Origin of the sequence: Mycobacterium sp. pR1184, assembly GCF_041287235.1 — a bacterium.
Taxonomy (GTDB): Bacteria; Actinomycetota; Actinomycetes; order Mycobacteriales; family Mycobacteriaceae; genus Mycobacterium.
This window is the reverse complement of sequence record NZ_JBGGKR010000006.1, coordinates 287,100-344,770: the sequence shown is the minus strand read 5'-3', so window position 1 is coordinate 344,770 and position 57,671 is coordinate 287,100. Positions and strand designations below refer to the sequence as shown.

The window sequence follows — 57,671 nt, the reverse complement described above, 5'->3', positions numbered from 1 at the left end:
GGGCGCTGAAATCAGTGACGGTGCAGGCGAATTGGGATTCTTCGCCCCGCACAGCTGGTGGCCGCTGATGCTCGCGCTGTCGGGCTCGGTCGCTGCGGTCGGCATCGCGCTGTGGCTGCCCTGGCTGATCGTCGCCGGCGTGGTGTTCATCCTTGCGTCGGCCGCCGGACTGGTTTTTGAGTACTACGTGGGCCCCGAGAAGCACTGATTTGCGTCTCAAAGGTAACAATCTGGGCATCAGTTGAGCCGTCGCCCGTTTGCCAAGACTTCTTTGCGCTGCCCGGTTCGGTAGGGTTTGCGCAGGCACATGAGAATCTCCCGAGCGCGTGCGACACGAGGTACCCCTGAAGCCGCGTGCGCAGGTGACGCAGTTGGACAGGGCAGGCAGACATGAGCGGGCCGAAACCCCCGGGATGGGAACCCGACGAATCCGATTCGGCCAGTGAGCTCACCCACGAACCGAATTCCGGCGGCGACCCCGACGACGAATCAGACGAGCACGACGACGAATTGCATGGCCGTCACGAACTCGAGCCATTCGTCGACAGCGGCGCAATACCCGCGGCCGAGCAGACCGGTGAGACGGACGCATATTCGCGTGCCTACTCCGCACCGGAGTCCGAGCATTTCATCAGCGGCCCGTATCTGCCGGCCGATCTAAGGCTCTACGACTACGAGAATTACGACGACCCGGACGAGGACGACGACCACGACGGCGCCCCACGCTGGCCGTGGGTGGTCGGCGTCGCCGCCATCGTGGCCGCGATCGCGCTGGTGGTGTCCGTGTCGCTGCTGTTCGCGCGCACCGACACCAGCCAACTCGCCAATCCGGGCACCACCACGTCGTCGACGCCTCCCGTGCAGGACGAAATCACCACCACCAAGCCGCCACCGCCGCCGACCACCACCGAACCGCCGCCGCCACCGCCCCCGACAGCTACGGAGACCCAGACAGTGACGGTGACGCCACCGCCCCCACCGCCTCCGCCTCCGCCGCCGCCCGCGCCGTCTACCGCACCTCCGCCGGCCACCACGTCGGCTACCGCGGCCCCGCCTCCGGCGTCGCCGCCGCCGACGACACCGGCCGGCCCGCGGCAGGTCACCTATTCGGTGACCGGGACCAAGGCCCCGGGCGACATCATCTCGGTGACCTACGTCGACGCCTCGGGCCGCTCACGCACCCAGCACAACGTCTACATCCCGTGGTCGATGACGGTCACCCCGATCTCGCAATCCGACGTCGGCTCCGTGCAGGCGTCCAGCCTCTTCCGGGTCAGCCGGCTCAATTGCTCGATCACCACCAGTGACGGAACGGTGCTGTCGTCGAACAATGCCGACCAGCCCCAGACGAGCTGCTGATGGTCAGCAGATACTCCGCGTACCGTCGCGGGTCCGACACCGTTCCGCCGGATGTCATCGATCGCCTGCTGCTGGGCACGTGCGCCGTGATCTGGCTGCTGTTGCTGGGGGTCAGCGTGGCCGCTGCCGTCGCGCTGGCCGATCTCGGCGGCGGCCTGCACAGCGCGGCCCGGAATTCGCACAGCACGCCGTGGGTGCTGTACACCGTCATCGTCGTGTCCGCGTTGATCATCGCCGGCGCCATCCCGGTGCTGCTGCGGGCCCGCCGGATGACCAACGCCGAACCGCCGATCGTTCGGTCGACGGCCCTGCAGGGAAGGCCGCCGACCCGGACGTCCAACGCGCGCACCGTGGTCGAACGGGTGCGCCCGCAGCGCGCTCCGGCCGCCGACGCGAACGGGGAGTGGTCCGGCGAGGCCGTGGACCGAATCTGGTTGCGCGGCACCGTCGTGTTGACCACGACGATGGGCATCGCACTGATTGCCGTCGCCGCGGCGACCTACTCGATGGCCGTGGGGCACGACGGCCCGTCCTGGGTGGGCTACGGGCTGGCCGCCGCCGTCACCGCGGCGATGCCGGCGGTCGAATGGCTCTACGTGCGCCAGTTACGCCGGGAAGTCGCCGCAACCTAGTCGGCTGTCACGAAGCTTTGGCGTACCTGCGGACCAACTCGTCCTCGCGGAACGTGCTGGTGTGCTGCAGGCCTCCGTCGTCCCGGCAGAAAAACGTCCACTGTCGCGGACCTGTGTGCGGTGAGCCGATCATCTTGACCGTGTAGCGCAGACCGGTGGGGCGACTCGTCCCGATGACGTCACCCACCCGAATCTGCGACGGGTGAATCTCGGGTGCGTCGTTCCAGTCTTGAACTGCCATCAACCAGCCATCCCCAGTTTTGGGCCGCGTCACGCCGTCACATTCCGGAATTACCTAGCTGTGGCGTAGCGTCAAGCGTGAGTTGGCCTCGTTGTCAGCGGTAGTACAACCGCATCGGCGCCCCGCTCCGCCGCCCCCGACTTTGGGGGCGATGTCGACGGTGAAGGGATCGCCCGTGAAGTCTATGACACTCAGCAGCGCAAGCCGACATCTTCGATGAGCCGACCCGTCGGCGGTCGCGGCGCAGCCAAACCCATCCGGTTGTCGCTGGCGCGTGAGCTCGGCCGCGTCATCGACGGCGCGTGGTGGCCGCGCGCCGATCGCATGAGCATTGAATTGCCCGGCCTGGTTGCCCTGCTGACTCCGATGCTGGGGGACATCACGACGATCAACGTCAATTGGCAACCGCTGCAACGACCACCCGACTTCAATTGGCCGGGATGGGATCAGAAGCACCACCACGTCATGACCATCGAGGCCGGCGACCGCCGCGCCAACCTGCTGATCGTCCCGTACGCGACCTACAGCGCACTCGCGCTGATGGTATTGCGCTGCGCCGCCGACCTGCCGGTCTGTGCCGCTGACCGGGAGAAGCCCATCTTCGTGACCGCAGGGTCGATCCTGCGCGCGGCCCAACAGCAACGCACCACCGGCTGAGCTAGCCGCAGCGGCGGCTAGTGCTCGCCGTTGCTGGATCCGTTGGTTTCCTGGCGTTCCCGCAGCGCGGTCAGCGCGCGTTGCTCCGAGGCGTGGGCCGCCTCGCGCAGCGCCGCATCCTCGGACGGCGGGTCGGCGAACAAGAAGCTGCCGCTGCCCGGCGTACCGGCGGAGCCCAGCTTGTTCATCTTGTTGGGAATCGCCGCGCCCGCGTATTCCAGCGGAATCGGGTGGCCGTGGTCGTCGACTGGGCCGAGCGGCTGGTGCAGCTCGATGTAGGCACCGTGCGGCAGCCGCTTGATGATGCCGGTCTCGACGCCGTGCTCAAGCAGCGCCCGGTCGCTGCGCTGCAGCCCAATGCACCAGCGGTAGCTGATGAAGAAGACGAGCGGCGGCAGGACCACCATGCCGATACGCCCGATCCACGTCGTCGCGTTGAGCGAGATGTGGAACGTGAACGCGATGATGTCGTTCATCGCGCACAGCGTCAGCAGCATGTAGAAGGCGATCGCCATCGCGCCGATCGAGGTCCGCACCGGCACGTCGCGCGGCCGCTGCAGCAGGTTGTGGTGGGCCTTGTCGCCGCTGAACCGCTTCTCCAGGAACGGGTAGATGATCAGCAGGATGAAAACGCCACCCATGATCAGGGCCACCCACACCACGGCCGGAATGGTGTGGTGCCAGAAGTAGAACTCCCACGGCGGCCAGATACGCGCCAGGCCTTCGGTCCACATCATGTAGAAGTCGGGCTGCGAGCCGGCCGACACCTGAGAGGGCTTGTAGGGACCCAGGTTCCAGATCGGGTTGATCTGCAGCAGGCCGCCCATCAGGCCCAGCACGCCGACGATGGCCGCGAAGAACGCGCCGGACTTGACCGCGAACACCGGCATCACGCGCACGCCGACGACGTTGTGCTCGGTGCGTCCCGGGCCGGGGAACTGGGTGTGCTTCTGGAACCACACCATGGCCAGGTGCAGCCCGATCAGCGCCAGGATGATGCCCGGAATCAGCAGGATGTGCAGGGCGTACATCCGGGGGATCAGGATGGTGCCGGGGAAGTCGCCGCCGAAAAGTGCCCAGTGCAGCCAGGTTCCGATCACCGGCATGCCCAGCGTGATCGACGAGAGCGCGGCCCGCAGACCGATGCCGGAGAGCAGGTCGTCGGGCAGTGAGTAGCCGAAGTAGCCCTCGAACATCGACAGGATCAGCAGCAGCGAGCCGATTACCCAGTTGGCCTCGCGGGGCCGGCGGAAGGCGCCGGTGAAGAAGATGCGCGCCAGGTGCACCATGATCGACGCCGAGAACATCAGCGCGGCCCAGTGGTGGATCTGGCGGACGAACAGGCCGCCGCGGACCTCGAAGGAGATGTCGAGGGCGGACTGGTAGGCCCGCGACATCTCGACGCCGCGCAGCGGCTGGTACACGCCGTTGTAGGTGACGTCGACCATCGACGGGTCGAAGAACAGCGTCAGGTACACGCCGGTGATCAGCAGCACGAAGAAGCTGTACATCGCGATCTCACCGAGCAGGAACGACCAGTGCGTCGGGAAGACCTTGTTGAGCTGCCGGCGGACCGCGGCCGACGGGTGATAGCGGCTGTCGATGTCCTCGCCCTGGCGGGCCAGCACATCACCGATCTTCGGCGGACTCAGTTTTGGACTCATGTTGTCGTCCTCTCCCAGAACGCAGGACCGACGGGCTCGATGAAGTCGCCGTTGGCAACCAGATACCCGTTTGAGTCAATGGTGATCGGCAGCTGCGCCAGCGCCCGGGCCGCCGGGCCGAAGATCGGCTTGGCGAAATGCAGAGCGTCGAACTGCGATTGGTGGCAGGGGCACAGGATTCGGTAGGACTGCTGCTCGTACAGCGAGGACGGGCAGCCCAGGTGCGAGCAGACCTTGGTGAACGCGAAGAACTCGCCGAAGTTGAAGCTCTCCTGGTTCTGGCGCTTGACCACCCGCGGCATGTCGGTGGGTCGAATCCGGATGAGCATCACGGGATTACGGACACCCATCTTGATGCCGATCAGCTTTTCGTGCGATTCCACCGTGGTGCCGTCGCCGTCGGACTCCCGCCACGGGAACACGGTCTCCATGCCGCCGGCGTCGATGTCCTCAGGGCGCATCTTGACGAACGGAGCACCCTCGGTGGCGCCGGTGGCGCGCGCCAGGAAGATCGTCTCGCCGTGGTAGCGCGGGGTCCAGCCGGACGTCCACAGCACGGCTTTCATGCCGTCGGCGGTGGGCACGACCGGCTTCCACGGGTTCTTGATCAGGCCGCCGGCAAACGCCACCAGGGTGCCCAGGCCGAACGCGCCCATGCCCAGGCCGAACGACGCACCGATCAGCTTGCGGCGCCCGATCGTCGACGTCTCATAGGCATCCGTCAGGTTCGCGACGACCGTCTTGCGGTCGATGTCACGCGAGGCGCCGTCATGGCGGTCCTGGATCGAGATCTCTTCCGGGATAAAGCGTTTCTGGTACAGGATCGCGCCGATGGCGATCGACAGGACCGACATCCCGAACGTGAAGCCGTACAGCGGCGTGGCCAGCGAGTAGAGGAAGTTGCCGGGCTGCCCGTCCGACTTGTACTCCCACGGCCAGAACAGGAAAATCAGCAGCAGCGCCAACCCGAATCCGCCGCCCAGCAAAAGCCACAGGGCCACGCCGCGCTCGGCACGCTTCTCGGCCTTGGTGCCCTCGACCGGCCAGCGCGGTTCCTTGAAGACGGTCTCGACGCCGTCGATCTGGCCGCCCAGCTCGAGCAGTTCCTGGTTGGACATCGCGGCCAGTGCCGCCTGGTCCGGTTCTTTACCGACGCCGGTGCTTTCCGAGCTCATGCCCGTGCCCCAATCCACAATGCCAACGCGATGGCCCCGACCATCCCGATGATCCAGATCGCCATGCCCTCGGGTGCGGGTCCGAATCCGCCCAGGCCGTAGCCGCCCGGCGACCGTTCCTCGGTGACGTTCTTGACGTAGCCGATGATGTCCTTCTTGGCTTCGAAGGAAAGCTGGCGGTCGGCGAACTTCGGCATGTTCTGCGGGCCGGTCAGCATCGCCGTCAGGATCTGCTGCTCGTTGGCCTCACCCAGGTCGGGTGCGAACTTGCCCGACGACAGCGCGCCGCCCTTACCGGTGAAGTTGTGGCACGAGGCGCAGTTGAGACGGAACAGATCGCCACCGCGGCCGAGGTCCTCGCCGCGCAACGAGTGCATCGCGATGCTGCCGTCGGGGTTGCGCACCACCGTGGGGCCGCCACCGTTGGCCTGGACGTAGGCCCCGAGCGCGTCGATCTGGGCCTCGTCGAAGATCGGCGCTTTACGTGGGGCCTGGGCCTCGCCGCGCATGGCCGGCATGCGGCCGCTGGACACCTGGAAATACACCGCCGCCTCGCCGACGCCGATCAGGCTGGGCCCGTGGTCCGGCACGCCCTGCAGGTTGGCGCCGTGGCAGGACACGCAGGACGTGTCGAACAGCTGCTTACCGTTGCGCAGCAGCGCCGAATTCGACTCGTCGGCAACCGCGACCTGTGGGGTGGGGGTCAGCACCGCGGCCAGCCCGCCGGAGATGGTCAGCGCGATCATCAGCAGCAGCCCGCCGGACAGCCGACGGCGAAGACGCCGCCGGCTCTGCTCCTGCAGGGCTTTTTTGCGTGGCTGACTCTGCGGCTTACGGCCGCGGGATCGGATGAACCCCAGGTTCTTCAACCGAGCACTCCTGTCTATTTCCCTGTATTCGGAGCCGCCGGCTCATCGGATGAAATAGATCACGGTGAACAGCGCGATCCACACGATGTCGACGAAATGCCAGTAGTAGGAGACGACGATGCTGGCCGTCGCTTGCGCCGGAGTGAACTTACTCATCCCGGTGCGGACCAGCAGGAATATGAAGGCGATGAGCCCGCCGGTCACGTGCAGGCCGTGGAAGCCGGTGGCCAGATAGAACACGCTGCCGTAGGCGCTGCCGTGGATGGTCGTCCCGTGGGTGGCCAGGTGGTAGTACTCGTAGGCCTGCCCGAGGACGAAGAACAGTCCCATCAGGAAGGTGATCACATACCACCGGCGCAGGCCGAACACGTCGCCGCGCTCGGCGGCGAACACGCCCATCTGGCAGGTGAACGACGACGCGATCAACACCAACGTCACCGGCACGGCTTGGTACAGATTCAGCTCGGTGGGCGGCGGCGGCCAGTTCCCGCCCGCCTGCGCCCGCGCCGTGAAATAGAACGCGAACAGGCCAGCAAAGAACATAAGCTCGCTGGACAGCCACACTATGGTGCCGACACTGACCATGTTGGGCCGATTCAGCGAATGAACTCGCGACGTGATCGCGGTCCCCGAGGTACCTACAGCACTCGTCACATCCGCAAGTATGACGCTTTGTAGTTGTTGAACTCTACCCGGGGCGGAAATTCGCCCCCGCGCGTCGCTTTCGTGGAACTTTTCCGGGCCCGGAAACGACGGTTGGGTGTCGGTTGGTCGACGTGGGACCATCGGCGCGTGGCTCTCTCATCTGAGGCTGGATCCCCCCGGGGGTTTTCCGCGACGGCTCCCGGGTCCACCCCGACCTGGCCGCAGTTGCTGGGCCGGTTGACCGACGGGCAGCCCCTGGCCCGCGGTCAGGCCGCGTGGGCGATGGACCAGATCATGACCGGCAATGCGCGCCCGGCCCAGATCGCCGCCTTCGCGGTCGCGATGAAGATGAAGGTGCCCACCGCCGCCGAAGTCAGCGAGCTGGCCGACGTGATGCTCAGCCACGCGCACCGCATCCCGGCCGAAGCAATCCGCGGTGACGCCGTCGACATCGTCGGCACCGGCGGCGACGGCGTCAACACCGTCAACCTGTCCACGATGGCAGCGATCGTGGTCGCCGCCGCCGGCGTGCCGGTGGTCAAACACGGCAACCGCGCGTCGTCGTCGTTGTCCGGCGGCGCCGACACGCTCGAGGCCCTCGGCGTGCGCATCGACCTGGGGCCCGATCAGGTCGCGCGCAGTCTCGCCGAGGTCGGGATCGGGTTCTGCTTCGCGCCCACGTTCCATCCGTCCTACCGGCACGCGTCAGCGGTGCGCCGCGAGATCGGGATACCGACGGTCTTCAATCTCCTTGGGCCGCTTACCAACCCGGCGTTGCCGCGGGCCGGTCTGATCGGCTGCGCGTTCGCCAACCTGGCCGAGGTGATGGCCGGGGTGTTCGCGGCTCGCCGCGCCAGCGTGCTGGTCGTGCACGGCGACGATGGCCTGGACGAACTGACCACGACCACCACCAGCACGATCTGGCGCGTGCAGGCCGGCACGGTGGACAAGCTGACGTTCGACCCGGCGGGTTTCGGGTTCGCTCGTGCCGATCTCGACCAGCTGCTGGGCGGCGACGCGAACGCCAACGCCGCGGAGGTGCGTGCGGTGCTGGGCGGCGCCAAGGGCGCGGTCCGCGACGCCGTGGTGCTCAACGCCGCCGGCGCGATCGTCGCGCACGCGGGCCTATCCAGCCGCGCTGAATGGTTGCCGGCGTGGGAGGACGGGCTGCAGCGTGCCGGCGCGGCCATCGACTCCGGGGCCGCCGAAGAGTTGCTCGCGCGTTGGGTGCGGTTCAGCCAGCAGGCCTGAGTCCGGCGTTTGGGTGTAAGCCAGCCGGGCCGAGCGCGCCGTCGCGGCCCACCCCGCCCAGGCGCCGGCCGAGTGCAGCGGCGAGGCCCAGCCGATGTCGTCGGCGACCCGCACGATGCGCACTCCCGGGGCGACCAGCCAGCGCGCGATCAGTGCGGTCTCTTCCACCAGTGCACCGCCCAACGGGGCGGCGGCCGGCAAGATCGTTTGTGCCCCAGCCACAATGGCGTCGACTACCGGCATCGGCGGCACCCCGCGCCGGGCGGTGCCCGCCGCGGCGAGCTGCCCGTGGCGGACGACGGCGAGGTGATAGCCGCCGCTGCCGTCCGGGGCCGCGGCGATCAGCTCGGGCAGCGCGGCCAGCGCCCGCAGCCGCTGACCCCGCCACAGCACCTCGATGGCCGTGGCGGTGCGGTCGCGCAGGCGCGCCGCGCTCTCGAAGTGGCGATGGGCGGCCAGCGCGCCGACCTGATCGACGGCGGCGCCCAACGCGCAGTTGTCCGTGCCGTCGATCAGGGCCGCGGCGCGCTGCGTGGCCGCGGCGTACTGCGTCGCGCTCAGGTCGCGCGCGGCCGGACAGGGCGACACCTCGACCTGAGGGCAGGCCGGACCGTGGCGCGCCGAGCGACCGAGTCTCGTTGTGCAGGTACGGATTCCGGTGAACCGCGCCAGCAGCCGCGCGGTGTCGGCGGCGTCGGTGCGGGACCGAAACGGCCCGATGGCGCGATCATGTCGCGGGGCCCGCACCACCGACAGTCGCGGGAACGCCTCGTCGCTCAGCGCCACCCACCACCACCGCTGCGGGAACCTGGAGCGGCGGTTGTACGGCGGCGCGTGCGCGGCCAGCATCCGCAGCTCCCGGACTCCGGCCTCCAGGGCGTGAGCGCACTCGACGTGGTCGACGGCGCCGGCCAGCGTCACCATCTCCTTCATCCGGCCGCGCGGGTCGGCGCCGGTGAAGTACTGGCCGACTCGGCGGCGCAGGTCGACGGCGGTGCCGACGTAGAGCACCTCGCCCGACGGGCCGCGGAACAGGTAGACGCCGGGCCGGTGTGGCAGGTGATCGGCGAGCACCCGCTTGTGGCGCTGGGCCGGTGTCACGTTGGGCAGATACGCGCGCAGATCGGCGTAGGTGTGCACGCCCTGGTTGCCCACCCGCTCGATCAGCGCGTGCAGCACGTCGACGGTGGCGCGCGCGTCGTCCAGCGCCCGGTGGGTGGGCTGGGTCGCGACGGCGAACAGCCGCGCCAGGGCCGCCAGTCGCACGCTGGGCGCCTCCTCGCGGGTCAGCACGCGGCGCGCCAGCCGCACCGTGCACAGCACTTGCGGTCGGGGCCAACGGATTTCGCAGTGTTCGGCGGCGGCCCGCAGAAACCCGATGTCGAACCCCGCGTTGTGGGCGACCAGCACCGCGTCCCCGGCGAACTCCAAGAACATCGGCAGCACGGCGTCGATGGTCGGGGCGTCACACACCATCGCCGTCGTGATGCCGGTGAGCGCGACGATCTGCGGCGGGATGCTGCGCTGCGGGTCCACCAGGGTGCCGAACTCGCCGAGCACGACGCCGCCGCGGACCTTGACCGCCCCGATCTCGGTGATGGCGTCGGCGGCCACCCCGTCTTTCGCGCGGTTGCGCCCGCCGGTCGTCTCCAGGTCGACGACGACGAAGGTGGTCTCGCGCAGCGGGGTTTCGTCGGTGGACGTCCAGCTCGGGTCGCCGCCGGATTCCCGGTCTGTTCCGACGTCGGCAAAACTCAGCTGAGTCCCACCAGTCACACCCATGGGCGTGACGTTAAGCATCGGGACCGACATTCGCGGCGTTCGGCCGCCGGTGTCGCGCGTCCCGAAAAGATGTCGGTGCCCGCGGTTAGCGTTCGGGCCGAGCACGACAAGCCGGATGAGAGGACGTTGCGATGGCCCACTTCAGACGAACCGAGAGCAAAGGTGTCGCCGCGTCGGGACCGGGCGCGCCGGTGGTGATCGACTGTGACGACTGCGCGGCGCGCGGCCCGCGGTGCCGGGATTGCGTGGTCAGTGTGCTACTCGGGGTACCGGAAACTTTGTTGGAGGACGAGCGGGCCGCACTCGAAGTGCTCGCGGAGGTCGGGATGGCGCCGCGGTTGCGTTTGGTGCCGATTCATCGAAATCGCGGGTCCGGTGTCGCGTAATGGCCCTGAGTGCCAAAACCCCAGGACCGCCCGTATGCCCAGTCTCGTTCACATACTTATGTCATAAATCTTTCCATTTTCTTAACGATCTGGTTTGGACAAACGCCGATATCGTTTCGTAACCTGTTTGAGACCTAAACCCAGCTCGACCTCGAACGTCGATGGCAGTTTAAGGAAGCAATACTTTGAGTTTCGGCTCCGCGCATTCGATCTCGCGTGTCATCACGCGGTCAGTCATCGGGACGCTGGCAGGCCTCACGGTCTTATCGGGTGTCTGTGCCGCCAATGTGGCGGCCGATCCGGCCGACGACGCCCTGGCAAAGCTCACCGAGTTATCCCGGCAGGCGGAGCAGACCACCGAGGCCATGCACAGCGCGCAGCTCGACCTCAACGAGAAGGTCGCCGCCCAGCAGGCCGCCGACAAGAAGCACTCGGACGACCAGGCCGCCGTCGATGGGGCACGGGCTCGGCTGGCCACCTTCCAAAACGCCGTCAACAAGCTGGCCGCCGCGACCTACATGGGTGGTCGCGTCGACGGCATGGAGGCGATGCTGACCGCGCAATCGCCGCAGGGGTTGATCGACAAGCTGGCCGTGCAGCGCGTGATGGCGACGCAAATGTCCACGCAGATGGCAAGTTTCCGGGCGGCCAGTGAGCAAGCCGCCAAGGCGGAGCAGGCATCGGCCAAGTCCGCCGCCGAGGCCAAGAGCGCGGCCGAGCAGGCCGCCGCGGTGCGGGCCAGCCTGCAGTCCAAGCAGAGCCAGCTGCAGGTTCAGATCGCGGTCGTCAAATCGCAGTACGTATCCCTGTCGCCGGAGCAGCGCACCGCGCTGGCCGATCCCGGACCGATGCCGGCCGGCGCGCCGGTTCCCGGTGCGCCCGGGCCGGAGGCGTTGCCGCCCGGTGCGCCGCCGGCACCAGGCGCGCTGCCGCCGGGCGAGGCTCCGCAGCCGGCCGGGATGATGCCCGGCATCCCCGGAATGGCTCCCGGCGGCCCGGGTGGCCCCGGCGGTGACCGTGCCAGCGTCGTGCAGGCGGCACTGACCCAGGTGGGAACGCCCTATTCCTGGGGTGGTGCCGCACCTGGCGGGTTCGACTGCTCCGGACTGGTCATGTGGGCCTTCCAGCAGGCCGGGGTCTCGTTGCCGCACTCGAGCCAGGCGCAGGCCAACGGCGGTCAGCCGGTGGCGCTGTCGGACCTGCAGCCCGGCGACGTGGTGACCTTCTATTCCGACGCGTCACATAGCGGCATCTACGTCGGCGACGGCATGGTGATTCACTCGTCCACCTACGGTGTGCCGGTGCGGGTGGTGCCGATGAATGCCGCGGGCCCGATTCACGACGCCCGCCGTTACTGATCGGTTTCACCGCAGGCAATTCCGTCGGCGGCGCCGGTGGCTGCCGATCCTGCTCGCCTGGGTCTTTGTCGTTGAGATCGTGGTGGCGGCCGCCGCAGGGCTGAATGTCCGCGATGGCCGGATAAGACCCGCACAGCTGGTCGCTCCCGCGCGCAGCCAACCGATCGCCGGGCGGGCGCCATTAATCGTCGGTGACCGCCAGGTTCGCCTGATCGGCCTGGGCGGTGCGGCGACCGATCGCCTGCTGGCCCGTATCGCAGCGCAGCTGCCCACCGCGATCGACAAGGTCGAGGCATTCTGGGGAGCCGACTGGTCGCGCGACATCTCGGTGGTTGTCGCCGGCTCCGACGACCAATTCCGCGCCGCCGCCGGTGGCGGACCGCCGGAGCAGTGGGCGGACATCGCCGCGATCACCGTCGCCGATCGCATCGATCCCGCGCATCGGGTGGTCGTCGGCCAGCGGATCGTGTTTGCCCCCGGTGCTGCCGCCATGAGCGACTCAGCTCTGCGAATTGTGTTGACCCACGAGCTTTTTCACTACGCGTCACGCGCCGACACCGCCCTCGACGCGCCGCGATGGCTGGCCGAGGGCGTCGCCGATTTCATTGCCCGGCCCGGTGGCCCGGTCCCAGCGCAGGAGCGCTCGCGGCCCGTGTCGTTACCGTCGGACCTCGACCTGGACACCCCGGGTCCGCAGCGCTGGTTGGCCTACGACCGCGCTTGGTGGTTCGCCCGCTTCGTCGCCGATACCTTCGGGACGCCGCAGCTGCGCGCCTACTATCTCGCCGTCTGCGGCCTCACCCACGTCGACCCGTACACCGCCGGCCGCAAGGTACTGGGCATCGACCCGGCAGGCCTGCTCGCGCGTTGGCAGCAATGGATGGTCGGCTAGCCTAAGGCAAGTGAGCCGGGTCCTGCTGGTAACCAACGACTTTCCGCCGCGGCGTGGCGGCATCCAGTCCTACCTGCGTGAATTCGTCGGCCGGCTGGTCAACACCGGGTCGCATGCGGTGCTGGTGTACGCGCCGCAGTGGAAGGGTGCGGATGCCTTCGACGCCGAAGCGGCCGGCTATCGGGTGGTGCGCCATCCGGGCACGCTGATGCTGCCGGGGCCGGCCGTCGATGCCCGGATGCGCCGGCTGATCGGCGACCACGGCATCGACACCGTGTGGTTCGGCGCGGCCGCACCGCTGGCGCTGCTGGCGGCACGGGCCCGCCAGGCCGGCGCAACCCGGGTACTGGCCAGCACGCACGGTCATGAGGTGGGCTGGTCGATGCTTCCGGTGGCGCGGTCGGTGCTGCGTCGCATCGGCAACGACACCGACGTGGTGACGTTCGTCAGCCGCTACACCCGGTCCCGGTTCGCGACGGCGTTCGGGCCCGCGGCCTCGCTGGAATACCTGCCGTCGGGAGTCGACACCGACCGGTTCCGCCCAGACCCGGCCGGGCGCGCCGAGCTGCGCAACCGCTACGGGCTGGGGCAGCGGCCCACCGTCGTGTGCCTGTCCCGCCTGGTGCCGCGCAAGGGCCAGGACATGCTGATCAAGGCGTTGCCGTCGATCCGGCAACGCGTCGACGGCGCCGCCCTGGTGATCGTCGGCAGCGGCCCGTACCTCGACACGCTGCGCACGCTGGCGCAGCGCTGCGGCGTGGCCGACCACGTGACCTTCACCGGAGCGGTGCCCTCGGCCGAACTGCCCGCCCACTACGCACTGGCCGACGTGTTCGCGATGCCGTGCCGCACTCGCGGCGCGGGCATGGACGTCGAGGGCCTGGGCATCGTTTTCCTGGAGGCCTCGGCGACCGGGGTCCCGGTGATCGCCGGCGATTCGGGCGGAGCCCCAGAAGCCGTGCAGCACAACAAGACTGGACTCGTCGTCGACGGGAACTCGGTGCACATGATCGGCGACGCCGTCACCGAACTGCTGGCCGACCCGGACCGGGCGGCGCTGATGGGCGCGGCCGGACGCGATTGGGTGACCACCAACTGGCGCTGGGACACGCTGGCGGCCCGGCTGGCCGACCTGCTGCGCGGCCAGCCCTCGCCGGCCACACTGGGCTGAGGCCCCTAGTCCTTCTCGTAAAGCGCCTCGATGTCGGAGGCGAACTTCTCGGCCACCACGTTGCGCTTGAGCTTCATCGTCGGGGTCAGCTCACCGGTGTCCTCGGTGAAGTCGACCGGCAGGATGCGGAACTTGCGGATCGACTCGGCGTGCGATACCGACAGGTTGGCCTGCTTGACCGCGGCGTCGATCTCGGCGACCAGATCGGGGTCGGTGGCCAGGTCGCCGACAGATGAGCCCTCGCCCTTGCTGTTGCGCTGCTTCCAGCCGTCGAAGGCCTCCGGGTCGATCGTGATCAGTGCTCCGACAAAGGGTTTGGCGTCCCCGACCACCATCGCCTGGCTGATCAACGGGTGCGCTCGCAGTTGGTCTTCCAGCACGGCGGGGGCGACGTTCTTACCGCCGGCGGTGACGATGATCTCCTTCTTGCGGCCGGTGATCTTCAGGAAGCCGTCTTCGTCGAGCGCGCCGAGGTCGCCGGTCTTGAACCATCCGTCGGCGAACGCCTCGGCGGTGGCCTGCTCGTTGCGCCAGTAGCCGCTGAACACCACGCCGCCGCGCACCAACAGTTCACCGTCGTCGGCGATGCGCATGCTGTTGCCCGGCAACAAGGTTCCGACGGTCCCGATCTTCACCCTGCCGACCTGGTTGACCGTGATCGCCGAGCTCGTCTCGGTCAGGCCGTAGCCCTCGTGGATGGTCAGGCCCACACCCCGGTAGAAGTGCCCCAGCCGGGCGCCGAGCGGTGCGCCGCCTGACACCGACGCGTGGCAGTCGCCGCCTAGCGCGGCGCGCAGCTTGTGGTAGACCAACCGGTCGAACAGCGCGTGCTTGGCGCGCAGCAGCAGCCCGGGCCCGCCGTTTTCCTGCGCCTCGCTCCAGTCGACCGCGGTTTGCACGGCGCGCGCGAAGATCGGCCCCTTGCCGTCGTTGGCGGCGTTCTGCTCGGCGGTGTTGTAGACCTTTTCGAACACCCGCGGCACCGAGACCACGACCGTCGGCTTGAACACCGCGAACATCGGCAGCAGGTTCTTGATGTCGCTGGTGAACCCACATGTCACCTTGTTGGCGAACGCGGACAGGGTCAGGGAGCGGGCCAGCACATGGGCCAGGGGCAGGAAGATCAACAGCCGTTGCCCCTCGTCCAGCAGGGTTGGCAGACACTCCTTGGCACCCCGTGTCTCGTAGAGCAGGTTGGAATGCGTGAGCTGGCACCCTTTGGGACGTCCGGTGGTCCCGGACGTGTAGATCAGCGTCGCGGGATGCTCCGAGCGCAGCGCCGCTTGGCGAGCGGTCAGCTGCTCGGGGTCGACCGACGCGCCGGCCTCGACGAGCTGGTCGAGCGCCTTGGGGCCCGACCCGTCGATGTGCAGCACCCGGCGCAGAGCGGGAAGTTCGCCGGTGAGCTCGGTGACCGTCGCGGCGTGCGCGTCGGTTTCGGCGAACGCCACCACGGCTTCGGAGTCCTTCAGCACCCAGCGCACCTGCTCGGCCGACGAAGTCTCGTAGATCGGCACGGTGACGGCGCCGATCGACAGGATGGCCAGGTCGAGGATCGCCCACTCGTAGCGGGTGGCCGAGAAGATCGACACCCGGTCGCCGGGTTCCACGCCCAGCGAGATCAGGCCCAATGCCGCAGCGCGAATCTGCTGGGCGGCCTCGGCGCACGTGACGTCGGTCCACACCCCGTCGATCTGACGTTGATAGATGACCAGGCTGGGGTCGTCGCGCTCGTGCTCGAAGACCATGGCCGCGATGTTGTCGTGCTCGCCGACGGAGAAGCGGGCAGGAACGCTGTACTCACGCACTCTTTTGACTCCGATTGATCTGGTGACTGGTGGCCGGCTTGCTGTAACTCAGACTAATCGCGGTATTCGCGCAGCAACCAAGCAGTCGGTTGGGCGGCCGCTTTGTTGCGGTGCGCCCTCGGCGACGTGCCTCGGATATTGATATGTGAAGCTGACACGATGCACAGCATCCAGATCGCGGACCAGACCTATGTCGCCGCCGACGGTGCACTGGTCGGCGCCGCGATCGGCGACCGGGTGTGCTGGAGACGGTGGTGGCCGGATCTGCGGCTACAGGTCGTCGAGGACCGGGCCGAAAAGGGAATTCGCTGGACGGTCACCGGGGCGCTGACCGGCACGATGGAGATCTGGCTGGAGCCGTCGCTGGACGGGGTGGTGCTGCACTACTTCCTGCACGCCGAACCGACTGGCGTGGCGGCCTACCAGCTGGCCAAACTGAACTTGGCGAAATTGACGCACCGCCGTCGGGTGGCGGGCAAGAAAATGGCTTTCGAGGTCAAGGCGAGTGTGGAACGGTCGCGACCGGTCGGCGTTTCTCCGGTAGCTTAACTCCGGTCAAGGTTCGCCCGGAGAGTAGCGTTTCGGTCCGAAGGCGGGGTACTACCGGAGAGGACCGGGCGTGTGCCCCCTTGCGGAGAGAAGGTAGCGGCCAGGTGGCGGAAAAGACGACTCAGACGATTCACATCGAGGCAGACCCCGGCACGGTGCTGCAGGTGATCGCCGACATCGATTCGTACCCGGACTGGATCTCGGAGTACAAGGAAGCCGAGGTCCAGGAGCGCGGGGACGACGGCTACCCGAAGACGGTGCGCTTCGTGATGGACGCCGGTGTCATCAAGGACACCATGGTGATGTCCTACCAGTGGCCGGCCGACCATAAGTCGCTGAGTTGGACCCTGGTCTCCAGCTCGCTGCTGCGCTCGCTCGAAGGGTCATATCGGTTGGCGGCCAAGGATTCCGGGACGGACGTCACCTACGAACTCTCGGTCGACCTGGCCATCCCGATGATCGGGTTGCTCAAGCGCAAGGCCGAGCGCAGGCTGACCGACACCGCTTTGAAGGATCTGAAGAAACGAGTCGAGGCTGAGTGAGTCCGTTTCACCCACCCCTCCCGACACCGGCGCCCGGATCAGTCTCTTCGTGGGGAAGGGCGGGGTAGGAAAATCCACCCTCGCTGCTGCCACCGCGGTCTGTGACGCGATCGAAGGGCAGCGCGTGCTGGTGGTCTCAACCGACCAGGCGCACTCGCTGGGTGACGTGCTCGGCATCCCCGTCCCGCCGAGCGGACGCGGCGAACCGGTTCGGGTGCTTGCCGGCCTGGAAACTGGGGAGGCCGCCGAGACGGGTAAGGGATCGCTCGACGCGATGGCGCTCGACACGTTAGCCCTGCTCGAGGCCCGCTGGCATGAGGTGGTCACCGCGCTGGATCGCCGGTTTCCCGACTCCGAGCTGAGCAGTATTGCCCCCGAAGAACTTTCGGCGTTGCCGGGCATCCAGGAGGTGCTCGGCCTGCATGCGGTCGGCGAACTCGCGGCGTCGCGACGATGGGATCGCGTTGTCGTCGACTGCGCCTCGACCGCGGACGCGCTGCGGATGCTGACCCTGCCGGCCACGTTCGGGCTTTACGTCGAGCGCGCCTGGCCGCGCCATCGCCGGCTGTCCATCACCGCCGACGACGCCCGTTCGGCCGCGGTGGTGGAGCTGATCGAACGGATCAGCTCCAGCGTCGAGCGGCTCAGCGCACTGCTCACCGACGGAGATCTGGTCAGCGCGCACCTGGTGCTGACGCCCGAGCGGGTGGTGGCCGCCGAAGCGGTCCGGACACTGGGTTCGTTGTCGCTGATGGGGGTGCGCGTCGAGGAGCTGATCATCAATCAGGTTCTGGTCGAGGACGAGTCCTACGAGTATCGCAACCTGCCCGAGCACCCGGCGTTCTATTGGTACGGCGAGCGGATCTCGGAGCAGCGCGCGGTGCTCGAGGAGCTCGATGCCACGATCGGCGATGTGGCGCTGGTGATGACTCCGCACCTGGCCGGTGAGCCGATCGGCCCCAAGGCGCTGGGCGGGTTGCTCGACAGCGCGCGACTTCGGCGTGGAGCCGCCCCACCAGGACCGTTGCGTCCTATTGTGGATCTCGAGTCGGGGTCGGGACTTGGGTCGATCTACCGGATGCGGCTAACGTTGCCCCAGCTCGACCCCGGATCGCTGTCCCTGGGCCGGGTGGACGACGACTTGATCATCAGCGCCGGCGGGTTGCGGCGCCGGGTTCGGTTGGCGTCGGTACTACGGCGGTGCACGGTGCTCGACGCGCATCTGCGGGGCGGTGAGCTGACAGTTCGTTTTCGACCAGATCCGGAGGTGTGGCCTAAGTGAGCAAGCCGCACCCCGATATCGCACCGGAACTGCGCAAGCTGGCCGAGGCGATTCTCAACGGCATCGACCCCGCCGTGCGGATGGCCGCGGCGATGACCGCGGGCAACGGCGTCGGCACCGGCAAATGTCAGCAGATCTGGTGCCCGGTGTGCGCGCTGGCCGCGCTGGCGACCGGCGATCAACACCCGCTGTTGACCGTGATCGCCGATCACAGCATCGCGCTGCTCGAGGTGATCCGCGCGATCGTCCGTGACGTCAATGACATCGACCGGTCTTCGGGGTCAACACCGCCACCTCCCGACGGTCCGCCCGGCGGCGCCGCGCCGGGCGAGGACACCACCGCGGGCGAGGCCGGGGTGCGGACTCGCTACCAGCCCATCCCGGTCACGATCGAAGAGTGATCCTCAGGATTTGAAAGTGGTCCCCTGGATCGCGGATGGGTACAGTTGGCGCAGAACACCGGCGGGTTTCGGGCGAGAGGGAGGGCCATGGCGTACTGGCTATTCAAGTACATCCTCCTGGGCCCGCTGTTGCAATTGCTTGGCCGGCCGAAAGTCGAAGGCCTGCAATATGTTCCGAGCACCGGCCCAGCGATCCTGGCCAGTAACCACCTCGCGGTGATGGATAGCTTCTATCTGCCACTGGTGGTGCGCCGGCGGATCACCTTCCTGGCGAAGTCCGAATATTTCACCGGCACCGGAATCAAGGGCTGGTTCAGCCGCTGGTTTTTCACCGCCGTCGGCCAGGTGCCGATCGACCGTACCAACGCCGACGCTGCCCAGGCCGCACTGCAAACCGCCCAGCGACTGCTGGGCGAGGGCAAGCTGATGGGCATGTATCCCGAGGGCACCCGGTCGCCCGACGGGCGGCTGTACAAGGGCAAGACCGGGCTGGCCAGGCTCGCGCTGGAGACCGGGGTGCCGGTGATTCCGGTCGCGATGATCGGCACCGACGTCGTCAACCCGCCGGGCACCACGATGCTGCGCTTCGGCAAGGTGACGGTCCGGTTCGGCAAGCCGATGGACTTCTCCCGCTTCGAGGGTCTGGCCGGTAACCGGTTCATCGAGCGGGCCGTCGCCGACGAGGTCATCTACGAGCTGATGGGCCTGTCCGGTCAGGAGTACGTCGACGTCTACGCCGCGACGGTCAAGAACCGCAGCAACGGCTCCGACGGTCAGGGGCCGGACGACGAGGCCGCGCGCATCCCCGAGACCGCCGCCGGCTAGGTCGCGACGTTCACGTCGCGCAGCAGCTCACGGTCGGCGCCGGATTCGCTGCGGCCCTGTGCACCCGGCGCCGCGACCCGGGCGGTGATCGTGAGTCCGGCCGTGACGAGCACCGCCAGCGCCCACCACACGTAGCCCATCCCGAGCAGCTGACGCCACCAGTTGGCGGTCTCCTCATGGTGTTTGGGCATCAGCTCGATCGGTGTCCAGTCGATGTACATCAGCGCCACTCCGGTCAGCGTCACGACGGCCAGCGCGATGTTGCGGCGCCGCCAGGCCAGGATCGCGATCACCAGCAGCGTCGGCAGCACCCATACCCAGTGATGTGACCACGACACCGGCGACACCATCAGTCCGAACAGGGCCACGCAGATGACCGCGAGTGTCGTCTCGCCGGCCCGCAACACCCGTCGCATCGCCCAGATGGTCAACGCCAGCACGGCCAGGCACAGGACCACCCAGAGCAGGAAACGCAGGTGCTCGGAAAGTCCGATGCGGGCAAGCGCACCCGCGATGTTCTGGTCGGTGTTCAGTGCCGCGGAGCCGATCCGGTCGGTGTGGTGCACGGTGTGCGTCCAGTACTCCCAGGAGTCGTCCCAGGCCAGGATGAACCCGACGAGCGTCCAGATGGCGAACGACGTCATGGCCGTCAGTGCGGCGCGCAGGTCGCGGCGCACCAGGAAATACAACAGGAACACGGCGGGGGTGAGTTTGAGCGCCATGCCCAGCCCCAGCAGCAGCCCGCGCGGCCAGGGCGTGCGGCGCGGCACGCAGTCGGCGATCACCAGCGTCATCAGCACGACGTTGATCTGACCGAACGCGAAGTTCGAGGCGATGGGTTCCAGCCAGATCGAGGCCGGCGCCACCACCACGACGGCCAGCCACCAGCGGCGCAGCCAGGCCGGCCCGGGCACCAGCGTCGAGGTGTTCCACACGTCGAGGTGGGTCAGCACGATGACCGTCGACACGATCAGCAGCACCAAGGTCAGCAGCGTGATCGCGACGCTGGCCGCCGGCATGTGCAGCCAGGCGAACGGGCAGAATACGATCGCGGCCAGCGGCGGGTAGGTGAACGGCAAATTCAGCCCGATCGGTGTGTGGAACAACACGTCGCCGCGGTACAGCGGACGTCCGTCCAGCCAGGTCTGGCCGCCCATTTGATAGATGTCGATGTCGATGCGGTACGGCGTGTGCGCGAACAAGCCCCAGGCCGCGTAGCCCAGGGCCGCCGCGGCAAGCAGCCACAACAAGCCCCACAACAACGCCCGCCCCGGTCGGCTGCCCACAACGGGCGCCTGCGAATTACTCATGTTGTACATCAGCGTAATCGGTGTCGATGGCGGCACCTCCTCGCAGCGCGGCTCCCGCGTCGCGGACAGGTGCGGGCGTAGGTTGCAAGCGTGTGGGGATGGTTCGCGCCCAGAGTGGCCCACTGGTTCTCGTACGACATCGTCCACGGCGGCCGGCTTCCCCTGCTTTGCTGCCTGGTCGCTTTCATCCTGACCTTCTTCGTCACCCGGACCTTCGTGCGCTTCATCCGGCACCGCGTCGCTTCCGGGCGCCCGGCCAGATGGTGGCAACCGCGCAACGTCCACGTCGGGGGAGTGCACATCCACCACGTGACGTTCGGTGTGGTGCTGGTGATGATTTCTGGAGTGGCGCTGGTGGCGTTGTCGGTCAACGGTCAGGAACCCGAAAACACGTTGTCCGCAATATTTTTCGGTATCGGTGCGGCGTTGGTGCTCGACGAGTACGCGCTGATCCTGCACCTGTCCGACGTCTACTGGGAAGAGGACGGCCGCAGCTCGGTGGACGCGGTGTTCGCCGCCGTGGCGGTGGCCGGGTTGCTGATCATGGGGCTGCACCCGTTGACGTTCTTCTTTCCGTTCTGGCACGGCACCGACTCGTTGGTGTGGCATGCCGCGGTGGTCGCCACGATGGTGATGACGCTGCCGCTGGCGGTGGTGGTGGTACTCAAGGGCAAGGTGTGGACCGGCCTGCTCGGCATGTTCATCGTGTTCTTGCTGGTCATCGGGGCGATCCGGCTGTCGCGTCCACATGCGCCGTGGGCGCGCTGGCGATACACCACGGCGCCCGACAAGATGCGGCGCGCGCTGCAGCGGGAACGCAAATGGCGCCGGCCCGTCGTGCAGGCCAAGCTGTGGCTGCAGTGCGCGATCGCCGGCACACCGCGGCTGCCCGACGAACGCCTGGTCGACGCCCAGCTCGACCACGACGTTCATGCCGCACCGCCGCCCGAGGGAACCGAGCCCATCCTGATCGGCAGATAGCCTTTCGGAGTGCGGTACTTCTATGACACCGAATTCATCGAGGACGGCCGCACCATCGAGCTGGTCTCGATCGGGGTGGTCGCCGAAGACGGCCGCGAGTACTACGCCGTGTCCACCGAATTCGATCCCGAACGCGCCGGGGCCTGGGTGCGCGCCAACGTGCTGCCCAAGCTGCCGCCGCCCGCCTCGCAGCTGTGGCGCTCGCGCAAGCAGATTCGCCACGACCTGGAAGCCTTCTTCGGCATTTCCAGCGGCCAGGCCGCCGAACCGATCGAGCTATGGGCGTGGGTGGCGGCCTACGACCACGTCGCGCTGTGCCAGTTGTGGGGGCCGATGCCGGGACTGCCCAAAGCCATCCCGCGCTTCACCCGGGAGCTGCGCCAGCTCTGGGAGGACCGGGGCTCGCCGCGGCTGCCCCCGCGACACCGCGACGTCCACGATGCACTGGTGGATGCCCGCGATCAGATGCGCCGTTTCCGGCTGATAGTGTCCGGCGACGATGCGGGCGCGTAAGCGTCCTGCTAAGCAGCCCCAGCCCGACTGACGAATGGCCTTGGCCCTGGCTGGCCACAGATATCATGGACCGATGAACTGGACCGTCGACGTACCGATCGACCAGCTGCCGGCTCTGCCGCCGCTGCCCGCTGACCTGCGGACGCGGCTGGACGCTGCCTTGGCGAAGCCTGCCGCGCAGCAACCGTCGTGGCCCGACGAGCAGGCCGCCGCGATGCGCACGGTTCTGGAAAGCGTTCCGCCCGTAACGGTGCCGTCCGAAGTCGCGCGGCTGCAAGATCAACTCGCCCAGGTCGCTAAGGGCGAAGCCTTCCTGCTGCAGGGCGGCGACTGCGCTGAGACGTTCGTCGACAACACCGAGCCGCACATCCGCGGCAACGTACGCACCCTGCTGCAGATGGCGGTGGTGCTGACTTACGGCGCCAGCCTGCCGGTGGTCAAGGTGGCCCGCATCGCGGGTCAGTACGCCAAGCCCCGGTCGGCCGATATCGACGCGCTGGGCCTGAAGTCCTACCGCGGCGACATGATCAACGGCTTCGCCCCGGATGGCGCTGCGCGCGAGCACGACCCGTCGCGCCTGATCCGTGCCTACGCCAACGCCAGCGCCGCGATGAACCTGATGCGGGCGCTGACGTCGTCGGGGCTGGCTTCGCTGCACGGGGTGCACGACTGGAACCGGGAGTTCGTCCGGACCTCGCCGGCGGGTGCCCGGTACGAGGCGTTGGCGGCCGAAATCGACCGTGCGCTGAGCTTCATGAGTGCGTGCGGCGTGGCCGACCGCAATCTGCAAACCGCCGAGATCTACGCCAGCCACGAGGCGCTGGTCCTCGACTATGAGCGAGCGATGCTGCGGCTGTCGGAAAGTGAAGACGGCGAGCCGCAGCTCTACGACCTGTCGGCGCACACGGTGTGGATCGGGGAGCGGACCCGCCAGCTCGACGGCGCGCACATCGCGTTCGCGGAGGTGATCGCGAACCCGATCGGCGTCAAGCTGGGCCCGACGATGACGCCCGAGCTGGCGATGGAGTACGTCGAGCGCCTCGACCCGCACAACCAGCCGGGCCGGCTCACGCTGGTCAGCCGGATGGGCAACAACAAGGTCCGCGACCTGCTGCCGCCGATTATCGAGAAGGTCCAGGCCACCGGTCACCAGGTGATCTGGCAGTGCGACCCGATGCACGGCAACACCCATGAGTCGTCCACCGGCTACAAGACCCGTCACTTCGACCGCATCGTCGACGAGGTGCAGGGCTTCTTCGAGGTGCACCGCGCGCTGGGCACCCACCCCGGCGGCATCCACGTCGAGATCACCGGCGAGGACGTCACCGAGTGTTTGGGTGGGGCACAAGACATTTCGGACCACGATCTGGGCGGCCGTTACGAGACTGCGTGCGACCCGCGGCTGAACACTCAGCAGTCGCTGGAGCTGGCGTTCCTGGTCGCCGAGATGCTGCGCGACTAGCTCCGTACGGCGGCTTGCTCCCGTTGCGGCACAACCGAAGCCGTGGCCACACGATTTCTCCTCCGCGACAATCGTGCCCGCAAGTTTCCCCACATGATGCGCGGCAGTAAGGCGGGATCCTGCAGCCGCGACGGCGGGTCGACGAAGTTGGAGACCCGAAAGAAGCGCTCGGTCAGCACGACGTCGTGGGCGGCGGCGTTCAGTGCCGCGTTGGACAGCCAGCCCTGCAGCCGTGTTCTGACGGATTTTCGGTCGCGAGTCGGGGAAGGGACTCGCGACCGGGCCTGATTGGCGATCCATGTCGCCCCGATGTAGCGCGCCGTGGCGCGAAAATAGCGTTGCGCAAGGGCCGTATTGCCGCCGGAGCTCAGGCACTCGCGCAGGGTCAGCGCTTCCAGCGCGGCGATCGTCATGCCCTGACCGTGGGTCGGGTCGAAGCTGCAGAGCGCGTCGCCGATCACCAGCAGACCCGCAGGGAAGCTGGGCATCTGGTCGTAGCGCCGCCAGAGGGCGGCGGTGTGGCGATACGTCACGGCCTCCCCGATGGGGTGCGCCTGGCGCAGACCCTCGACGATGGCCGGGGGCAGGGACGGCGTGGCCAACTCGAGCATCCCTGCGAAATCGGTTGCCAGCTCTGCGGAGTCGGTGTGCTGGCCGATCGCCAGCATCCAGGTGTCGTGCTCGCAGGCCAGCAACAGGCCGCCGGGCTTGCCGTCACCCGGATTGAACAGCACCAGCCGCTGGGCGATGGATCCCTCAGGGACACTGATGTGTTGGCTCGAGTAGCCAAGCCTGGACACTTCTCGCTCCTCGGTGGGCCGTGGGAAACCCAGCCGTTCTAGAAACGCCGGGGTGCGTGCGGCCCGACCCATCGCGTCCACCACTAGGTCGGCGTCCAGCGTCGTGACAAAACCGTTGTAGCGCCTGATGATTCGCACTCCGTTGACGATGTCTGAGGTGTTGACCAGTTCGGCGACGTCGTGTCCGTCGAGAAACGTGACGTTGGGTAAGGCCTTGACGCGTCGGCGCAGATGAAACTCCACGAAAGGCCGGCTTGCCAGGTAGAGCGCCAGCGCGTCCGGATCGGCGAATCTGCCGGTGCGCTTGAACTCATAGCGACCGAAGCGCACATAGAAATTCGACAGTTCGCCGTCGTCGACGACGACCGCCCCGGCTCTGGCCAGGTCTTCCAGCAGTCCGGGAAACAATTCCTCCAGCACCTGCAGGCCGCGGCTGTGGAAGTTGTGCACATGGCGGCCCTGGGGGATGCCCCTGCGATGGCACGGGTAGTCGGGCAACCTGTCCCTCTCGACCACGCTGACCGAGTCGTAGAACTCCGAAAGTGCCCGCGCCGCAAGTAAACCCGCCATTCCGGCGCCCAGTACGACCGCGTGTTCGCCGAGCCGGTGCGGCGAGTCGATGCTGCGCATTGTCGAACCCATGCAGCGATACGCTACACGAAAATTAAGAAAAATAAGAGATTCTTGAGGTTACTTTAAGATTCGTGTCGCGACCGTGACTTCGGGTCCGTGGCACGGGCTGGGGGAGTCGCGGGAACGGCCCGGCGCGGTGAGGTCGGCCAACTACGACCGGTGCAGCGCCGACGCGCGACGAGGCCGAGACGGGTCGGGCCGGCCGGTGCTTGCTGTCACCCAGCGTTTACGTCGTTTTGCTGGCGCCCGGCCACGGTCACGGCTATTCTATGCCCGTTGAAAAAATATTCAATGACCATTGAAATAATCCTAAGCGCCGGGGAGGTCTGGACGACATGGATTTTGCGTTGCTGCCTCCGGAGGTGAATTCGGGGCTGATGTATGCCGGTCCGGGGTCGGGTCCGTTGTTGGCGGCCGCGGCGGGTTGGGACGCATTGGCTGCGCAGCTGGAGTCGACCGCCAGTGGTTATGCGGCGCAGCTGGCCGGATTGACCGGCCCGGCGTGGTCGGGCCCTTCGTCGGTGTTGATGAGCGCCGCGGTCACTCCCTACGTGGAGTGGTTGTCTGCCGCCGCGGCTCAGGCCGCGCAGACCGGGGCCCAGGCTGCGGCCGCGGCGGCGGCTTATGAGGCGGCGTTCGCGATGACGGTGCCCCCGCCGGTGATTGCGGCCAACCGGGCGCAGTTGATCGCGTTGATTGCGACCAATTTCTTCGGCCAGAACACCGCGGCGATCGCGGCGACCGAGGCGCAGTACATGCAGATGTGGGTTCAAGACGCTTCCGCCATGTACGTGTATGCGGCCGACTCCGAAATCGCCAGCTCCCTGACCACCTTTGACGACCCGCCGCAGACCACCAACCCGGCGGGACAGGATGCCCAGGCCCAGGCCCAGGCCCAGACGATGGCGCAGACAACCGGCAACGCGACGCGGCAGGCGAGCAATGCCACGATGCACACGCTGAGCTCCGCCACCACCGACTTCACCGGGCCTGTTGCTCCGGACCAGACCGTGACCGTGTCGCCGGGCAGCACCATCACCCTCGGTACCGACACGGGCATGTTGATCAACAGTGGCGAGATCACCGTCACCGGCCCTGGCACCAACCTCATCACCTACGGCTCCGTAATCATGAGCCCCGGCAGCACAATTCACACGATCATCGACTGCTCCGCGGACGGTGTTCTGATTCCGGCAGGCGTTGACTTCACTGCCGGAGCCAACCCCGTCGTGCTGACTCCCGCGACGTTTCAGGAGGTCCTGGTTACCCTGATCAACGGGTCCGCCACCCTTCCCGGTATCGAAGGGCAGGTCGCCATCCAGACCTTCGCAAACACCGCCTCCGCGATCGTCGGCCCCGCGGGCGCGTCCATCACCAACGCGTTCGGCTCGGTCACCGTCGCCTCCGCCACCCCCATCGTCCCGAGCTCGTCGAGCGCGGTGGGAGCCGCCCCGTTGGGCGGGCTGGCGGCGCCGGGCCTGGCGGGCACCGCGGCAATTCAGCCGCAGCTCAATGTGGATGGGCTGCTGGAGTGGGCTCAAACGGTTGCCGGCTGAAAGGTCTGGGAGACATGGATTTTGCGTTGTTGCCGCCGGAGGTGAATTCGGGGCTGATGTATGCCGGTCCGGGGTCGGGTCCGTTGTTGGCGGCCGCGGCGGGTTGGGATGCATTGGCCGCGCAGCTGGAGTCGACCGCCGGCGGTTATGCGGCGCAGCTGGCCGGATTGACCGGCCCGGCGTGGTCGGGCCCGTCGTCGGTGTTGATGAGCGCCGCGGCCGCTCCGTATGTGCAGTGGCTGTCTGCCGCCGCGGCGCAGGCCGCGCAGACCGGGGTTCAGGCCTACGCGGCGGCGGCCTCTTATGAGGCGGCGTTTGCGATGACGGTGCCGCCTCCGGTGATCGCGGCCAACCGGGCACAGTTGATCGCGTTGATTGCTACCAATTTCTTCGGGCAGAACACCCCGGCGATCGCGGCGACCGAGGCGCAGTACATGCAGATGTGGGTTCAAGACGCCACCGCCATGTACGGCTATGCGGCCGACTCCGAAATCGCCAGCACCCTGACCTCGTTTGACGACCCGCCCCAGACCACCAACCCGGCGGGACAAAGTGACCAATCCAGCGCGGTGGCCCAGGCCGCCGCCAACACCACCGGCGCCCGCACCCAATCACTGGCGCAACTCAGCGCACAAACCAGCTCCCAGCAACTCGCCACGACCGCCAGCGCCGGCGACCCCGCCCTCCCTGCTGGTAGCGCCGCGAACGTCGCGCCCGGCGGAGCTGTCCTCGACATCGGCGTCACCGCCACCGCCAGCAACGGCTACCCGGTTACATTCGCGGCACATTCCGAGTTCTTGGCCGTCACCCAGGTGACCGTCACTTTCAATATCAACGGCGGACTTTCCTTTACCTTCGACGCCGGCACCGATGCTTCCTTTGGCATTCCGGGCGTCGTCGACAGCGGAACCTTCACCGTCCTCTCTGGCTCCTCGGGCGCCGCGGGTACTTTCACCGTCCCGAGCGGATCCATCACCGCAGTCGGCGCCGGCACCAATGTCACCCTCGCCAGCGGCTCCGTCATCGCCGTCAACAGCGGTACCGTCATCACCGGCCCCGCCGTGGCCCCGGTCGCCCCCACCTCGTCCGGCGCGGCGGGGGCGTTGCCTGTGTTAGCCGGGATGAGCAGCACACCAGGTCTGGCGGGTACCGCAGGAATTCAGCCCCAGCTCAACGTGGATGGGTTGTTGGAGTGGGCTCAAATCGCTTCCGGCTGAGAGTCGTCACTCGCGACGCGAACTGGTCAGCGAGCAAAGCGCGTTCACCCACCAGGTGGCACCCGGTAGGTGAACGCGCTATCGATTGGGTCGTGGCGGGGTAGTGCCAGAGGTTGGCTGCCCCTGACTTACCAAGTGCCGCTTAAGTATTCGGCACTATCCCGCTGCAACCCCGAGTGGTGGTTCCACACTGGCCGCCGGAACGCATCCGGTCGCTGTTACGGCGGTAAACGCGAGGATCGTCGCTACGACGATCTTTGTGGCTAGACCTGACATGGCGACTCCATTCAACTGACCCCCTGCCAGAACTGTAGATCGAAAAGAACATTATTTCAATAGTCATTGAAATAAGAGAGGTTTGCCGGCATAGTTGCTACGCGGACCGGGTGATTGGCCGCGCGGCAGGGGCGTTGAAATGAACAAGTACCTTTAGGCGCGGTGCTGTCCGAGCGCACGACGGGATGCGTCCATCGTGGCGAAGGTGAACGAGGAAGGTAGTCACTTGACGTCTAAGGTTCCGCCGGCCAAGGTTGCGCGAGTCGTTGAGCGGGCCCGCCACCATCTGTCGCGGCTACGCCAACGGTCCGCTCCGCCTGCGGCGGTGATGATGGAATTGATCCTGAACGCCTGGGTCGCTCAGTCGATCGCGTCGGCGGCCGATCTCGGCGTGGCGGACGCCTTGGCCAATGGCCCGCTGTCCGCCGAGCAACTGGCAAACCGGGTCGGCGCCGACCCCGACGCTTTGCACCGACTGCTGCGGGCGTTGATCGGCATCGGCATTTTCCGTCAGCACCGCGACGGGCGTTACGCACTCACCCCGCTGGCCGAAACACTGCGCACCGATGCGCCCGTGTCGATGGCCGGGATGGCGCGGTGGGTCGGGTCGCCGCAGCATCGGGAGCATTGGAGCCATCTGACCGATGCGATCCGGACCGGGCATCCGGTGGTTCCCGCGCTTCGCGGCAAACCGATTTTCGAATACCTGTCCGAGCAGGCCGAGCTGGCCGCGATATTCAACGACGCGATGACCAGCGTGTCGGAATTCGCGACCGTGCCCTTGACCGCGGCCTACGATTTCGGTGCGTTCGGCACGATCGTCGATGTCGGAGGCGGACACGGTCGGCTGCTGGCAGCGATCCTTCAGACCGCTCCGAATGCGCGCGGCGTGCTGTTCGATCTGCCGGAGGTCGTGGCGGGCGCCCCGGAATTGTTTCGCAAGTACGGTGTCGACGGCCGCGTCCGAATCGAAGAGGGTTCCTTCTTCGATTCCGCACCGGAAGGTGGCGACGCCTATGTGCTCAAGAACGTCATCCACGACTGGGCCGAGGAAGACGCGGTGCGCATTTTGAAGAACATCCGCGCCGCGGCCCGCAGTGGCGCGCGACTGTTGCTCTGCGAGTTCGTTATTCCCGACCACGACCGCGACTTCCACGGCAAGTGGGTGGATATCGAGATGCTGGTCGTCGCCGGCGCGCGCGAGCGCACCGCGGACGAGTACGCCCGGCTATTCGATCAGGCCGGTTTCCGGTTGTACAGGGTTGTCGACACCGTGTCGCCGCTCAGCATCATCGAGGCGACCGCGGTGTAGCCGGGGCGGCTGCGCGCGGCTTCCCCTTCTTTCGCGGCGCCTTGGCCGGCTGTTGCGATGGCAGGTCCAGCAGCCCCAGCTCATCGGCGGGGGCGGTTAAGAACCGGTGCACCACCGGCCCCAACAACCTGACCACGTCGTCAACCCCGAGCGACGACAGCGGCGGCACGCGCATGATGTAGCGCAGCATCGCGGTGCCGACGAGGTTGGTCGCCGCCAGCATCGCGCGCAGTCGTGTCTCGTCGCCACCGCCCATCGCGCTGGACACCGCGGTCATCAGGTAGTCGTGCAGGAAAGCGCGAAATGCTTCGTTGGCATCGCTGTTGGACGTCGCGGACTGCACGATCGAGGCCATGCTCGCGGCGCTATCGGGCTGTTCCCAGATGCTCAGGTAGGCACGTAGCACGCGGTAGCCCAAGTCGTCGTCTTTCTCGGCGAGCACGTTTGTCAGCAGGTCGGACGGCAGCACCAACTTCATCGACTCGCGAAACAACTCCGCCTTCGAGCCGAAGAGATAGAGGACCATCGACGGATCGACTCCCGCGTCGTCGGCAATCGCTCGCAGCGTCGTCTTGTCATAGCCGTTGATCGCGAACTGGCGCTTTGCCGCGCGTAGGACCGTGTCGCGCGATACCGGCTCGCCTTGGCGCCGGCCGCGTCGCTTCGTCATTTCCCCAGGTGAGGACACGGGCGAACCATATCATTTCAACCGATATTGAAAAGGTATCCGGTGGCCGCAGGCCGCGCGTCACCTGTCACAGCAGTCCGCTCAGGTTGCTGCCCAGCGTCCATCCGGCCGTCGCGGCCAGGCCAGTCAACGCCAGCACCAGCGCCACCCAGATCAACACCATGCGGCGGCCGTTCTGACGTGCCAGGGCGAATTCGCTCAGCGCGATACCGGCGAATTCTCCTGTGACGGGCTGGTATTCGTAATCGTCCTCGGGTTCGGCGTCGGCCTCGGCGCGGGGTTCGGGCTCCGGCCAGTCGGCGGGTCCGCGCGTCAGCTGACGGGTGGGCTGCCGGATCGGAGCCGGCGCCGGGGGCGGCTGTTCGCTGCGCCGGCTCTGGTGCAGGGCCGCCGAGCGGTGCTGGGCGGAATTGCGCGGTGCCGGCACCCGGAAGTCGGGCAGGCCCAACTCCTCGGCGATCGCCTCCACGTCGGCGAGCATCTCGATCGCGTCGGCGTAGCGCTGCGCGGGGTCGCGCGCGGTCGCGCACGCCACGAAGTCGTCGAATTGCGTGGGCACGCCCTCGATCACGCTGCCGGGACGCGGTACGTCGTGGTCCAGTCGCTGGTAGGCGACCGACAGCGGGGAGTCGCCGGTGAACGGCGCAGCGCCGGTCAGCAGCTCGTAGGTGAGGATCCCGGCCGAGTAGACATCGCTGCGCGGGCCGGCGTTGCCGTCGCGCACCTGTTCGGGCGACAGGTAGGCCGCGGTTCCCAAGATGACGCTGGTCGAGGTGATGCCGGCGGCCGCGACCGCACGCACCAGCCCGAAGTCGGCGATTTTGACGTCGCCCTCATCGGAGATCAGCACGTTCTCGGGCTTGACGTCGCGATGCACCAGCCCGGCGCGGTGCGCGGCTGCCAGCCCGCCCAGCACCGGTCGCAGCACCGCCACCACGGCATGGGGTGGCATCGGGCCGCGTTCGGTCAGCAACTCGCGCAGGGTGCCGCCCTCGATCAGCTCCATCACCAGAAACGGGTGACGCGCGTCCAGGCCCTGGTCGTAGACGGCGACCAGGCCCGGGTTCTTCAGCCGGGCCACCGTGCGCGCCTCGAGCTGAAACCGGTGCAGGAACTGGCTGTCACCGGCATACCGCGAATCCATCACCTTCAGCGCGACCGGACGATCCAGCCGTACGTCGATGCCGCGGTAGACCGTCGAGGTGCCGCCGCTGGCGATCTTGCCCTGGACCAGGTAGCGGCCATCCAGCAACGCGCTGTCCAACGGGTCGCCCGCCGCGGGTCTGGTCACCGGGCCATCGTAGGTGGGGTCGCCGGTTGGCGAGGAGAACATCCGCTCAAGGCACCTCCGCACTGGCTACCACCGCCTACACTTGCGCCGTGGGCAGTATTCCGGCCGGCGACGATGTTCTGGATCCCGACGAGCCAACCTACGACCTGCCCCGGGTCGCCGAGTTGCTCGGCGTGCCGGTGAGCAAGGTGCAGCAGCAGCTGCGAGAAGGTCACCTGCTTGCGGTGCGGCGCGCCGGGGGTGTGGTGATACCGCAGGTCTTCTTCACAAATTCCGGCGAGGTGGTCAAGAGCCTGCCGGGGTTGCTGACGATCCTGCACGACGGCGGCTATCACGAGACCGAGATCGTGCGCTGGCTGTTCACCCCCGATGCGTCGCTGACGGTGACGCGCGACGGCAGCCGGGATGCGCTCAGCAACGCCCGTCCCGTCGACGCGTTGCACGCTCATCAGGCCCGTGAGGTGCTGCGCCGGGCCCAGGCTATGGCGTACTAAGCGGCGTACTACGCGGCCAGAGGTTCTTCGGCCTGCTCAGCGCGCGCTTCCGGGGCGCGGTACAGCGCCCGCCAGGCAATCAGCGCGGCTGCCGTGGCCAGCCCGAAGTGCGTCCAGGAATACATGCCGTGCGACCCGTCGGGCTTGAAGATCACCATGGCCCAGGTCGAGAGCCCACCGATGACCGCGATCCACCGTCGCGACTGCGCCAGCGGGGAAGCCACTGCCAGCGGCCAGGAGTAGTACCAGGGCAGGGCGGCCGGCACGAACAGCACCACGATCAGCATCGACCACGCCATCCCGGTCAGCGCGCCCCGGTCGTCGCGACGGTACCGCCACCACAGCAGCGGCAGGGACACCGCGATGATCAGGATGCCGATGAAGCGGGTGACGCGCAGCGTGGCGTAGAAGTTGACCGGGACGAAACCGTTGACGGCCCAATGGATCACATTCGCTGCCGCCGTCGGCACGGTCAGCCAGTTGATGATCTTCACCGAGCCGGCCAGCGCGGTCAGCCAGCCCAGGCCGACACCGGCCACCGCGGACAAGACGGCGAATACGGCGACGAAGATCAGCAGGCCCATCGCGGTGGCCGCCGCGAAGGCCCGCACCGGCCGGTAGCCGCGTTGGTCGCGCAGGTGCCGCATCCACACCCAGACCAGAAACGGCAACGACAGTGCGGCAGTGGCTTTGACCGCCACCGCGATCGTGACCAGGGTGATGCCCAGGGCATGACGGCGGGCGAAGGTCAGCGCGATACCGGCGGTCATCAGACCTACCATCAGCATCTCGTTGTGCACCCCGCCCATCAGATGGATCAGCACCAGTGGGTTCAGCACACAAATCCACAACGCAGTCGCGCCGCTGGTGCCGATATGGTGAGCCACTCGGGGAACGGCCCAGATCAACAGCGCCAGGCCCGGCAGCATGCACAATCGCAGCAGCATGGTGCCGAGGATCACGTGATTTCCGGCCACCACCGTGACGAGCTTGGCTATCAGAATGAACACCGGGCCATACGGCGCGGTGGTGATCGTCCAAATCGGGCTTACGTTGTCCAGCAACACATTCGGATTCGCTACCGGACCAACGGCATAGGGATCGAAGCCGTCGCGCAGCAGCGCACCCTGGGCCAGATAGGAATAGGTGTCGCGGCTGAACACCGGCACCGAGAGCAGCAGCGGGGCCAACCAGAAGCCGGTGGTGGCGCGCATCATGAATTCGGTGGTTTCGCCGGCCACCACGCGGCGGCCCAGCGCCAGCCACGCGATCAGCATCAGAGCCACACCCGTCCAGAGCATGATCGACGACAGCACCAGCCCGTGGCCAAATCGCAGCCAGGACATGTGGATTGACTCCAGCAATGGGTCGTGTGGCTTGGTGCTTCCCGCCCCCAGCCCGCCGGCGGTGATCAGCAGCGAACCCATGAAGCCCAGCTTGGCGGTGCGGGCCTGCGGTGCGGAGGCGAACGTCCGTAGCTCCGAAAGTCGCTGTGCGACAGATCGTTTCACCGTGGGTGCGCCGGTGTCCGGTGTGGTCATTGACTCAGGCGGACCGGTCGGTGGCCATTCTGGCCAGTTCGGAGAGCCCCGCCTTGGCCGCATCGCTGATAGGAGCCGCGGTGAGCTCGGCCAGCGCCCGCTGGGTCAGCGTGGCGATGCGCTGCTCGGCCGCGGTGAGCGCGCCCACCGACTCGATCACGTCGCGCAGCTCGGCCACTTGCGAATCGGTCAACGGCGCACCGATGGAACTCCGTAACAGGTTGGCCGCCAAGGGGTTTGACTTATCCGCCAACTCCATCGCCTCGGCCAGCAGCACGGTGCGCTTGCCGGAGCGCAGATCGTCACCCGACGGCTTGCCCGTCACCTTCGGATCGCCGAATACTCCCAGCACGTCGTCGCGCAGCTGGAACGCCACGCCGAGGTCGGTCCCGAGCCGGCCGAAGGCGGCCTGCACGTCCGGCCGGTCGGCGGCGACGGCGGCGCCGAGTTGCAGCGGTCGCGTCACCGTGTAGCAGGCGGTCTTGAACGTGGCGACGTTCATCGGCGACGCGATCGACTCCGAGGCGCTGGCCTCGGCGACGATGTCCAGGTATTGCCCGCCGAGCACCTCGGTGCGGATATCGGACCAGACCCGCCGGACCCGGCGCTGCGTATCCGCGGGCAGGTCGGCCCCGAACACGATGTCGTCGGCCCAGGCCAGGGCGAGGTCGCCGAGCAGGATGGCGGCCGAGATTCCGAACCGTTCTGCCGAGCCCTGCCACTGGCGGGCGCGGTGCGTCGCAGCGAAGTGGACGTGCACCGTCGGCCGGCCGCGGCGGGTGGCGGAGTCGTCGATGACGTCGTCATGCACCAGCGCGCAGGCCTGGAGCAGCTCCAGCGCGGAAAACAGCAGCAGCACTTGTGCGTCGGGTTCCGCGTCGGTCACCGCACGCCATCCCCAATACGCGAAGGCGGGCCGCAGCCGCTTGCCCCCGTTGAGTACGAACTCTTCGAGAGCGGAGATCAACGCGGCGTAGTCACCGCCGATGTAGGCGGTCTCCGCGCGCCGCGCGTGCAGGTACCGGCGAAGCTGCTCGCCGATCGCGCCGGTCAACTCGACGGTTGCCGCTTCTGCTGGGGTTTTCAGGCTCAGCGCGGCGCCCCTTTCTGTCTCGGCAGGCCCCGGTGTTCTTTAGGCCCGACCAGTGTATTCGCCGTCATAGTGACGGCCGTCTCCCCATGACCGCCGGTCCCCGCCAAGCCGGGCGGTAACCCGGCGCCCCTATGCTGGCGAGGTGCTATTCGTCCGAGGGAGAGGAGCCGCGTGACTCTCAACACCGTCGCGCTCGAGCTGGTGCCGCCGAACGTGGACGAGGGTCGGGAGCGGGCGCTGGACGAGGCGCGCAAGGTCCTGCAGTACTCCGCGGAGTCCGGTCTGGCCGGCCGCATTCGTCATGTGATGATTCCCGGCATCATCGCCGAGGACGACGACCGTCCCATCGCGATGAAGCCGAAGTTCGACGTCCTGGACTTCTGGTCGGTGATCAAGCCCGAACTGCCGGGAATCAGCGGCCTCTGCACGCAGGTCACCGCTTTCCTGGACGAATCGACGCTGCGTGATCGGCTGACTTCGCTCATCGACTCCGGCATGGAAGGCGTCGTCTTCGTCGGCGTCCCCCGCACGATGAACGATGGCGAGGGCTCCGGCGTCGCACCGACCGACGCCCTGTCGATCTATCGCGACCTGGTGCCCAACCGCGGCGTGATCCTGATCCCGACCCGCGAGGGTGAACACGGCCGGTTCAACTTCAAGTGCGACCGGGGCGCCACCTACGGCATGACCCAGTTGCTGTATTCCGATGCGATCGTGGGCTTTTTGACCGAGTTCGCCAAGACCACCGATCACCGGCCCGAGATCCTGCTGTCGTTCGGCTTCGTGCCGAAGATGGAGAACAAAACCGGCCTGATCAATTGGCTCATTCAGGATCCGGGCAATGCCGCCGTGGCCGCCGAGCAGGAGTTCGTCAAGGAGCTGGCCGGCCGCGAACCGCCGCAGAAGCGCCAGATGATGCTCGACCTGTACAAGCGGGTGATCGACGGCGTCGCCGAACTCGGCTTCCCGCTGAGCGTTCACCTGGAGGCGACGTACGGCCTGTCCGGCCCGGCGTTTACGACCTTCGCCGAGATGATCGATTACTGGTCGCCGGCCCAGCGGGTCTAACTCGGTGGCTGATTTCCCGGCGTGGTGAACCGCTCCGAGCGATCCCGGCTCATCCAGGCCAGGAGCGCGACCACGCCGGCCGCCGCGAACGATGCGATGCCCAGCCACACCCCGGCGCCGGTGAAGGAACGGGTGTTCGGATCGGTGTAGCGCGCCTGGGCGGTCATCGTGCTGACCACGCCCGGCTTGAGCTTCCACGACACGGCATCGGGATCGACGCGGTCGCCGTTGGTCGACGTCACGACGCCAGGAAACGCGACCGTCAGCTCGACGTCGGCATCCGGATCGGTCAGCGACGTCAGATCCGCGCGGCCTTCCAGGATCACCACGTTGCCGTTGCGGCGCAGTGAGACATTCACGCCCGCCGCGTCGGAGTTCATGTTGGCCAGCTGCGGCAACTCCCCGAACGTCAGGTCGGAGAACACCGCCTGCGACCCGACGTAGCCGTCGCTGTCGTAGTTCGACACCGCGACCTTCTGGTTGAAGGGCAGGTTGTTGGTGTCGAGCTGCGGGCCGGTGTCCTTCGGCGTCTTCGGTTTGGCCGCCGCGATGATCTCCCCGGACACCAGGTCGTCGGGCGAGATCGTCAGCGAGGCCCTGGCCCGCAGGCATCCGGTCGCCAGGGGAACCAGGAGCATCAGCATCGCGATGGCCAGCACGCGAGTGGTTGCTCGGCTTCGGCGTGGGGGAGAGCTGGCGCGCACCAGGTTATCGTGCCAGATCAGGTGTGACGCTTGCCCAAGTCGTCGGCTTGCCGGTGCGCCGGGCTTCGGGTTGTCGGAGCCGTCAGAGCGGCAGCGACCGGCCCAGGATCGCGAATGCCCGTGGGTCACCGGCGAAGTGGTAGCGGCGGATGATGTCGTTGAAGCCCAATCGCCGATACAACCGCCAGGCTCGATTGGCCTCTCCGTTGGTTTCCGGCGTCGAGAGCAGGACGTTGCGCTCACAGCGGCCGGCGAGTAGCCGCCGGGCCAGCGCCTCGCCGATGCCGCGGCCCTGGGCGCGCGGATGAATGTGCAGCTCGGTCAGTTCGAAATAGCTGCTCATCAGCTGCGCGATCTCGTGCGCGGGCAGGCCGCCGCGCTGCATGCCCAACACCACCTGCTGCTGCCACCACTGGCCCGGCGCCCCCGGGTAGCCGTAGGCGACCCCGAGCAACGGCGCATCGCTGAGTTCGGACGGCGACGGCACGCCGGCGCCCTCGGCCGCGTCCGCCTCGACCGCGGCCGCGGCCTGCCAACCGCGCCGGCGGATGTGTTCGAGCCACATGCCCGCACGCTGATTCTCGGTACCCCGCGGGTAGCGCATCGCGTCCACGTAGACCCCGAGGGCCTCGCTGAGCCGGCGCTCCATATCGTTCGGCGGCAGATCGATGAGGAATATCGCCAACTCGCGGTGTCCTCCTCGTCGCAGTGAGCGGGCCTGGCGCACTGTCATCGTCGTCGGCCCGGTGCCCGTATCGCCATTATCGGGGTCCGGGACCGATCGGCGGACGGGCGGTGGTGGCAACCGGCCGACCGCTGCGTCGGTTTCGGCAAGGGTGTTGTAACGCATCGGCGTTGCCGCCCGATGATTGTCGGGAAGCAACGGAGATAGAATCGCGGACGAACCAGTGGTACGGGTCAGATTGACCTCGTATCATTTGACTTAGTTGCCCATACAATGGGCATCCGCGTGCTATCGATAGTTACGTGTCAGACTGTCGGCAAGGAGGGACGAATGCCACTCTCCGATCATGAGCAGCGGATGCTCGATCAGATCGAGAGCGCTCTCTACGCCGAGGATCCCAAGTTCGCTTCGAGCGTACGGGGTGGAGGGTTCCGCGCACCGACCGCGCGGCGCCGTCTGCAAGGTTCGGCGCTCTTCGTCATCGGTCTGGCGATGCTGGTTTCCGGCGTGGCGTTCAAGGCCACGATGATCGGCAGCTTCCCGATCCTCAGCGTCGTTGGCTTCGTCGTGATGTTCGGTGGTGTGGTGTTCGCCATCACCGGTCCGCGGATGTCCGGGCGCCCCAGCCAGGCCGGGCCGGCGCCGGGCTCGCGCCAACGCCGCAACAAAGGTGGCGGGGGCTCGTTCACGAGCCGCATGGAAGATCGCTTCCGCCGCCGCTTCGACGAGTAACCGAACGTCAGACGGGACGGGGCGGCCAAACGGCTGCCCCGTTTTTTCTGCTCCACCCCTTTTCGCTCGTGTCGAGTCTGCGGTGGGGACGCGCATCGGCCTCGGATCGACGCGCTCACCGCAGGCTCGGCGGCATGGTCGCAGACTCGAGCGCATTCGCTGATCGGCGCAAGCGCCGATTCCCCCCCGATTCCCAATTGAGTCCCAATCGAGGCTTGGCTTGGTGGGCGTTGCCCCACTGCGCCCCACCGCTAGCCCCACCGGCCCCCACCCGCCTGTTTTAGGCACTTGACGTGCAGATTTCCGGTGTCACAAGCGGGTCGCGAGACGATCGCGCCGTCCTTCGGATGCGGCCAGGAGCGCCCGTAGTGGGAAATGAGCAGCGAAACACTCCGGCGACACCCCTTTTATGGGGCAAAGTGGGGGACTGTGGGGTATGGTGGCTGAAGTGTTTGGGCGAGCCGAGAACCGGCCTCGACGGGAGGTGAGCTGGTGTTTCTCGGCACCTACACGCCCAAGCTCGACGACAAAGGGCGACTGACGTTGCCCGCCAAGTTCCGCGACGCGCTGGCAGGGGGGTTGATGGTCACCAAGAGCCAAGACCACAGCCTCGCCGTCTACCCGCGAGCGGAATTCGAGCAGCTGGCCCGCCGGGCGAGCAAGACGTCTCGAAGCAACCCGGAAGCCAGGGCGTTCCTGCGCAATCTGGCCGCCGGCACCGATGAGCAACATCCCGACGCCCAGGGCCGCATCACCCTGTCGTCCGACCACCGGCGCTACGCGAACCTCTCCAAGGACTGCGTGGTGATCGGTGCGGTCGACTACCTGGAAATCTGGGATGCCCAGGCCTGGCAGGACTACCAGCAAACGCACGAAGAGAACTTCTCCGCGGCCAGCGATGAAGCACTCGGCGACATCATCTGAGGCGCATGCCCGTGCATCGTGGCCTCTGCCCGAACCGACCCTGGCGTACTTCCCCAACGCCTGGTTCGTAACTTCGGACAGGGACCTCGGTGCAGGGGCGCGTCTTGGTGAGGCCGTCCCTCGTTCTGACGAGTTTCTCCAGACCCGGGGAGGTGTTGCGGTGGCGGACAAGGACTTCGGGCATGTACCCGTGCTGCTCGAGCGCTGTGTCGAACTGCTCACCCCGGCGTTGACCCGCCGGCACCCCGACGGAACCGGCGCCCTGCTCGTCGATGCCACCCTCGGCGCGGGCGGGCACGCGCAACGATTCCTGACCGACCTGCCCGGCCTAAAGCTGATCGGCCTCGACCGCGACCCCAGCGCGCTGGACATCGCCGGCGCGCGGTTGGCGCCGTTCGCCGACCGAATCACCCTGGTGCACACGCGGTATGACGGCATCGGCGAGGCACTGGCCGAATGTGGTTATGCCGCACATGAATCGGTCGACGGGGTGTTGTTCGATCTGGGCGTCTCCTCGATGCAGCTCGACCGCGCCGAGCGGGGCTTCGCCTATGCCCAGGACGCGCCGCTGGACATGCGGATGGATCCGTCGTCGCCGCTGACCGCGGCCGAGATCGTCAACACCTACGACGAGGCCGAGCTGGCGAACATCCTGCACCGCTACGGCGAGGAGCGGTTCGCACGCCGGATCGCCGCCCACATCGTCCGCCGGCGGGCCCGCACCCCGTTCACGACGACGGCCGAGTTGGTCGAGTTGTTGTATCAGGCCATTCCGGCCGCGGCCCGGCGCACCGGCGGGCATCCGGCCAAGCGCACCTTCCAGGCGCTGCGGATCGCGGTCAACGACGAGCTGGACACGCTGCGCCGGGCCATTCCGGCCGCGCTGGATGCGCTCAGTGTCGCCGGACGCATCGTGGTGATGGCCTACCAGTCACTGGAAGACCGAATCGTCAAGCGCGAGTTCGCCGATGCGGTCGCCTCCCGCACGCCGTTGGATCTCCCGTTCGAGTTGCCCGGCCGCGGCCCGCGATTCCAATCGCTGACCCGCGGTGCCGAGCGCGCCGACGCCGACGAAATCGAACGTAACCCTCGCAGCACCGCCGTGCGACTACGGGCCTTGCAACGGCTGGAATCCGAGGGAAAACCACAGCAGCGGGTGAATACGAAGGGCGACTCATGAAAGCGAAAGCCAAGCGCGAGACGCCGAAACGCCGGGGCGGCAACGACCGTCACGGTGGGCGTGACGTCGCGGCCCGCAAGACCCGGCGCAACGCGGCGGACTCGACGGCACGCACCCGGCCGGCGCGGGGTTCGGCGACCGGCCGCGAGGCGCGGGCGTCAAAATCCGGCCCGCAGACCAGTCCGAATGCGCGGCCGTTCGAGAGGAAGGCCCGCCCCAAGAACAGCGGCCAGGCCAAGGCTCGCGCCAAGGCGCGCAAGGCCAAGGCGCCCAAGGTTATTCGGCCCCGGCTGACCGAACGGATTGCCATCCGGCTGGCCTCGATCGACCTGCGGCCGCAGACGTGGGTGGCCAAGGTTCCGTTCGTCGTGCTGGTCATCGGCGCGCTCGGTGCCGGGCTGGCGCTGACGCTGTGGCTGTCCACCGACTCCGCCGAACGCTCCTACCAGTTGAGTCACGCGCGTGAGAAGACCCGGATGCTGCAGCAGCAGAAGGAGGCGCTGGAACGCGATGTGCGCGAGGCGGAGGCCGCGCCGGCGTTGGCCGAAGCCGCGCGCAAGCAGGGCATGATCCCGACGCGCGACACCGCGCACCTGGTCCAGGACCCGTCCGGTAGCTGGGTGGTGGTCGGTACGCCCAAGCCCGCCGACGGCGTTCCGCCGCCGCCGCTGAACACCAAGCTGCCCGACGAAGGCCCGCAGCTCCCGCCCAAACCGATGGCTGTCCCGCCCGAAGTCCCGATTCGCGTGCAACCGGATCCCGGCGCAGCCCTGGTGCCGGGCCGGCCAGCTGGGCCCGAAGCGCTGCTGCGCGCTCCGGATGGTTCGACGACGGTGGGCGGCCAGCATCTGCCGCCGGCCGCGCCGCTGGCACCCGGCGCGCCGGGGGTTCCCGGTGGCCCGGTTGGCGGGCAATTCCCGGGTATGCTGCCGACGCCGGGGTTGCCGGCACAAGGACTGCCGACCCAAGGACTTCCCACGCAAGTACTTCCCACGCAAGGACTTCCGGCACAGCCGCTGCCGGCCCAAGGGATGCCCACGCCGGGCCTGCCGATGCCGGGGCTGCCCGCGCCGGCCGCGCCGGCGCCCGCGGAAGTGCCGATTCCCGTTGGTGGACTGCCCCTTTCGATACCCCCCGCGCCGCTGCCGGCGGAAGTACCGGTCCCGGTGCAACGGGCGCCGCAGGCCACGGTCCCGGTCGCGCCCGGCCTGCCAGGGCCGCTCGCTCCGAATAGCGTCGCGCCGCCCGCCGCCGTGTTGCCAGGGCCTGCCCGGTGAGTCGCGGCGAGGACGGCCGCACCCGCCGGACGCGGCCGACGCGCGGTCCGCGTAAACCATCCGGCGCCAGGGACGCCCGGCAAGCCGGCCGCGCCCGGAAGCCGGAAAAGTCGCAACAGGGCCGAGACGCGAAGGAACCGAAGGGATTTCGCAAGGCCAAGAATTCCGGCGAGGCTCCGCTCGGCCATTCGGCCAATCAGCGGCGCACTCGGCAGGTCGTCGAGGCAGGCGTGCGGGGCTCGTCGTTCGTGTTCCGGCATCGCGCCGGCAATCTGGTCATCTTGGCGCTGACGCTGATAGCGGCCGCCCAGCTGTTCGTCCTGCAGGTCACCAACGCCCCGAAGCTGCGCGCCCAGGCCGCGGGCCAGCTCAAGGTCACCGATGTCTCAAAGGCCATTCGCGGCAGCATCGTTGACCGCAACAACCAGCAGTTGGCGTTCACCATCGAGTCGCGCGCGCTGACGTTTCAGCCGAAGAAGATCCGCCAGCAATTGGAAGAGGCCAAGAAGAAGAACCCGGCCGCTCCCGATCCGCAGGCGCGGCTGCGCGATATCGCCAAAGAGGTTTCCAGCCGGCTCAACAACAAGCCGGACTACGCGACGGTGCTCAAGAAGCTGCAAACCGAGGACAATTTCACCTATTTGGCGCGTGCTGTCGACCCGGCGGTCGCCAGCGCGATCTCGGACAAGTACCCAGAGGTCGGCTCGGAACGGCAGGATCTGCGCCAGTATCCGGGCGGATCGCTGGCGGCCAACATCGTCGGAGGTATCGACTGGGACGGCCACGGCCTGCTCGGACTAGAAGACAGCATGGACTCCGTGCTGTCGGGAACCGACGGTTCGGTCACCTACGACCGCGGCTCGGACGGCGTGGTCATTCCCGGCAGTTACCGCAACCGGCACAAGGCGGTCAACGGTTCGACCGTCCAGCTGACCATCGACGACGACATCCAGTTCTACGTGCAGCAGCAGGTCCAGCAGGCCAAGAATGTGTCTGGTGCACATAATGTTTCGGCCGTCGTGCTGGACGCCAAGACCGGTGACGTGCTGGCCATGGCCAACGACAACACCTTCGACCCGTCGCAGGACATCGGACGCCAGAGCGACCGGCAATTGGGCAACCTCTCGGTCTCCTCGCCGTTCGAGCCGGGCTCGGTGAACAAGATCGTCACCGCGTCGTCGGTCATCGAATACGGCCTGAGCAATCCCGACGAGGTGCTACAGGTCCCGGGCTCGATCAACATGGGTGGCGTCAACATCCACGACGCGTGGGAGCACGGCGTGATGCCCTACACCACCACCGGTGTCTTCGGGAAGTCGTCCAACGTCGGAACGCTGATGCTGGCCCAACGTGTTGGCCCGGAACGGTTTTACGACATGGTCCGCAAGTTCGGGCTGGGGCAGCGGACCAACGTCGGGCTGCCTGGTGAGAGCGCCGGCCTGGTGCCGCCGATCGACCAGTGGTCGGGCAGCACGTTCTCCAACCTGCCTATCGGTCAAGGTCTTTCGATGACCCTGCTGCAGATGACCGACATGTACCAGACCATCGCCAACGATGGCGTGCGGATTCCGCCGCGCATCATCAAGGCCACCATCGCCCCCGACGGCACTCGCACCGAAGAGGCGCGCCCCGAAGGCATCCGGGTGGTTTCGCCGCAGACGGCGCAGACGGTGCGGGGCATGCTGCGCGCCGTCGTGCAACACGACCCGATGGGTTACCAGCAGGGCACCGGCCCCTCCGCCGCGGTGCCCGGCTACCAGATGGCCGGCAAGACCGGCACCGCGCAGCAGATCAACCCCGGCTGCGGCTGTTACTTCGACAACGTCTACTGGATCACCTTCGCCGGGATGGCCACCGTCGACAATCCGCGCTACGTGATCGGGATCATGATGGACAACCCGGAGCGCAATGCGGACGGGACGCCCGGCCACTCGGCGGCCCCGCTGTTCCACAACATCGCCGGCTGGCTGATGCAGCGCGAGAACGTCCCGCTGTCACCGGATCCGGGGCCGCCGCTGACGCTGCAGGCCACCTGAGCGCCGGCGGCGATGCTACCGTCGGACTCGACAGCGTCTAGGGTTCCGGCGCGAAAGCGTGACTGGTCCGAGCGACGCCACTGCACTTCCCGACGAGGTGCGGTCATCTGAACGGACAAAAGCCTGGAGGATCTCCGGCGGCGCGCCGCGCGTCGTCGAGAAGGTCCGCGCATGCTCGCTTTGTCTTTCCTGTTCCTGATCGCTTTGGCCGCCGGCGCGCTGGGCGGGCTGGTCGGCACCGGATCGTCGCTGGTTCTGCTGCCGGTCCTGGTGGCGCTCTATGGGCCGCGGGTGGCGATTCCTGTCATGGCGATCGCGGCGGTGATGGCAAACGTAGGTCGTATCGCGGCCTGGTGGCGACAGATTCGGTGGGGCCCGGTGATTGTCTACGCCGTCCCCGGGACGCCCGCGGCGATAGTCGGCGCACACACTCTCCTGACGATCTCGCAGGCACTGGTCGACGGGTTGCTCGGCGTGTTTTTCCTCGCGATGATTCCGGTGCGCCGGATCGCGGCGGCCCGACAATGGCGGGTGCGGCTCTGGCAGCTCGCCCTCGCGGGCGCCATCGTCGGCTTCCTGACCGGTTTGATTCTGTCGACCGGCCCGCTCAGTGTTCCCATCTTCACGGGCTACGGACTCAGCGGCGGCGCCTTCCTGGGCTCCGAAGCAGCCAGCGCGCTGCTGCTGTACGCGGGAAAGATGGCTACTTTCGGTCAGTTTGGCGCGCTTACCCCGTCGATTCTGGTCCGCGGGTTTGCGATCGGCACGGCGCTGATGGTGGGTCCCTTCCTGGCGCGGACCGTCGTACGTCGGGCCCGCCCACACACGTACGCCCTCTTGATCGACCTGGTGTTACTGACGGCGGCCGGGGGCATGTTCGTCGCTGGATCCTGCGGCTAGTCAGCCAATGCCCGCGGCGGAGCCGACGTCCACTCCACGGGAGGCCGCCGCTGACCCTGCAGGCCACCCGCCCGGCCACTTAAGCGCCGCGCTCGAGTGCGCGTCCAGGGCGCCCTCACCGCGCACCGGCCACCCTGGCGCACACTCGATGAGGCCCGGGCGCGGTCAAACCGGGGAAGCCGGCGCGTCTCGGTAGGGTGTCATGGCTGATCATGGCAATCGCGCGGCGTCCCAGGGAGGTGTGACGGAGTGTCGGTACCCACCGAGTTGCGCCCCCGCGTCACCGCGGCGGTGCGGCTGCCTGCGCTGGCGGCCCAGGTGGGCGCGGTGCCGGCCGCCGGTGGCGCCGTCCCGGACCTGCCGATCACCGGCGTGACGCTGCGTGCCCAGGATGTGCGTCCCGGCGACCTGTTCGCCGGGCTGCCCGGCTCGGCCACCCACGGCGCCCGCTATGCCGGCGACGCGATCGGCCGCGGCGCCGTCGCGGTGCTCACCGATGCTGCCGGAGTCGACGAGATGGGACCGTCCGCGGTGCCGACGCTGGTGCATCCCGCGCCGCGCAGCGTGCTCGGCGGGCTGGCGGCCACCGTGTACGGAAACCCGTCCGACCGCGTCACGGTCGTCGGCATCACCGGCACGTCGGGAAAGACCACCACCACCTATCTGGTCGAGTCGGGTTTGCGCGCCGGCGGCCACACCGCGGGGCTGATCGGCACGATCGGCATCCGCATCGACGGCGCCGACATCCCCAGCGCCCTGACCACTCCGGAGGCCCCCGCGCTGCAAGCGATGCTGGCCGCGATGGCCGAGCGGGGAGTGGACACCGTCGTCATGGAGGTCTCCAGTCACGCGCTGACACTGGGCCGGGTCGACGGAACCCGGTTCGCGGTAGGGGGTTTCACCAACCTGTCCCGCGACCACCTCGACTTTCACCCCACCATGGCCGACTACTTCGACGCCAAAGCCCTGCTGTTCGACGCCAATTCGCCGTTGCGGGCCCACCGGGCCGTGGTGTGCATCGACGACGACGCCGGGCGCGCGATGGCGCAGCGGGCCATCGATCCAATCACTGTGAGTGCCACCGGAGGGCCGGCGCACTGGCGCGCGATGGATGTGGCGCCGCTGGAAGTGGGACAAGAGTTCACCGCCGTGGACCCCGCCGGCGCTCGGCACCGGATCGGCATTCGCCTCACGGGCGCCTACAACATCGCGAATTGTCTTGTGGCACTGGCGATTCTCGACGCGGTCGGAGTATCGCCGGAGCAGGCGGCGGACGGGCTGCGCAGCACCCGCGTGCCGGGGCGGCTGGAACAGATCGACCGCGGTCAGGATTTCCTGGCCCTCGTCGACTACGCCCATAAGCCGGGCGCGCTGCGGGCGGTGTTGACCACCCTGCAGCGGCCGGGCCGTCGGCTGGCGGTGGTGTTCGGCGCCGGCGGTGATCGCGACGCCGGCAAGCGGGGGCCGATGGGTGCGGTCGCCGCCGAACTGGCCGACCTGGTCGTCGTCACCGACGACAACCCGCGCGGCGAGGACCCCGCCTCCATCCGCCGCGAGATCCTCAACGGAGCGGCCGGGTTCAAAGCGGAGGTGGTCGAGATCGGCGACCGGCGCGAGGCGATCAGGCACGCGGTCGGCTGGGCCGGCCCCGGCGACGTGGTGCTCATCGCCGGCAAAGGCCACGAAACCGGCCAGCGCACCGGGGATGTCATCCGCCCGTTCGACGACCGCGTCGAACTCGCGCAGGCGCTGGAAGACCGCCGATGATCGAGTTGACCGTCGCCCAGATCGCCGAAATCGTCGGCGGCACCCTGGCCGACATCACGCCGCAGGACGCCGCCGAACTGCGCGTTACCGGAACCGTCGAATTCGACTCCCGCGCCGTCGGCGAAGGCGGCCTTTTCCTGGCGCTGCCCGGCGCGCGCTCGGACGGACACGACCACGCGGCGTCGGCCGTTGCGGCCGGTGCGGTCGCGGTGCTGGCCGCGCGGCCGGTCGGGGTGCCCGCCATCGTCGTTGCGCCACAAGGCGCCTCGGGCTCGCGGGCCGGGGTGCTCGAGCACGACCCGGACGGCTCGGGTGCGGCGGTGCTCGACGCGCTGGCCAAGCTGGCCAAGGCGGTGGCCGAGGAGCTGGTGGCCGGCGGGCTGACGATCATCGGGATCACCGGGTCGTCGGGCAAGACGTCGACCAAGGACCTGGTGGCCGCGGTGCTCGAGCCGCTGGGTGAAGTGGTGGCGCCACCGGGGTCGTTCAACAACGAGCTGGGCCATCCCTGGACGGTGCTGCGGGCGACCCGGCGCACCGACTACCTGGTGTTGGAGATGTCGGCACGACATCCCGGCAATATCGCCGCGCTGGCGCAGATCGCCCCGCCCGCCATCGGCGTGGTGCTCAACGTCGGCACCGCGCACCTCGGCGAGTTCGGCTCGCGAGAGGCGATTGCGCGCACCAAATCCGAACTGCCACAAGCCGTTCCGCCGTCCGGAGTGGTCATCCTCAACGTCGACGACCCATCGGTGGCGGCGATGGCGCACGTTACCGCGGGATGGGTGGTTCGGGTCAGCCGATCCCGCGAGACCGATTCGGGGCCCAGCGACGTCTGGGCGGAGGGCGTGTCGCTGGACGAATTGGCCAGGCCGCGCTTTACCCTGCACGCGATGGACGCGCGCGGCGCTCTGGAGGTCGAGGTGCAACTCGGCGTGTACGGCGAACACCAGGTCACCAACGCGCTGTGCGCCGGCGCGGTCGCCCTGCAGTGCGGCGCCAGCGTCGAGCAGATCGCCGCATCGCTGGCCGCGGCGGGCCCGGTGTCGCGGCACCGCATGCAGGTGACCAACCGTGCCGACGGGGTGACCGTGATCGACGACGCCTACAACGCCAACCCCGACTCGATGCGCGCGGGACTGCAGGCGCTGGCTCAGATCGCCCGCGGTAGCGGGGCTGACCCCGCCACCAAGCGCAGGAGCTGGGCGGTGCTCGGCGAGATGGCCGAGCTGGGGGAGGACGCGATAACCGAGCACGATGCCATCGGCCGGCTGGCGGTGCGCTTAGATGTGTCTCGACTTGTTGTCGTGGGAACGGGGAGGTCGGTAACCGCCATGCACCACGCTGCGGTCATGGAGGGCTCGTGGGGCGCTTCCGGTGATAGAGGGGCCGTGCAGGTGGCCGACGGCGACGCCGCCCTGGACGTGTTGCGGACCGAACTGCGGCCCGGCGACGTGGTCCTGGTGAAGGCGTCGAACGCCGCCGGACTGGGCGCGCTGGCCGAGGCGCTGGTCGCCGACGCACCCGCGGACGAGGACCGTCCGTGAGGCAGATCCTGGTCGCCGTCGCGATCGCCCTGACCGTGTCGATTCTGCTGACCCCCGCACTGATCCGGCTGTTCACCAGGCAGGGCTTCGGCCATCAGATCCGCGAGGACGGCCCGCCGAGCCACCACACCAAACGCGGTACCCCGTCGATGGGCGGCGTGGCGATCGTGGCGGGTATCTGGGCCGGCTACCTGGGCACGCACCTCGCCGGGCTGGCGTTCGACGGCGAGGGCGTCTCCGCGTCCGGTTTGCTGGTGCTGGGGCTGGCCACCATGCTGGGTGGCGTCGGCTTCCTCGACGACCTGATCAAGATCCGCAGGTCGCGCAACCTGGGCTTGAACAAGACGGCCAAGACGGTCGGGCAGATCGTGGCCGCGGTGCTGTTCGGTGTGCTGGTCCTGCAGTTCCATAACGCCAACGGCCTGACGCCGGCCAGCGCGGATATTTCCTACGTGCGCGAAATCGCCACCGTCACACTGGCTCCCGGACTGTTCGTGCTGTTCTGCGTCGTCGTCGTCAGCGCCTGGTCCAACGCGGTCAACTTCACCGACGGCCTGGACGGGCTGGCCGCGGGCTGCATGGCGATGGTCACCGGCGCCTACGTGTTGATCACTTTCTGGCAGTACCGCAACGCGTGCGCGACCGCGCCGGGCCTGGGCTGCTACAACGTGCGTGACCCGCTGGACCTCGCGTTGGTCGCCGCCGCGACCGCGGGCGCCTGCATCGGCTTTCTGTGGTGGAATGCCGCGCCCGCCAAGATCTTCATGGGCGACACCGGTTCGCTGGCGCTGGGCGGCATCATCGCCGGTCTGTCGGTAACCAGCCGCACCGAGCTACTCGCGGTGGTGCTGGGTTCGCTGTTCGTCGCCGAGGTCGTCTCGGTGGTGCTGCAGATCCTCACCTTCCGGACCACCGGGCGCCGGGTGTTCCGCATGGCGCCCTTCCATCACCATTTCGAGTTGAGCGGCTGGGCCGAAACAACAGTCATCATCCGCTTCTGGCTGCTCACCGCGATCGCGTGCGGGCTGGGAGTGGCGCTGTTCTACGGTGAGTGGCTCGCTACGATCGGCGCATGACATGTCCGGGCTCGAACCCCTGGAGGCGGGCGCGCCCGTCCTGATCGCCGGTGCCCGGGTGACCGGCCGGGCGATCCTGGGTGCGCTGACCCGGTTCGGCGCCGTGGCCACCCTGTGCGACGACGATCCGGCCATGCTGGCGCCGTACGCCGAAAACGGGGTTCCCACCGTCGATCCCGCGACCGCGGTGCAGCGGATCGCCGACTATGCGCTGGTGGTCACCAGCCCCGGATTCCAGCCGTCGGCGCCGGTGCTGGCGGCCGCCGCGGCGGCGGGCATCCCGATCTGGGGTGATGTCGAACTGGCCTGGCGGCTCGACGCCGCGGGGTGCTACGGCACACCGCGCCGCTGGCTGGTCGTGACCGGCACCAACGGCAAGACCACGACGACGTCGATGCTGCATGCCATGTTGGTCGCCGGCGGGCGGCGCAGCCTGCTGTGCGGAAACATCGGCGACCCGGTGCTCGACGTCCTGGACCAGCCGGCCGATCTGCTGGCCGTCGAATTGTCCAGCTTCCAGCTGTTCTGGGCACCATCGCTGCGGCCCGAGGCGGGTGTGGTGCTCAACATCGCCGAGGACCACCTCGATTGGCACGCCTCGATGGCCGAGTACACCGCAGCCAAGGCCCGGGTGCTGAACGGCCGGGTCGCGGTGGTCGGCCTGGACGACAGCCGGGCCGCCGCCTTGCTGAGTACCGCGGCCGCCCCGGTGCGGGTGGGTTTCCGGCTCGGCGAGCCGGCCGCCGGCGAGCTCGGGGTGCGCGACGGGCTGTTGGTCGACCGCGCGTTTGCCGACGACCTGACCCTGCTGCCGGCCTCGGCCATCCCGGTGCCGGGTCCGGTCGGCGTGCTCGACACCCTGGCCGCGGCGGCGCTGGCCCGCTGCGTGGAGGTCCCCGCTGCCGCGATCGCGGACGCTATCTCGACGTTTCAGCTGGGACGGCACCGATCCGAAGTCGTCGCGGTGGCCGATGGGATCACCTACGTCGACGACTCGAAGGCGACCAACCCGCACGCCGCCGAGGCGTCGGTCATGGCCTACCCGCGGGTGGTGTGGGTGGCCGGTGGTTTGCTCAAGGGCGCGACGCTGGACGCGGAGGTCGCCAGAATGGCATCTCGCCTGGTCGGGGCGGTACTCATCGGCCGAGACCGCCAAGAGGTTGCCGAGGCGTTATCGCGACACGCGCCCGATGTCCCCGTCGTCCAGGTTGTGACAGGCGAGGATGCTGGTATGCATGCGACTGCTGATACTAATGTGACAAAAGTTGACAGTGTGGGGGATAGTCTCGGCGCTCGCGTGATGACCGCTGCTGTGGCGGCGGCTCGTGATTTGGCCAAGTCGGGAGACACGGTGCTGCTGGCGCCGGCGGGGGCATCATTCGACCAGTTCAGCAGCTACGCCGACCGTGGTGACGCGTTCGCCGCCGCCGTACGCGCGGCGCTGCGGTAGGCGGGTGTGGGTAACGCGCTGACCCGGCGCCTACGCCGGGGTAAGAAGAACATCGAGCCGCCGGCCGACTCGGTCGAGGTGGGCGACGCCGTCCCGGAAAGCACCGGGGTCGATACGGTGACCGATGTCGAGGAGTCGACGGACGCGATGCAGGCCGTCGAGCCGTCCGATGCCGCCGAAATCAGCCCGGACACAGCGCCTGACCAGGCCCCGGTGGCGGCGAAAGTCCAAGTCAAAGACCCGGAGCACAGCACCCGCGCCCGGTTCGGCGCCTGGCTGAACCGGCCCATGACCTCGTTTCACCTCATCGTCGCGATCGCCGGTTTGCTGACCACGCTGGGCCTGACCATGGTGCTGTCGGCCTCGGGGGTGCGGTCCTACGGCGACGACGGGTCGGCGTGGGTGATCTTCGGCAAGCAGGTGTTGTGGACCGTCATCGGGGTCTTCGCGGCCTACGTCGCGATGCGCGTACCGATCCGCTTCATCCGCCGGGTGGCCTTCCCGGGCTACGTCGTCACGATCATCCTGCTGGTCCTGGTGCTCGTTCCCGGTATCGGAAACCTCGCCAACGGCTCGCGGAAATGGTTCGTGGTCGCGGGCTTCTCGATGCAGCCCTCCGAGTTGGCCAAGATCGCCTTCGCCATCTGGGGTGCGCACCTGCTGGCGTCGCGGCGCATGGAGCGGGCCTCGCTGCGCGACATGCTGATTCCGCTGGTGCCGGCGGCCGTCATCGCGCTCGGGCTGATCGTCGCCCAGCCCGACCTTGGCCAGACGGTGTCGATGGGCATCATCCTGCTGGCCCTGCTGTGGTACGCCGGGCTGCCGCTGCGCGTCTTCGGCACGTCGCTGCTCGCGGTCTTCATGGCCGGCGCGGTGCTGGCCATGTCCGCCGGTTATCGGTCGGACCGGGTGCGCTCGTGGATCAACCCCGAGAACGACCCGATGGACACCGGCTACCAGGCGCGGCAGGCGAAGTTCGCGCTCGCCCACGGCGGCATCTTCGGCGACGGCCTCGGCCAGGGCACCGCGAAATGGAATTACCTGCCCAACGCGCACAATGACTTCATCTTTGCGATCATCGGCGAGGAGCTGGGCTTCATCGGCGCCTTCGGACTGCTGGCGCTGTTCGGGTTGTTCGCCTACACCGGGATGCGGATCGCCCGCCGGTCGGCCGACCCGTTCCTGCGGCTGCTGACCGCCACCACCACGATGTGGATCCTCGGTCAGGCCTTCATCAACATCGGCTACGTGATCGGCGTGCTGCCGGTCACCGGTCTGCAGCTGCCCTTGATATCTGCGGGCGGAACATCCACGGCCGCAACACTTTTCATGATCGGCATCATGTGCAACGCGGCGCGCCATGAGCCCGAGGCGGTGGCGGCGCTGCGCGCCGGGCGCGACGACAAGATGAACCGGCTGCTGCGGCTGCCGCTGCCCGAGCCGTATTCGCCAACGCGCCTCGAGTCGTTCCGCGACCGCAAGAAGTCGCAGCCGCGAGCGCCCCGGCCGTCGGCCCCGGCACGCGGGCGTAAGGCCCCCGCCCGGAAAGCCGAGCCACCCGCGCGTAAGGGGCGCCGCGAGCCCGAGCCGCCGCTGCGCCCGGTTTTTCCGCGGACAGCTGTTCGCACCGAACCCCGGTCAAGGCATCATGGATCTGATCAGCGCTACCCCAGACAGGGAGCCGGTCAGCGCCAAGCACGGCGCGCTCGCGCACTGGAAGGTCAGCGTTACGGGTGAATCACACGTTCAAGCAGCCGACCGGCGGGCAGAGGATTAGTCCCTCGCCCGCCGGTGCCTTGTCGGTCGTACTGGCCGGTGGCGGCACTGCCGGCCATGTGGAGCCCGCGATGGCCGTCGCCGATGCCCTCAGCGCGCTGGATCCGCACGTCCGGATCACCGCGCTGGGCACCTCGCGCGGACTCGAGACCAGGCTGGTGCCCGAACGCGGCTACCAGCTCGAGCTGATCACGCCGGTGCCGCTACCCCGTAAACCCAGCGGTGACCTGGCCCGGCTGCCATCGCGGGTGTGGCGCGCCGTGCGCGAGACCCGCTCGGTGCTCGACGTCGTCGACGCGGACGTGGTGGTGGGTTTCGGCGGCTACGTGGCCCTGCCGGCGTACCTCGCGGCCCGCGGTTTCCCCAAGGTCCGCCGTCGTATCCCGGTGGTCATTCACGAGGCCAACGCCCGCGCCGGACTGGCGAATCGGGTCGGAGCCCGCTCGGCGGACCGGGTGCTGTCCGCGGTGCCGGATTCCGGGCTGCGACACGCCGAGGTGGTCGGGGTGCCGGTCCGCGCGACGATCACCTCGCTGGATCGCGCGTCGCTGCGCGCCCAGGCGCGCCGGCACTTCGGGTTCGCCGAGGACGCGCGGGTGCTGCTGGTGTTCGGCGGTTCGCAGGGCGCGGTCTCGCTCAACCGCGCGGTCTCGGGAGCCGCCGCCGAGCTGGCCGCCGCGGGCGTGTCCGTGCTGCACGCGCACGGGCCGAAGAACACCCTCGAGCTGCGCGAACCTCAGGACGGCGATCCGCCGTACCGGGCGGTGCCCTATCTCGACCGGATGGACCTGGCCTATGCCGCCGCGGACCTGGCCATCTGCCGTTCCGGGGCGATGACGGTCGCCGAGGTGTCGGCCGTGGGCCTGCCGGCCATCTACGTTCCGCTGCCGATCGGCAACGGCGAGCAGCGACTCAATGCGCTGCCGGTGGTCAACGCCGGCGGCGGCATGGTCGTCCCCGACGCCGTGCTGACGCCGGACCTGGTGGCCCGGGAGGTGAGTGGGCTGCTCACCGACCCGCCGCGGCTGGCGGCGATGACCGCGGCCGCCGCCCGGGTGGGACATCCGGACGCGGCGCGTCAGGTCGCCGCGGCGGCGCTGGACATCGCGCGACAAGCACGTGATAGGGGGCCGGCAGCCAGGGGAGCGCGATGACCGCCGACCAGTTGCCCCCCGAGCTTTTAAGGGTGCACATGGTGGGCATCGGGGGCGCCGGCATGTCGGGCATCGCCCGCATCCTGCTGGACCGCGGCGCCCAGGTATCCGGGTCCGACGCCAAGGAATCCCGCGGTGTGCACGCCCTGCGGGCCCGGGGCGCCCAGATCCGCATCGGGCACGACCCGTCGTCGCTGGACCTGCTGCCCGGCGGCCCGACCGCCGTCATCACCACGCATGCCGCGATCCCGAAGACCAATCCCGAGCTGGTCGAGGCGCGGCGGCGCGGCATTCCGGTCGTGCTGCGGCCGACGGTGCTGGCCAAGCTGATGGACGGGCGGACCACGCTGATGGTCACTGGCACTCATGGCAAGACCACGACGACGTCGATGCTGATCGTGGCTCTGCAGCACTGCGGGCGCGACCCGTCGTTCGCGGTCGGCGGGGATCTCGGCGAGGCCGGCACCAACGCCCACCACGGCAGCGGCGACTGCTTCGTCGCCGAGGCCGACGAAAGCGACGGCACGCTGCTCGAATACACGCCCAACGTCGCGGTGATCACCAACATCGAGACCGATCACCTGGATTTCTACGGCAGCGAGGACGCCTACGTCGCGGTCTTCGACGCGTTCGTCGAGCGGCTGGCCCCGGGCGGGGCGCTGGTGGTCTGCACGGACGACCCGGGAGCTGCCGCGCTGGCGCAGCGCAGCAGCGAACTGGGCATCCGGGTGCTGCGCTACGGATCCGAGGTCGGGCAGCAGGCCCCCGCCCAGGCCGGCACGCTGCTGTCCTGGGAGCAGCAGGGCACCGGAGCCGTCGCGCATATCCGGTTGGGTGACGAACCGGTGCGCGCCATGCGCCTGTCGGTGCCCGGACGGCATATGGCGCTCAACGCGCTGGGTGCGCTGCTGGCCGCGATCGAGGTCGGCGCGCCGGCCGATCAGGTGCTCGACGGGCTGGCCGGATTCGAGGGCGTGCGTCGCCGCTTCGAACTGGTCGGCACGGTCGGCTCGGTGCGGGTGTTCGACGACTACGCCCACCATCCGACCGAGATCAGTGCCACGCTGGCGGCGGTCCGCACGGTCGTCGAGCAGGGCGGCGAAGGTCGCTCGCTGGTGGTGTTTCAGCCCCACTTGTATTCGCGGACAAAGGCTTTCGCTGAGGAGTTCGGCCACGCTCTGGACGCGGCCGACGAGGTGTTCGTGCTTGACGTGTACGGCGCGCGCGAACAGCCGTTGGCCGGTGTCAGTGGGGCCAGCGTCGCCGAGCACGTCGGCGTGCCGGTGCGCTACCTGCCGGATTTCTCCGCGGTCGCCGAGCAGGTCGCCGCGGCCGCCGGCCCCGGGGACGTGATCGTGACGATGGGCGCCGGCGACGTGACGCTGCTGGGCCCCGAAATCGTGAATGCGCTGCGGGTGCGCGCCAATCGCAGCGCGCCCGGCCAGTCCGGGGTATTGCGTTGACCGAGCCCAACGACCTGGCCGCCGACGCGGGTGAACGCACCCCGCCGGTCGACGAGAACGCGGTCACCGAGCCGATCCCCATCGAAGAAGCCGACCGCTCCGAGGACGAGCATGTCGATTTCGAGGGACCGCGCCGCCGGGCCCGCCGCGAACGCGCCGAGCGCCGCGCCGCGCAGGAACGGGCCATCGCGATCGAGGAAGCGCGCCGCGAAGCCAAGCGCCGGGCCAGCGGCCGCCTCGGCGGGCCCGACGCCCCCAAGAAACCCGCGCGCGGCGTCGTCCGGGGCCTCAAGATGCTGCTCGCGACCGTGATGTTGGTCGTCGTCGGGGTCGGGCTGGCACTGATTCTCTACTTCACGCCGGTGATGTCGGCGCGCAACATCGTGGTCACCGGCACCGGCGCGGTAACCCGCGAAGAGGTCCTCGACGCCGCGCAGGTGCGGGTCGGCACGCCGCTGCTGCAGATCAACACCAACCTGGTCGCCGACCGGGTGGCCGCGATCCGCCGGGTGGCCAGCGCCCGGGTGCAGCGCCAGTACCCGTCGGCGCTGCGGATCACGATCGTCGAGCGAATTCCCGTCGTGGTGAAGGACTTTCCCGACGGGCCGCACCTGTTCGACCGCGACGGCGTCGACTTCGCGACCGGGCCGCCGCCGCCGGCGCTGCCCTATATCGACGTCGCCAACCCCGGGCCGACCGACCCGACGACCAAGGCCGCGCTCCAGGTGCTGCTGGCCCTGCGCCCCGAGGTCGCGGGCCAGGTGGGCCGGATCGCGGCGCCGTCGCTGGCCTCGATCACGCTCACCCTCGGCGATGGGCGAGTGGTGATTTGGGGGACGACCGACCGCACGGATGAGAAGGCCGAAAAGCTCGCCGCTCTGCTCACCCAGCCGGGTAAGACCTACGACGTGTCCAGTCCCGATCTGCCCACCGTCAAGTAGCGGCCGGCGGCCCAGGCTCGACTTTCTCCCCGAGTGTGACGCTGGTGCAACGCTCGCGGTTGATCGCCACGCTGGCGTGACGCTCGCGCAATGGGGGCCGAAAATTGACCAAAATTTGCGCGCGGCGCGTCGGCGCGCCTGCGGGGCTAGTGCGCGTAGTACCCATACCGTTCTGGTTGCGCGGAACTACTTGACATAACTCTAACTCTATGGTTGAGGTTGAGAGTTTGCCAGGGAACCGCGACTGTACCGGTAATAACCGAATCCCCACCAGGGAGGAAGACGAGATGATGACCCCCCCGCACAACTACCTGGCCGTCATCAAGGTTGTGGGTATCGGTGGCGGCGGCGTCAACGCCGTCAACCGGATGATCGAACAGGGCCTCAAGGGCGTCGAGTTCATCGCGATCAACACCGATGCGCAGGCACTGTTGATGAGCGACGCCGACGTCAAGCTCGACGTGGGCCGCGACTCCACTCGCGGATTGGGCGCCGGCGCCGACCCCGAAGTCGGGCGCAAGGCCGCCGAGGACGCCAAGGACGAGATCGAAGAGCTGCTGCGCGGTGCGGACATGGTGTTCGTGACCGCCGGTGAGGGCGGCGGAACGGGTACCGGCGGCGCGCCCGTCGTCGCCAGCATCGCGCGCAAGCTGGGCGCGCTGACCGTCGGCGTGGTCACCCGGCCGTTCTCGTTCGAGGGCAAACGGCGCAGCAACCAAGCCGAAAACGGCATCAACTCGCTGCGCGAGAGCTGCGACACGCTGATCGTGATCCCCAACGACCGACTGCTGCAGATGGGCGATGCCGCGGTATCGCTGATGGACGCGTTCCGCAGCGCCGACGAGGTGCTGCTCAACGGCGTCCAGGGCATCACCGACCTGATCACCACGCCCGGTCTGATCAACGTCGACTTCGCCGACGTCAAGGGCATCATGTCCGGCGCCGGAACGGCGTTGATGGGCATCGGCTCTGCCCGCGGTGAAGGCCGTTCGCTCAAGGCCGCCGAGATCGCCATCAACTCCCCGCTACTGGAGGCCTCGATGGAGGGCGCCCAGGGCGTGCTGATGTCGATCGCCGGCGGTAGCGACCTGGGCCTGTTCGAGATCAACGAAGCGGCATCGCTGGTGCAGGACGCCGCCCACCAGGACGCCAACATCATCTTCGGAACCGTGATCGACGACTCGCTGGGCGACGAGGTGCGCGTGACCGTCATCGCCGCGGGCTTCGATGCCCAGGGACCCGGGCGTAAACCCGTGGTCGGCGGCACTGCCGACAAGGGGGAGAAGGTCGGCGGTGCCCACCGGATCGAGTCGGCGAAGGCGGGCAAGCTCACCTCGACGCTGTTCGAGCCGGTCGACGCCGTCAGCGTCCCGGTGCACACCAACGGCGCGACGCTGAGTATCGGTGGCGATGACGACGACGTCGATGTGCCGCCCTTCATGCGCCGCTGAGGCCAAGCAGCCCAGACGCGACGCTCCGGATACTGGTCACGTGAGCGTTCGCATCCGGCGAGTGACGACCACCCGCGCGGGCGGCGTCTCGAAACCGCCCTTCGACACCTTCAACCTCGGCGACCATGTCGGTGACGACCCCGCGGCGGTGGCCGCCAACCGCGCCCGGCTGGCCCGCGCCATCGGCCTGGGCGCCGACCGGGTGGTGTGGATGAATCAGGTCCACGGCGATCGGGTCGAGATCGTCGACGCGCCGCGGGATACCGCCTTCGACGACACCGATGCCTTGGTGACGGGCACGCCAGGACTGGCTTTGGCCGTGGTGACGGCCGACTGTGTGCCGGTACTGCTGGCCGATGCCCGCGCGGGGGTGGTCGCGGCGATCCACGCCGGGCGGGTTGGCGCCCAGCGGGGCGTCGTGCTGCGCACGGTGGAGGTGATGCGCAAGCTGGGCGCCCAGACCGGTGACATCTCGGCGCTGCTCGGTCCGGCCGTCTCCGGGCGTAACTACGAGGTGCCCGCGGCGATGGCCGACGAGGTCGAGGCGGCCCTGCCCGGCAGCCGCGCCACTACCGCGAAAGGCAAGCCAGCCCTGGATCTTCGGGCCGGAATCGCTTGCCAGCTCAAGGATTTGGGCGTCACATCGATCGACATCGATCCCCGTTGCACGGTTGCCGACGCCGCCCTGTTCAGTCATCGCCGAGACGCGCCGACCGGGCGGCTGGCGTCGCTGGTCTGGATGGAGTGACCGCGATGGCGGTTGGAATGGCGGACTCGGCGTCGAGTCAGGGCAACCGTGAAACTGAATTGACTCATGCGTTGGCCGCAGTGCGTTCGCGACTAGCCGCGGCCGCGGAAGCGGCGGGACGCAATGTCGGCGAAAT

Annotated in this window: 51 protein-coding genes and 3 pseudogenes (2 of these 54 cut by a window edge); 39 read left to right on the top strand and 15 right to left on the bottom strand. The window is 68.2% G+C overall.

What is annotated here, in order from left to right; translation table 11 throughout:
- The 3 genes from ACAG21_RS13655 to ACAG21_RS13645 all read left to right on the top strand — a co-directional run.
- Window positions 1-208, top strand: partial view of a cytochrome c oxidase subunit 4 gene (locus tag ACAG21_RS13655; RefSeq protein WP_096288656.1) — the end only. Its footprint begins 212 nt before the window's first position; only the last 208 of its 420 coding nucleotides appear in the window; the start codon falls outside the window, past its left edge; its stop codon occupies window positions 206-208.
- A gap of 182 nt (window positions 209-390) precedes the next feature.
- A complete protein-coding gene (locus ACAG21_RS13650; protein WP_370496603.1) occupies window positions 391-1,359 on the top strand; it encodes an MmpS family transport accessory protein in 969 nt (322 codons plus the stop codon).
- Window positions 1,359-1,991, top strand: a complete 633-nt coding sequence (locus ACAG21_RS13645; protein ID WP_096288654.1) for a DUF2561 family protein — start codon at window positions 1,359-1,361, stop codon at window positions 1,989-1,991. The genes ACAG21_RS13650 and ACAG21_RS13645 overlap by 1 nt, the downstream gene beginning before the upstream one ends.
- A gap of 7 nt (window positions 1,992-1,998) precedes the next feature.
- On the opposite strand, the gene ACAG21_RS13640 is transcribed toward ACAG21_RS13645, so the two are convergent.
- Window positions 1,999-2,232 (bottom strand): hypothetical protein, encoded by a 234-nt coding sequence (locus ACAG21_RS13640; protein ID WP_096291217.1) that lies wholly within the window; start codon window positions 2,230-2,232, stop codon window positions 1,999-2,001.
- A gap of 216 nt (window positions 2,233-2,448) precedes the next feature.
- On the opposite strand from ACAG21_RS13640, the gene ACAG21_RS13635 reads away from it, so the two are divergent.
- Window positions 2,449-2,889 (top strand): DUF5994 family protein, encoded by a 441-nt coding sequence (locus tag ACAG21_RS13635; RefSeq protein WP_370496602.1) that lies wholly within the window; start codon window positions 2,449-2,451, stop codon window positions 2,887-2,889.
- 17 nt (window positions 2,890-2,906) lie between these two features.
- Here the strand turns inward: ACAG21_RS13635 and ACAG21_RS13630 are convergent, their stop codons facing one another.
- The 4 genes from ACAG21_RS13630 to ACAG21_RS13615 are packed head-to-tail and all read right to left on the bottom strand — an operon-like array spanning window position 2,907 to window position 7,251.
- On the bottom strand, window positions 2,907-4,553 hold the full coding sequence (locus ACAG21_RS13630; RefSeq protein WP_370496601.1) for a cytochrome bc complex cytochrome b subunit: 1,647 nt from the start codon (window positions 4,551-4,553) through the stop codon (window positions 2,907-2,909).
- Window positions 4,550-5,728 (bottom strand): ubiquinol-cytochrome c reductase iron-sulfur subunit, encoded by a 1,179-nt coding sequence (locus ACAG21_RS13625; RefSeq protein WP_370496600.1) that lies wholly within the window; start codon window positions 5,726-5,728, stop codon window positions 4,550-4,552. The genes ACAG21_RS13630 and ACAG21_RS13625 overlap by 4 nt, the downstream gene beginning before the upstream one ends.
- A complete protein-coding gene (locus ACAG21_RS13620) occupies window positions 5,725-6,597 on the bottom strand; it encodes a cytochrome c (protein WP_370496599.1) in 873 nt (290 codons plus the stop codon). Before ACAG21_RS13620 ends, ACAG21_RS13625 begins: the two co-directional genes overlap by 4 nt.
- Window positions 6,598-6,639: 42 nt before the next feature.
- Window positions 6,640-7,251, bottom strand: coding sequence for a heme-copper oxidase subunit III (locus tag ACAG21_RS13615; RefSeq protein ID WP_370496598.1), 612 nt, complete (start codon window positions 7,249-7,251; stop codon window positions 6,640-6,642).
- A 138-nt stretch (window positions 7,252-7,389) separates the two neighbouring features.
- Here ACAG21_RS13615 and trpD point away from each other — a divergent pair, with 138 nt between their 5' ends.
- A complete protein-coding gene (gene trpD, locus ACAG21_RS13610; protein ID WP_370496596.1) occupies window positions 7,390-8,493 on the top strand; it encodes an anthranilate phosphoribosyltransferase in 1,104 nt (367 codons plus the stop codon).
- On the opposite strand, the pseudogene ACAG21_RS13605 reads toward trpD, so the two are convergent.
- Window positions 8,431-10,275, bottom strand: a pseudogene (locus ACAG21_RS13605) (DEDD exonuclease domain-containing protein); the annotation flags it as partial. The gene trpD and the pseudogene ACAG21_RS13605 overlap by 63 nt on opposite strands.
- 131 nt (window positions 10,276-10,406) lie before the next feature.
- Here ACAG21_RS13605 and ACAG21_RS13600 point away from each other — a divergent pair.
- The 4 genes from ACAG21_RS13600 (at window position 10,407) to pimB (ending at window position 14,082) form a co-directional block, all read left to right on the top strand.
- Window positions 10,407-10,661 (top strand): hypothetical protein, encoded by a 255-nt coding sequence (locus tag ACAG21_RS13600; protein ID WP_370496595.1) that lies wholly within the window; start codon window positions 10,407-10,409, stop codon window positions 10,659-10,661.
- A 185-nt stretch (window positions 10,662-10,846) separates the two neighbouring features.
- Window positions 10,847-12,019, top strand: a complete 1,173-nt coding sequence (gene ripC / locus ACAG21_RS13595; protein ID WP_370496594.1) for a peptidoglycan hydrolase RipC — start codon at window positions 10,847-10,849, stop codon at window positions 12,017-12,019.
- Window positions 12,020-12,068: 49 nt separating this feature from the next.
- Complete coding sequence (locus ACAG21_RS13590) at window positions 12,069-12,911, top strand: hypothetical protein (protein WP_370496651.1); 843 nt, start codon at window positions 12,069-12,071, stop codon at window positions 12,909-12,911.
- Window positions 12,912-12,921: 10 nt separating this feature from the next.
- Window positions 12,922-14,082: a GDP-mannose-dependent alpha-(1-6)-phosphatidylinositol monomannoside mannosyltransferase gene (gene pimB / locus ACAG21_RS13585; protein ID WP_370496593.1), complete on the top strand. Its 1,161-nt coding sequence runs from the start codon at window positions 12,922-12,924 to the stop codon at window positions 14,080-14,082.
- Between the two features lie 5 nt (window positions 14,083-14,087).
- Here pimB and ACAG21_RS13580 read toward each other — a convergent pair whose 3' ends face one another.
- Window positions 14,088-15,890 (bottom strand): long-chain fatty acid--CoA ligase, encoded by a 1,803-nt coding sequence (locus ACAG21_RS13580; protein ID WP_370496592.1) that lies wholly within the window; start codon window positions 15,888-15,890, stop codon window positions 14,088-14,090.
- A gap of 159 nt (window positions 15,891-16,049) precedes the next feature.
- On the opposite strand from ACAG21_RS13580, the gene ACAG21_RS13575 reads away from it, so the two are divergent.
- The 5 genes from ACAG21_RS13575 (at window position 16,050) to ACAG21_RS13555 (ending at window position 19,489) form a co-directional block, all read left to right on the top strand.
- Entirely contained in the window at window positions 16,050-16,439 is a 390-nt protein-coding gene (locus tag ACAG21_RS13575; protein WP_370496591.1) for a polyketide cyclase / dehydrase and lipid transport, read from the top strand.
- 104 nt (window positions 16,440-16,543) lie between these two features.
- Window positions 16,544-16,981 carry an SRPBCC family protein gene (locus tag ACAG21_RS13570; protein WP_342930213.1) on the top strand — a complete coding sequence of 146 codons (438 nt, stop codon included), beginning with the start codon at window positions 16,544-16,546 and terminating at the stop codon, window positions 16,979-16,981.
- Window positions 16,974-18,263 (top strand): ArsA family ATPase, encoded by a 1,290-nt coding sequence (locus tag ACAG21_RS13565; RefSeq protein ID WP_370496650.1) that lies wholly within the window; start codon window positions 16,974-16,976, stop codon window positions 18,261-18,263. Before ACAG21_RS13570 ends, ACAG21_RS13565 begins: the two co-directional genes overlap by 8 nt.
- Entirely contained in the window at window positions 18,260-18,664 is a 405-nt protein-coding gene (locus ACAG21_RS13560) for a hypothetical protein (RefSeq protein WP_370496590.1), read from the top strand. Before ACAG21_RS13565 ends, ACAG21_RS13560 begins: the two co-directional genes overlap by 4 nt.
- A gap of 87 nt (window positions 18,665-18,751) precedes the next feature.
- Window positions 18,752-19,489 carry a lysophospholipid acyltransferase family protein gene (locus ACAG21_RS13555; RefSeq protein WP_370496589.1) on the top strand — a complete coding sequence of 246 codons (738 nt, stop codon included), beginning with the start codon at window positions 18,752-18,754 and terminating at the stop codon, window positions 19,487-19,489.
- 10 nt (window positions 19,490-19,499) lie between these two features.
- Here the strand turns inward: ACAG21_RS13555 and ACAG21_RS13550 are convergent.
- A pseudogene (locus tag ACAG21_RS13550) lies at window positions 19,500-20,799 on the bottom strand (glycosyltransferase 87 family protein).
- Window positions 20,800-20,913: 114 nt separating this feature from the next.
- Here ACAG21_RS13550 and ACAG21_RS13545 point away from each other — a divergent pair.
- The 3 genes from ACAG21_RS13545 to ACAG21_RS13535 all read left to right on the top strand — a co-directional run bounded on the left by ACAG21_RS13545 (window position 20,914) and on the right by ACAG21_RS13535 (window position 23,755).
- Entirely contained in the window at window positions 20,914-21,780 is an 867-nt protein-coding gene (locus tag ACAG21_RS13545; RefSeq protein WP_370496649.1) for a hypothetical protein, read from the top strand.
- Between the two features lie 9 nt (window positions 21,781-21,789).
- A complete protein-coding gene (locus ACAG21_RS13540) occupies window positions 21,790-22,293 on the top strand; it encodes a polyadenylate-specific 3'-exoribonuclease AS (protein WP_370496588.1) in 504 nt (167 codons plus the stop codon).
- Window positions 22,294-22,366: 73 nt separating this feature from the next.
- Window positions 22,367-23,755, top strand: coding sequence for a class II 3-deoxy-7-phosphoheptulonate synthase (locus ACAG21_RS13535; protein ID WP_370496587.1), 1,389 nt, complete (start codon window positions 22,367-22,369; stop codon window positions 23,753-23,755).
- Here the strand turns inward: ACAG21_RS13535 and ACAG21_RS13530 are convergent.
- Window positions 23,752-25,197 (bottom strand): FAD-dependent oxidoreductase, encoded by a 1,446-nt coding sequence (locus ACAG21_RS13530; protein ID WP_370496586.1) that lies wholly within the window; start codon window positions 25,195-25,197, stop codon window positions 23,752-23,754. The genes ACAG21_RS13535 and ACAG21_RS13530 overlap by 4 nt on opposite strands.
- Window positions 25,198-25,523: 326 nt before the next feature.
- On the opposite strand from ACAG21_RS13530, the gene ACAG21_RS13525 reads away from it, so the two are divergent.
- The 3 genes from ACAG21_RS13525 to ACAG21_RS13515 all read left to right on the top strand — a co-directional run bounded on the left by ACAG21_RS13525 (window position 25,524) and on the right by ACAG21_RS13515 (window position 29,549).
- Window positions 25,524-26,744, top strand: a complete 1,221-nt coding sequence (locus ACAG21_RS13525; RefSeq protein ID WP_370496585.1) for a PPE family protein — start codon at window positions 25,524-25,526, stop codon at window positions 26,742-26,744.
- A 14-nt stretch (window positions 26,745-26,758) separates the two neighbouring features.
- Window positions 26,759-27,961, top strand: a complete 1,203-nt coding sequence (locus ACAG21_RS13520) for a PPE family protein (protein WP_370496584.1) — start codon at window positions 26,759-26,761, stop codon at window positions 27,959-27,961.
- A gap of 502 nt (window positions 27,962-28,463) precedes the next feature.
- Window positions 28,464-29,549, top strand: coding sequence for a methyltransferase (locus ACAG21_RS13515; RefSeq protein ID WP_370496582.1), 1,086 nt, complete (start codon window positions 28,464-28,466; stop codon window positions 29,547-29,549).
- On the opposite strand, the gene ACAG21_RS13510 is transcribed toward ACAG21_RS13515, so the two are convergent.
- The gene (locus tag ACAG21_RS13510) at window positions 29,527-30,219 is read right to left on the bottom strand and encodes a TetR family transcriptional regulator (protein ID WP_370496580.1); all 693 of its coding nucleotides are present in this window, start codon (window positions 30,217-30,219) and stop codon (window positions 29,527-29,529) included. The genes ACAG21_RS13515 and ACAG21_RS13510 overlap by 23 nt on opposite strands.
- 85 nt (window positions 30,220-30,304) lie before the next feature.
- Complete coding sequence (locus ACAG21_RS13505) at window positions 30,305-31,501, bottom strand: protein kinase (RefSeq protein ID WP_370496648.1); 1,197 nt, start codon at window positions 31,499-31,501, stop codon at window positions 30,305-30,307.
- Between the two features lie 116 nt (window positions 31,502-31,617).
- Between ACAG21_RS13505 and ACAG21_RS13500 the strand changes: the two genes are divergently transcribed.
- Window positions 31,618-32,022, top strand: a complete 405-nt coding sequence (locus ACAG21_RS13500) for an Rv2175c family DNA-binding protein (RefSeq protein ID WP_096288606.1) — start codon at window positions 31,618-31,620, stop codon at window positions 32,020-32,022.
- Window positions 32,023-32,030: 8 nt separating this feature from the next.
- On the opposite strand, the gene ACAG21_RS13495 is transcribed toward ACAG21_RS13500, so the two are convergent.
- Both ACAG21_RS13495 and idsA2 read right to left on the bottom strand, forming a co-directional pair.
- A complete protein-coding gene (locus ACAG21_RS13495) occupies window positions 32,031-33,563 on the bottom strand; it encodes an alpha-(1->6)-mannopyranosyltransferase A (protein WP_370496579.1) in 1,533 nt (510 codons plus the stop codon).
- A gap of 4 nt (window positions 33,564-33,567) precedes the next feature.
- Entirely contained in the window at window positions 33,568-34,617 is a 1,050-nt protein-coding gene (idsA2, locus tag ACAG21_RS13490) for a bifunctional (2E,6E)-farnesyl/geranyl diphosphate synthase (RefSeq protein WP_370496578.1), read from the bottom strand.
- 210 nt (window positions 34,618-34,827) lie between these two features.
- Between idsA2 and ACAG21_RS13485 the strand changes: the two genes are divergently transcribed.
- Window positions 34,828-35,724, top strand: coding sequence for a mycobacterial-type methylenetetrahydrofolate reductase (locus tag ACAG21_RS13485; protein ID WP_370496577.1), 897 nt, complete (start codon window positions 34,828-34,830; stop codon window positions 35,722-35,724).
- On the opposite strand, the gene ACAG21_RS13480 is transcribed toward ACAG21_RS13485, so the two are convergent.
- Both ACAG21_RS13480 and ACAG21_RS13475 read right to left on the bottom strand, forming a co-directional pair.
- Entirely contained in the window at window positions 35,721-36,368 is a 648-nt protein-coding gene (locus tag ACAG21_RS13480; RefSeq protein WP_090609195.1) for a DUF3153 domain-containing protein, read from the bottom strand. The genes ACAG21_RS13485 and ACAG21_RS13480 overlap by 4 nt on opposite strands.
- Window positions 36,369-36,510: 142 nt before the next feature.
- The gene (locus tag ACAG21_RS13475) at window positions 36,511-37,113 is read right to left on the bottom strand and encodes a GNAT family N-acetyltransferase (RefSeq protein WP_370496646.1); all 603 of its coding nucleotides are present in this window, start codon (window positions 37,111-37,113) and stop codon (window positions 36,511-36,513) included.
- 330 nt (window positions 37,114-37,443) lie between these two features.
- Between ACAG21_RS13475 and ACAG21_RS13470 the strand changes: the two genes are divergently transcribed.
- The 17 genes and pseudogenes from ACAG21_RS13470 to ACAG21_RS13390 all read left to right on the top strand — a co-directional run.
- Window positions 37,444-37,845 carry a DUF3040 domain-containing protein gene (locus ACAG21_RS13470; RefSeq protein WP_370496576.1) on the top strand — a complete coding sequence of 134 codons (402 nt, stop codon included), beginning with the start codon at window positions 37,444-37,446 and terminating at the stop codon, window positions 37,843-37,845.
- A 492-nt stretch (window positions 37,846-38,337) separates the two neighbouring features.
- Window positions 38,338-38,769, top strand: a complete 432-nt coding sequence (gene mraZ / locus ACAG21_RS13465) for a division/cell wall cluster transcriptional repressor MraZ (RefSeq protein WP_067233643.1) — start codon at window positions 38,338-38,340, stop codon at window positions 38,767-38,769.
- Complete coding sequence (rsmH, locus tag ACAG21_RS13460) at window positions 38,744-39,949, top strand: 16S rRNA (cytosine(1402)-N(4))-methyltransferase RsmH (protein WP_370496575.1); 1,206 nt, start codon at window positions 38,744-38,746, stop codon at window positions 39,947-39,949. The genes mraZ and rsmH overlap by 26 nt, the downstream gene beginning before the upstream one ends.
- Entirely contained in the window at window positions 39,946-41,226 is a 1,281-nt protein-coding gene (locus ACAG21_RS13455; protein WP_370496573.1) for a hypothetical protein, read from the top strand. Before rsmH ends, ACAG21_RS13455 begins: the two co-directional genes overlap by 4 nt.
- Complete coding sequence (locus ACAG21_RS13450; RefSeq protein WP_370496571.1) at window positions 41,223-43,262, top strand: peptidoglycan D,D-transpeptidase FtsI family protein; 2,040 nt, start codon at window positions 41,223-41,225, stop codon at window positions 43,260-43,262. The genes ACAG21_RS13455 and ACAG21_RS13450 overlap by 4 nt, the downstream gene beginning before the upstream one ends.
- Before the next feature lie 171 nt (window positions 43,263-43,433).
- Entirely contained in the window at window positions 43,434-44,162 is a 729-nt protein-coding gene (locus ACAG21_RS13445; protein WP_370496570.1) for a sulfite exporter TauE/SafE family protein, read from the top strand.
- A gap of 249 nt (window positions 44,163-44,411) precedes the next feature.
- On the top strand, window positions 44,412-45,929 hold the full coding sequence (locus ACAG21_RS13440) for a UDP-N-acetylmuramoyl-L-alanyl-D-glutamate--2,6-diaminopimelate ligase (RefSeq protein WP_370496569.1): 1,518 nt from the start codon (window positions 44,412-44,414) through the stop codon (window positions 45,927-45,929).
- Window positions 45,926-47,476 (top strand): UDP-N-acetylmuramoyl-tripeptide--D-alanyl-D-alanine ligase, encoded by a 1,551-nt coding sequence (gene murF / locus ACAG21_RS13435; protein ID WP_370496568.1) that lies wholly within the window; start codon window positions 45,926-45,928, stop codon window positions 47,474-47,476. Before ACAG21_RS13440 ends, murF begins: the two co-directional genes overlap by 4 nt.
- Entirely contained in the window at window positions 47,473-48,552 is a 1,080-nt protein-coding gene (gene mraY / locus ACAG21_RS13430; protein WP_370496567.1) for a phospho-N-acetylmuramoyl-pentapeptide-transferase, read from the top strand. The genes murF and mraY overlap by 4 nt, the downstream gene beginning before the upstream one ends.
- 1 nt (window position 48,553) lies before the next feature.
- Window positions 48,554-50,002 carry a UDP-N-acetylmuramoyl-L-alanine--D-glutamate ligase gene (gene murD / locus ACAG21_RS13425; RefSeq protein WP_370496565.1) on the top strand — a complete coding sequence of 483 codons (1,449 nt, stop codon included), beginning with the start codon at window positions 48,554-48,556 and terminating at the stop codon, window positions 50,000-50,002.
- A gap of 239 nt (window positions 50,003-50,241) precedes the next feature.
- Window positions 50,242-51,739, top strand: a pseudogene (gene ftsW / locus ACAG21_RS13420) (putative lipid II flippase FtsW); the annotation flags it as partial.
- Window positions 51,736-52,932, top strand: a complete 1,197-nt coding sequence (gene murG / locus ACAG21_RS13415) for an undecaprenyldiphospho-muramoylpentapeptide beta-N-acetylglucosaminyltransferase (RefSeq protein ID WP_370496564.1) — start codon at window positions 51,736-51,738, stop codon at window positions 52,930-52,932. The pseudogene ftsW and the gene murG, both read left to right, overlap by 4 nt.
- The gene (murC, locus tag ACAG21_RS13410; RefSeq protein WP_370496563.1) at window positions 52,929-54,395 is read left to right on the top strand and encodes a UDP-N-acetylmuramate--L-alanine ligase; all 1,467 of its coding nucleotides are present in this window, start codon (window positions 52,929-52,931) and stop codon (window positions 54,393-54,395) included. The genes murG and murC overlap by 4 nt, the downstream gene beginning before the upstream one ends.
- Window positions 54,392-55,336 carry a cell division protein FtsQ/DivIB gene (locus tag ACAG21_RS13405; RefSeq protein WP_370496562.1) on the top strand — a complete coding sequence of 315 codons (945 nt, stop codon included), beginning with the start codon at window positions 54,392-54,394 and terminating at the stop codon, window positions 55,334-55,336. The genes murC and ACAG21_RS13405 overlap by 4 nt, the downstream gene beginning before the upstream one ends.
- Window positions 55,337-55,626: 290 nt before the next feature.
- Window positions 55,627-56,787, top strand: a complete 1,161-nt coding sequence (gene ftsZ, locus ACAG21_RS13400) for a cell division protein FtsZ (protein ID WP_370496645.1) — start codon at window positions 55,627-55,629, stop codon at window positions 56,785-56,787.
- Between the two features lie 40 nt (window positions 56,788-56,827).
- Complete coding sequence (gene pgeF / locus ACAG21_RS13395; protein ID WP_370496560.1) at window positions 56,828-57,535, top strand: peptidoglycan editing factor PgeF; 708 nt, start codon at window positions 56,828-56,830, stop codon at window positions 57,533-57,535.
- 17 nt (window positions 57,536-57,552) lie between these two features.
- On the top strand, window positions 57,553-57,671 hold the 5' end (the start) of the coding sequence (locus ACAG21_RS13390; RefSeq protein WP_370496643.1) for a YggS family pyridoxal phosphate-dependent enzyme. The gene runs 667 nt beyond the window's last position; only the first 119 of its 786 coding nucleotides appear in the window; it begins with the start codon at window positions 57,553-57,555; its stop codon lies off the right edge, out of view.

Excerpts from the sequence above, each read along its gene's own strand:
- ACAG21_RS13650 (WP_370496603.1), top strand. The coding sequence starts at position 391 with ATGAGCGGGCCGAAACCCCCGGGATGGGAACCCGACGAATCCGATTCG.
- ACAG21_RS13645 (WP_096288654.1), top strand. The coding sequence starts at position 1,359 with ATGGTCAGCAGATACTCCGCGTACCGTCGCGGGTCCGACACCGTTCCG.
- ACAG21_RS13640 (WP_096291217.1), bottom strand. The coding sequence starts at position 2,232 with ATGGCAGTTCAAGACTGGAACGACGCACCCGAGATTCACCCGTCGCAG.
- ACAG21_RS13635 (WP_370496602.1), top strand. The coding sequence starts at position 2,449 with ATGAGCCGACCCGTCGGCGGTCGCGGCGCAGCCAAACCCATCCGGTTG.
- ACAG21_RS13630 (WP_370496601.1), bottom strand. The coding sequence starts at position 4,553 with ATGAGTCCAAAACTGAGTCCGCCGAAGATCGGTGATGTGCTGGCCCGC.
- ACAG21_RS13625 (WP_370496600.1), bottom strand. The coding sequence starts at position 5,728 with ATGAGCTCGGAAAGCACCGGCGTCGGTAAAGAACCGGACCAGGCGGCA.
- ACAG21_RS13600 (WP_370496595.1), top strand. The coding sequence starts at position 10,407 with ATGGCCCACTTCAGACGAACCGAGAGCAAAGGTGTCGCCGCGTCGGGA.
- ACAG21_RS13575 (WP_370496591.1), top strand. The coding sequence starts at position 16,050 with ATGCACAGCATCCAGATCGCGGACCAGACCTATGTCGCCGCCGACGGT.
- ACAG21_RS13555 (WP_370496589.1), top strand. The coding sequence starts at position 18,752 with ATGGCGTACTGGCTATTCAAGTACATCCTCCTGGGCCCGCTGTTGCAA.
- ACAG21_RS13535 (WP_370496587.1), top strand. The coding sequence starts at position 22,367 with ATGAACTGGACCGTCGACGTACCGATCGACCAGCTGCCGGCTCTGCCG.
- ACAG21_RS13530 (WP_370496586.1), bottom strand. The coding sequence starts at position 25,197 with ATGGGTTCGACAATGCGCAGCATCGACTCGCCGCACCGGCTCGGCGAA.
- ACAG21_RS13525 (WP_370496585.1), top strand. The coding sequence starts at position 25,524 with ATGGATTTTGCGTTGCTGCCTCCGGAGGTGAATTCGGGGCTGATGTAT.
- ACAG21_RS13520 (WP_370496584.1), top strand. The coding sequence starts at position 26,759 with ATGGATTTTGCGTTGTTGCCGCCGGAGGTGAATTCGGGGCTGATGTAT.
- ACAG21_RS13510 (WP_370496580.1), bottom strand. The coding sequence starts at position 30,219 with ATGACGAAGCGACGCGGCCGGCGCCAAGGCGAGCCGGTATCGCGCGAC.
- ACAG21_RS13495 (WP_370496579.1), bottom strand. The coding sequence starts at position 33,563 with ATGACCACACCGGACACCGGCGCACCCACGGTGAAACGATCTGTCGCA.
- ACAG21_RS13480 (WP_090609195.1), bottom strand. The coding sequence starts at position 36,368 with ATGCTGATGCTCCTGGTTCCCCTGGCGACCGGATGCCTGCGGGCCAGG.
- ACAG21_RS13470 (WP_370496576.1), top strand. The coding sequence starts at position 37,444 with ATGCCACTCTCCGATCATGAGCAGCGGATGCTCGATCAGATCGAGAGC.
- rsmH (WP_370496575.1), top strand. The coding sequence starts at position 38,744 with ATGAAGCACTCGGCGACATCATCTGAGGCGCATGCCCGTGCATCGTGG.
- ACAG21_RS13455 (WP_370496573.1), top strand. The coding sequence starts at position 39,946 with ATGAAAGCGAAAGCCAAGCGCGAGACGCCGAAACGCCGGGGCGGCAAC.
- ACAG21_RS13445 (WP_370496570.1), top strand. The coding sequence starts at position 43,434 with ATGCTCGCTTTGTCTTTCCTGTTCCTGATCGCTTTGGCCGCCGGCGCG.
- murF (WP_370496568.1), top strand. The coding sequence starts at position 45,926 with ATGATCGAGTTGACCGTCGCCCAGATCGCCGAAATCGTCGGCGGCACC.
- murD (WP_370496565.1), top strand. The coding sequence starts at position 48,554 with ATGTCCGGGCTCGAACCCCTGGAGGCGGGCGCGCCCGTCCTGATCGCC.
- murC (WP_370496563.1), top strand. The coding sequence starts at position 52,929 with ATGACCGCCGACCAGTTGCCCCCCGAGCTTTTAAGGGTGCACATGGTG.
- ftsZ (WP_370496645.1), top strand. The coding sequence starts at position 55,627 with ATGACCCCCCCGCACAACTACCTGGCCGTCATCAAGGTTGTGGGTATC.